This is a genomic window from Afifella aestuarii, from assembly GCF_004023665.1.
Lineage (GTDB): Bacteria > Pseudomonadota > Alphaproteobacteria > Rhizobiales > Afifellaceae > Afifella > Afifella aestuarii.
On sequence record NZ_SAUF01000001.1, the window covers coordinates 1,185,712 to 1,242,096 of the forward strand.

Here is a 56,385-nt window from a genome sequence, read left to right on the forward strand (position 1 = left end):
GATCGAGACGGGCCTTGCCGCCGTCGAGCAGGACTTTCTGTCCGTCTTTCACGCCGTTCAGCCCCTCGCCGAGGGAGAAGACGACGGGGATCGACAGATTGCTCGCCAAAATGCCGGCATGAGAGGTTTCGCCGCCGACCGCCGAACAGATGCCGAGAACCGACGTGTCGGCGAGGCGAAGGACGTCGGAGGGGCGCAGTTCGTGAAACGCCAGAATGGCTGGCTCGTCGGGGAGGGCGGATGCCGCCTCGTCTCCAATGAGAAAGCGCAGGACGCGCTGGCCGACATCGACGATATCGGCGGCCCGGCCCTGCAGGAGCTTGTCTTCGAGCCCGGAATAGGTGTCGGCGAGCTCCGACATCGTCTCCTGCCAGATTGCGGCCGCGCCGAGCTTTTCGGAGCGGATGCGCTCGCGCACGCCGCCGGTGATTTCCGGGTCGTGGAGATAGGTGATGTGGGCGGAAAAGATCTGGCGATCATAGTCGCTCAGGCCTTCGCCCATCGCCTGCATGGCGGCCCCGATCTCCGCTTCCGCATCTTGCAGCGCCTTGTCGAAACGCGCGATTTCGGCGTCGGGATCATCGATTTTGGCCGCCTCGATCTTCGGCATTTCCTGGCGGACATGATGGAGCGGGCCGAGGGCGAAGCCGGGCGCGATGGTGATGCCGGTCAAAGTGTCGGTTGCCTCCGGTGCCTCCGACGTGCCGGGAGAAGAGGCGGCCTGAGCCTTGGACGGGGCCGGCTTTGAAGGTGCGGGTGCCTCCGCCGGTATCGCGTCGTCTTCGCCGAAATTGTCCTCGACGAGGCGGCGCATGGCGGAAAAGACCGCGTCTGCCTCGTCCGGCGCAGCGGTGAGGCGGATGCGGTCATTGCCGGTGACGGCCGAGAGCATGATGCCATTGATGCTCTTGGCGTTGACCGGCTTCTTGCCCTTGGTGAGGTTTTCCAGACGGATGTCGCCGTCAAAGCCGTTCATCGTCTGAACGAGCAGCGAGGCCGGGCGGGCATGGAGGCCATGCCGGTTGCGGATGACGAATTCCTCGGCCTTGGCGTCGCTGTCGTCTTTTGGCGCAGCGGCGCCGGTGTCTTCTGAGTCCTCCTCGGGGGCGGCGACCGCGCCGGCCTCCTGGGCCTCGCGCATGACGTCGGCGAGCTTGCCGCCGGAGGCGATCTGCACGGCTGCGGCGAGGACGCCTTCCACCAGCGGCGCGTCGCAGAACTTCACCTTTTCCTGTTCTTCGGGCTCCAGGAGGTCGATCGCCATGTCGGCGCTGAGCTTTGCCGAGCCGAGATCGGCAAAGATCAGGACGCCTTCATCCGACATGACCTCGTGGATCGCCTCCAGGACACGGATGCCATCCGTGCCCAGAGGGTTTTCCGGATCATCGACGCCGCCGGCCGCGGCGATCGGGATCTCGACCTGGGTCATTCCATCGGCGAGTTCCTTCACGCCCTCGGCAAGCCTGGCGCTGTGCGAGACGACGACGATGCCGATCATTGCGACGTCTCGGCGACCGCATCGGCGAGCGCACGGATGATCAGGTAGCTCGAGGTCGCCCCCGGATCCTGATGGTCGATGCTGCGTTCGCCAAGATAGCTCGCGCGGCCGCGCTGGGCCTGCATCGGGATCGTCGCCTTCATGCCTTCTTCGGCGGCGTCGGCGGCGGCTTTGAGCGCTTCGGCGGCGCTCTTGCCCTCGGCGACCGCGGCCTTCAGCGCTTCGGCGGCCGGGATCTGCGCATCGAGCATGGTCTTCATGCCGGGTTCGGCGCGGCCGCGTTTTTTCACCCCGGCGATGCCGTCTTCGAACATCGTCACGAGATCGGCCGGCTCAAGTTCGGCCTTGCCCGCAAAGGGTTTGCCGGCGTCGAGGAAGAAGGTGCCGTAGAGCGGCCCGGAGGCGCCGCCGACCTTGGAGATCAGCGTCATGGCGACGGCCTTTAGGACGGCGCCGACATCTTCCTTGTCGGAGAGCGTCGCAACGACGGCCTTGAAGCCGCGGTCCATGTTGTTGCCGTGATCGGCATCGCCGATCGGGGAATCGAGCTCGGTGAGGTAGGCGCGCTTTTCGGCGAGCACCTCGGCGCTCTTCTGGAGCCAGAGGCGGATGGCGGCGGCCGAAACGGCCGCCTCGCTGTTCGTGGTCTCGCTCATGGTCACACACCCCAACGCAGAGCCGGTGTGTTCACCGGCGCATCGTAAAGACGCAGGATCTCCTCGTCGGCCTTTACCAGCGTGATGGAGACGCCCGCCATTTCGAGAGAGGTGATGTAATGGCCGATGAGCTTGCGGACGATCTTCACGCCGTGCTTTTCGGCGACTTCGGCGAGCTTGGCATAGACCGTGTAGAGCTCCGAGATCGGCGTCGCGCCCATGCTGTTGACGATGGCGATCACCTCGTCGCCGGACTGGAAGGTGATGTCCTTCACTTCGACATCGACCCAATCGCCCTTCTCAGAATCCCATTCGGTGAGCTCGCGGGTGTAGGCGCCGTCTTCCAGAATCCGGGTGGCGAGGATTTCGGTGATCTCGTCGGCGCTCTTCACCGGCATGCGCTCGGTTCCGGGCTCGCCGTGAATGCCGATGCCGATTTCCATCTCGTTGTCGGCGAGTTCGAAGCTCGGTGTGCCGTTCTGCGGCGTGGTGCAGGGGGTGAGCGCCATGCCCATGCTCTTGCCGTGGATGTTGACCTTCTTGCAGAGGGCGGCGAGCTGGTCGAGGTCGTAGCCTTCCTGGGAGGCGGCGCCGCAGACCTTTTCAGCGATGACGGTGGTGCCGAGGCCGCGGCGGCCGGCGGTGTAGAGCGAATCCTTCAAAGCGACATCGTCGTCGATGACGACGTTGCGGACTTCGATGCCCTCGTCGCGCAGGAGGTCGGCGGCCATGCGGAAGTTCAGCACGTCGCCGGTGTAGTTCTTGATGATCTGCAGGATGCCCTTGCCGCCGTTCACGGCCTTGCCGGCTTCATACATCTGATCGGGGGTCGGCGAGGTGAAGGTCTGGCCGGGGCAGGCCGCATCGAGCATGCCCATGCCGACATAACCGCCGTGAAGCGGCTCGTGACCGGCGCCGCCGCCGGAGACGACGGCCACCCGGTTCTGGACGCCGCCGGCGACGGCGACGTAATTCGGGTCGAAATGGACCTCGATCTCAGGATGCGCGAGGCCGAACCCCTTGAGCTGTTCCAGCGTCACGTCTTCGGCGTTGTTGATCAACTTCTTCACGGCTTGTCTTCCTTTTCAGGAGTGGGGAGCTTGGGTGGCGCTGAGATATCGCGCCTCTGCGCCGGGCCTCGGGCCATGGCGCAGCATCTGCCTCTCGGCATGGAACGGCCTTCATGACGCGCGGCGGGTGCGCCGCGGCCGGTCGTGGGGTCCGAGATGAAGATAGGGGAGGAGAGGGCGTTTCGAAGACCCGCGCTGCGTCTCGCCTTCATATGCAGCGGAAAGGGTGCGGGCGGACAGGAAGCTGCGGTCGGGCGCCGGGATGTGCGGTCCGGCGCGGGACCGGCAATCCGGGAAATGATAGCTGTGGGGGAAATGAGAATGGCGGGTCTGGCGCCGGATTTTCCAAAAAATAGCGTCGATATCGGGGGCTTTGCGCCCTCTGAACTTACTTTTTCAAGTATAGATCCCGACACCATACGCCTATTCTCTACGACGACATCAATTTTCCCGTGGAGATTGAGATGTCATGCGCATGCACCTAGCGTAATAGACCTTCGTAACTGTCATATAGTCATGCAAAACCCGCGGCAAGGTGTAATTGATTGAAATCAATTGGACATCTCGGGGGCGCTTCGGCGACTTCGCGGGCATGTGCGCGACAGCGCGCCGTGGCCTGGAAACCTCGCGGCGCCAGGGGCGTTCTGGTGCGATGACACGCTTTCTTTCTCTTCCCCTTCTTCCTCTCGCCCTCCTCGTCGCCCTCGCAGCCTGCTCTCCGGACGCAGATCAGCAGGCGGCGAACGGGGCTTCGGAGACGAGCGCACCTGCGGCGTCGTCCGCATCGGCACCTGTGGCATCGCCCGAGGCCGGGTCGGCCCCCGCGTCCAGAAACGTGATTGGGCTCGAGGGGCTCGGCGATCTCAGGATCGGCGAGGCGGTGCCGGAGGGGGGAAGCTTCGCGGAGCGGGGGGCGCAGACGAGCGATGCCTGCCGCACGGTGAGTTCGCCCGATTATCCCGGCGTCTATGCGATCGTTGCCGACGGCAAGGTGCAGCGCATCACCATCGGGCAGCGCTCAGACGTCAAGCTGGCCGAGGGTGTGGGTGTCGGCTCCAGCGAGACGGAGGTGCGGAGCTGGTTCGGCGGCTTCCGCGAGGAGCCGCACAAATATGAAGAGGCGCCGGCCAAATATCTGACCGCGCCGAACGCCGAGAGCGGCAGTTCGGCGCTGCGCTTCGAGATCGGCCGGGACGGGAAGGTGAAACTGTTTCATATCGGCGTGATGCCGTATCTCGCCTATGTCGAGGCCTGTGCGTGAGGCCGCTCACGGGAGGTGCGAGATACCATCCGGCGAGACGGCCCGCGGGGGGGAGCCCGCGGACCGGGTTTCTCACAGGCCTTTCTTGCGGCCGGTGAACATCGGCGTGATCAGGTCTTCATGCTTGTAGAGCTTGTAGAAGGCGATCGAGGCGATGTGGACGCCCACCATGATCAGGAGCAGCGTCGACAGGGGTTCGTGCCATGAGAGCGCCTGCCGCGCCGTCTCGATGGAGACGTATTTGGCGAGCGGTCCGGCGTTGATGTAATCCTCCGGATCGGCCAGGAGGCCGGTGCCGATCTGCATGGCGAGCACGATCAGAACGCCGACGATGAACAGCGCGCCGACAGGGTTGTGCCCGGGGCAGTTCGACGGTTCGCGCGAGGCGAAGTGGCGGGCGTAATGCAGGATTTTGCGCGGGCCTTTGACGAAGTTCACAAAGCGCGCATTGGCGGACCCGACAAAACCCCAGACGATGCGGATGACGACGAGAGCCGCCACCGTGTAGCCCGCATAAAAATGCAGGGTCATCTCATCCGGGCCGAACTTGCCGAGCCCCCAGGCGGCCGCGAAGGCCACGACCAGGGCCCAATGAAAGATGCGCACCACCGGATCCCAGACGCGGATCTCCTCGCCCGCCTGCAAAGGCGCGTGATCGGAGTTTTTGGTCTGATGCGGGATGTCGCCGGAGGGGCGGGGGACTGGACCCCGGCCCGGTTCGCTCATTGTCGACATTTTTCAGATCCCTTGGGTTTCTCGTTCCTCGGGTTCGAGGATCGCCTGGTCCAGAAGCGCTCCGGACCAGGCATCCCAGGCTTCAAATTCCGGCTCAGAAATCCTTGGCGCGGAAATCGTCGTGGCAGGATTTGCAGGCGCCGCCGAGCTTGCCGACGGCCGGACGCAGCTGGTCGAGGCCTTCACCGGCGACGGTGTTGAGGTTCTGGACGGCGGCGACATAGGCCTCGGCCTTTTCCTGCAGGCCGTCCATGTTGTCCCAGATCGCCGGCAGAGCGCGGGTCTTGCCGGGCAGATCGGCATTGGAGGTGCCGGGGGCGAGGAGGCCGGCCATCGAATAATGCGTCAGCGCCTCGAGGTTCGCGGCATGGGTTTTTGCGGCCTCGGCGTCATAGTCCTTTTCGCCCTTCGCCATGGCGGCGAGGTCGTGCATCTCAAGACCGAGCAGGCGGAAATAGCCGATCCGGGCCTCGGCCACATCCTGCGGCGACTGGGCGAGTGCCAGGCTCGGAGCGGCAAGGACGGCGAGGGAAAGGAGAAGTCTGCGCATCATAATATCCTTCGGGTGATTTTCATTCAGGTGCGAGTTCGCAAAGCTGCGAATTCCGCGGAGGTGCCCCGTCCCCGCCGGGCCGGTTTTGCCAATACATATCCGGACCGGAATGCGACACCGGGACACCCCACGAAAGGCGTAGGCCCGGAAACGGCGGTTCTCTGCGGAAGTCTCCGTCGCCGCTCACGAAGTTGTGCGGAATCCGTGATGCGCCAAAAGAAAACGCCCGCGCGAGGCGGGCGTGTGCGAAGGCTCAAAGGTGGCTGCCCGAAGATCTTTCAGGCGGCTTTTGTGGCGGCTTCCCCGGACGGTCGCAGTGCTTTCGGCCCGGGGAAGATGTCAGTTGAAGAGGGAATCGATGTCGTCCTGGGAGACGACGTTTTCGTCGCTCTTGAGCGCCGGACCGTTGAGGAGAGCCTCGTCGCCCTCTTCCTCCGGCTCGTCCTCGGCATGCTGCTCGAAAGCCGTGGCCTCGCCGGACCAGATCTTCAGCATCTTATCGATGCGGCTTTCGATGAATTGCAGGAGGTTGACGACCTTGGAGATGCGCTGGCCGGTGATGTCCTGAAAGTTGCACGCCTCGAAGATGGCGATGCAACGCTCGTTGATCGCCTGCAGCTGGGCGCGCTCGTCATCACCGAGCGTCTTGCCGAGCTTTCTGGCGATGTCGTCGATCTCTTCGGCGGAGGTGAGGATCGTCTCAGTGGCGCCCTCCGTGTCGGCGACGACGGCATCAAGCTCGTCGGCAGCGCGGTTGAACTGCTTGGAATCGACAGCCTTGGCGTGAATCGACGCGATTTCGCCGCGGGTATCGCGGATGGCGTGCTGAATGGACTCGACGCCAAGCCACAGCTTCTGCTGATCGGCGACGACCTCATCCTGCTTGCCGGCGATCTGCCGAAGCTCGGAAAGCTCGGTGAAAATCTTATCGAGGCGAAGTGCCAGGCTGAGCTGCTCTGTGGCGTGCTGTGCCCAAGCTTCCTGCTCGGTCACATCCTTTTTCGCGGTGGCGCGCTTTGCGGACATACGTGAACCCTATCCCATCAAAGAAAGTGGCGACTGTATATTCGAAGGCCTGAAAAGAGAAAAGATAGCGGGGGTTTGCGGCGCAAGCCTGGCGCAAGTCAGTTCAATTTAAACACACCTCGATCCCGCCGGAGATAGCGGTGCAGTCTAGATTCTATATGGAGCGCGGCGAATGTCGTTGAACCTTTCTATGCCGATCCTTGTCGTCGACGATTACAAGACGATGATCCGGATCATTAAGAACCTGTTAAAGCAGCTCGGCTTCGAAGATATCGACGAAGCGGCCGATGGCAGCGAGGCGCTCAACAAGATGAAGGAGCGCGAATATGGTCTGGTCATCTCTGACTGGAACATGGAGCCGATGACCGGTTACGAGCTTCTGAAGCAGGTGCGTGCCGACGACAAGCTGAACGCCACACCGTTCATCATGGTCACTGCCGAGGCGAAGTCGGAAAACGTCATCGCCGCCAAGAAAGAAGGCGTGAGCAATTATATCGTGAAGCCGTTCAATGCGCAGACGCTGAAGGGCAAGATCGAAGCCGTCTTCGAGAACTGATCACTTTCGGCAGGCCTGACCTTCAAGGTACGGGCCGCCGCGCCTGTTGAGCTTCCGGATTGTCCTTTCGGAGGCTTTCGGCGCAACCCTCTCAACGGCCGCCGCTCCTCTCACTCTCGCGGTCGTCCGCGCGGCTGCTTCGGCAGCCGCGCGCCTCTCCCAAGCAAACCTTTCTTTACTCTCTCCCCCTCTGCCGGCCGCCCGCTTCGGGCCCGCATCCTCTCCTTCACGCCTTTGTGAGCTTCGGGTTCCCCCAGATCGTTCCTTTTTGAGTCCAAAAGACAATGCAATTGCCCCGCTTCCGGGGCGATCGGGCGCGATCGATGGCTCTTTTGGCCAAAAAACCGTGGCGCATCGGCAACAATCCGGCCCTCGGGACGCCTCAAATGGTGTCCTTTCGCGCTAATTTCGTTCTGCGTGAGGCTAACGTCCTCTCCAAAACCGCAGAAATCCGCGGGTTTTTCGGCTGCGAAACGATAACCTTTCATTATCCAGCAATTTGGAGCGAAACGTCTCCGGCAACGGATTCAGTTCTGATTGAGTGGAATGAAGTTGATCGGTACTTCCAAACCCATCGGAGCCGCAGTTCTCCAGCAAGCAATACTGCGGAATACGAAAAATTTTAATTTAAATACCGAGGGTGCGAGATGTACGTCGTTGTTGATCCCCGGGCAGAGGTTGCTGCCGGTTTCACGTCCATGTTCAGCCGCGAAGGGCTTTCCGCCGTCGGTTTCGACTCCGAAGAGTTCCAGGAATGGCTGACGACGGCCGCTGATCGGGATCTCTCGGCGGTGCAGGGCTTCCTCCTCGGCGACTTCGCCGAGCGGCCCAACTATCCGAACCTCATCCGCAGCCATTCGCGGGCCCCGATCATCGCCCTGAGCGACGTGCGCTCTCTGGAGCAGACGCTGGAGCTCTTCACGGCGGGCATCGACGACGTGGTGCGCAAGCCGATCCATGTGAAAGAGATCGTGGCGCGCTCCGACGCCGTGTGGCGGCGCATGAATGGCCCGAAGCAGGAAGTTGAGAGCGACCGGCTGAAGATCTTCTTCGACGGCCGCGACCCGGAAGTCGACGGCGAGCCGCTCGCCCTGCCGCGCCGCGAGCGCCACATTCTCGAATATCTGGCGAAGAACCGCATGCGCCGCGTGACCAAGACGCAGATCTTCAACGCCATCTACGGCGTCTTCAACGACGACGTCGACGAGACGGTGGTGGAAGGCCACATCAGCAAGCTCCGCAAGAAGCTCCGCCTGCGCCTCGGCTTCGAGGTGATCGATGCGAAGCGCTATCTCGGCTACCAGTTCGTCGCCTGAGCGGCGGCGGACTTTTCCCAAGGAAGGCAGAGACCCGGGCAACGAGCCTCGGATCGCCGCGAAGAGATGCGGCAACAGGCTCGGCCAAGAACCCGGGCCGGGCCCCGGGATGGGCTCTGAGCGTGGCCCCCGAGAGAGGCCCCCCGAGAGAGGCCTCCGGGAGAGGCCACAGAGGGCGGCCCCGAAAGAAGGCCCCAAAATCGATTGGGGAGCCTGAGGCGGCTCAGCCGACCTTGAGGCCCAGACGAGCGGCCTGACGCTCGACAAAAGCATGCATGCGCTCAAGACCGGTTTCGGTCAGGCGGACGAGGGTACGACGACGGTCGGTCTCGTCAGGGAAGCGCATGATGAGATCCGCCTCCTGCAATTCATCGATGCGGCGCAGCGCCGTGGTCGTGGCGACGCCGGAGGCGAGACACAGGCTCGTGACGGAGACGAAGCGACCGGTGGCTTCCGCGACGGCGAGATCAAGCATCATATCCCAGGCGGGATCGGAGAAGAGCTTCGCCTTGAAGATCGCGTCGCGATCGGTGCGTGCTGCGACCAGGGCGCGAAGATAATCGGATTCCGTCGCCGACTGGGACGGTTCCGGTCTCGCGCGGCCGGTGAGGTCGAGGGCCCGGCGGATGGCGATCGCCACCTCTTCCGCGGAAACCGGCTTTTGAAGAAAATCGACGGCATTGAGACGCAGCGCCGCGACGGCGCGGTCGAGCGAGGCGTTGCCCGTCATGACCACGGCCGTGAGCGGCCGGCTGTTCCGCCTTGCCGTCAGTTTCTGCAAAAGTTCGATTCCATCGATCTGCGGCATCTGCAAATCGGTGACGATGACGCGCAAACCTGGGTTGCGCTGTACGATCGCCAGAGCTTCGACGGCGGTGCTCGCCTTCAGCGGCGGCAGGTCAAGCGCGGTCAGGCCTTCGGCCAGCTCATCAAGAATATCGACATCGTCGTCGACGAGAAGAATCTGCGGCGGGGAATTGGTTCTGGCACCAGGTTCCTTGGTATCCATATCGTGTTGATACCTCACGATGCCTCCTCCCGTTTCACGGCGGAGATTGAGAGGCACTTCCTAAGACGGGGTTTAGTCAATTGATCTGAAACGCGCGAAGCTTGCTAAGTCTTTGTTGACGATACACCCATCGCGCCGTCCGGCCGATATCGGCCCGCCATAGCCCGAGCGCCCCCAAGGGGGACTTAATCTGTTGGTCCGCATCGTGTAAACAGCCTGAAGGTCCGCATCATTCTTGCCCGAAGGCATTCTGCCTCCTGATATTTGAGACAGGGTCTGAAGCAATTAAAGGGCGTTGTGCGTCCTTTTGTTGCATTGGTCCAAGTTTCTCAGCTTTGGGCGACAGGGGCAAGAGGGCTTCAACGCGAAGCTGCATTCCGTCGGGCCGCGGAGAGCGGCCAGCGGATGATTTTGCAATCCACGAACCGCGCCTGGAGATCCGCCAGCATTTCGAACGGATCGACGGGCTTGAAGAAGAGGACGTCGGGACCGAAGGGTTCGCCCAGCGCGACGTCCGTCGCCTCACCGGTGATGAGGGCTAGAACCTGCGGACGCAGCGGTTTCGGAAGCTGGCGGGCGCGTCCAATGAGGTCGAGGCCGCTCCTGTCGCCAAGACGCAGATCGGTCAACAGGCAGTCGGGCGCAAGTCCCTGCACAAGCAGAGCGTGTGCCTGCGAAACGCTTGCGCACAACGTTGGTCGCCAGTGTTCGGCTTCCAGGAATTCCGCGATTTCGGCCGCAAGCTCGTGCTCGTCCTCGCAGATCAAAATTGAGCGAGGTGGCATCAGGCGGCTTCTTCAAGCGATAGCGTCTGAGATGCTACGGGCAGGCGGATGGTGAAACATGCGCCGGATCTGACGTTGCGGGCGGCGATGTCGCCGTTCATGTCGCGCACGATGTTGCGCGCCATGGAAAGACCGAGGCCGGTGCCTTTGCCGACGGGTTTCGTCGTCACGAAGGGATCGAAGAGATGCGCGATGATCTCCTCGGGAATGCCGCCGCCATTGTCTTCGAGTTCCAGGACGACCGAGCCGCTCTTCATCCATCCGCGCACCTGGAGAACCGGCGTTCGATCGGTGTCGCGATCGTGAAGCGCATCGAGGGCATCGCGCGCATTCACCAGAATGTTGACGATGACCTGCTCGAACATCGTCTGTTCGCCGGCGACGGCGAGATCGGTGGCGAAATCGAGGTCGATATCGAGGCGGATGCCTGCGGCGCGATATTGCTCGGCGACGAAGCCGATGGCGAGTTGAACAGCGTCGTGAAGCGCGAACGGCTCGCATTGCTGCGAGGTGAGGCGCCCATAGCGGCGGACCTGGTCGGTGATGCGCTTCACCCGCTCCACCTGATCGCTGATGCGGGTGAGTTTGGCGGCAAGGGCCTCGCCGGTCTCGCCATGCTCCAAGAGGCGGCGGGCATTGGCGATGGCGAGCCTGATGACGGCGAGAGGCTGGTTGGTTTCATGGGCGATGGCGGTCGCCATTTCGCCAAGCGTCGCAAGCTTCGCCGCCTGCATGACCTTGAGTTCAGCATCGCGCAATTTGGTGACGTCGGCGAGGGCCAGCATGCGCAGGCGCCGGCCGCGCCAGCGCGCGGGCGAAATGGTGCCGCGCAACGAGCTGATCTCGCCGTCGCGGCGCCCGAAGCTCAAAATGGTGGTGCGGGTGTCGCCCTGATCGGACGTCTTGGACACGTCGATGGCGGAGCGGATGAGGCGGGTCCAATCCGGGTGGGCGAGCGAGGCGCCGACGAGCTCGATCGCTTCGTCATTGGCGAATTTCACTTCGTGGGTGTCCGGATCGAAGATCAAGGCCACGAAAGGCATCGCCTGCATGGTCTTTTCGAAGCTGGTTTCCACCTCGATCTGGGCGCGCCGCGCCTCCAGGACGTCGTGAAGACGCCGGCGGTCGCGTCGTGCCTGGACGAACAGAAGCAAGACAAGGCCGCCGCCGCTGATGAACATCAAGGCGAGGGGAAGCGCAGCCGTCTCTTTGGAGAGCGCAGCTTCGCGGCGGTTGATCTCGTCATTGTCGACGACGGCCGCTTCCAGGATGGTTTGCAGATTGCGCCCGAGCGGGACGAGTTCACTGCGCCATTGCGAGATGAGGCGGCCGCTTTTGGGGGGTGGCGGAAGCGGGTCTTCGAGGCGTCGAAGATATGTTTCGATGCGCGTCCGGTAGTCTTTGAGGGCCGGCGCGAATGCATCGATGCCCGCGATCAGGCGACCTTCTTCCGAGGCATAGAGGAGCGGCAGGCGCGAAGCGAGAAGTTCCAGACGCAGTTCGAGCTGATCGATGATGCGGGGGGAGGGGTCGTCTCGGGCGATGTCCAGAGTGGCGGTGGTTTTGACGTATTCGAGCTGCGCCTGATAGGCGATCCAGCCGGAGCTGCGGATGGAGGTCGCGAGAAGCTGGCGCTGCTCGGCCTGCCGCAGATAGAGCATGCCGGTGGCGATGAAGAGGCCGAGCGTCGTGACGACGAGGGCGCCGGCAAGCAGCTTGTGGGCGATCTTTGCCTTCTTACTCAACACGGAAGTCGATGCTCCGGATTTGCCAGATCATCCGGCTTTGGTAGCGATGGCTTGCGAGTTCGGGATACGCATCGAGGGGATAGACGATGCGGAAGGGGCCTTTGTCGCGGATGCGCATTTCCTGGCCGTCCTGGCGCACGGCCATGATGACGTCGTAGAGCGCCCAGTCCGATTGCGGGATTTCGGCGGAATAATCGTTGAGCGCGACGAGCGCCGCTTCGACGACGGGAAGACCGGCAAGGTCGGCGAGAGTGGCGAGGAGCGGGCCGGTGAAGGTCTGGTTTCCCGCGTCCCAGGGCGTGTGGGTGACGATTGCCCGCTGCTGGAGCGCCTCGATGTCTTCGACGCTCATCAGCTTTTCCGCGAGAACCGTGCCGCTTTCACCGAGCCAACGCAGCGTCAGCTCCTGCGCGGCGACGGGGCCGCAAGCGATGGTCGAAAGTAAGGCAGCTAAGACAAAGGTGAGGCGGGACATTGAGGTGGCCGGCGATTTGTATCTTGAATTCATTGTCGTGCAATCTTGTAAATTAGGTTTACTCGAAAAGCTGTTTTGTCGCGATAGAGTTTCGAAAATATCTCGACTCTCTTCATCGTATTCAAAACGAGATCGTCTCTAAATTGCTAACTGTGCCGTGGTTCTCGCCGGTTATCGGGTGGCCGTGGGCCTTTGCGTCCTTCTTGCCTGCGTTATGTTGCAGTTTTCCGAAGCTGGCGCAGCAAATCAGAAACACTTGATTTTGCAGTTAAGGAGCTCGGCTCGAAGAGATTAAAAACTGAGCGGTTTGCAAAGCCGATCGCCGCGCGGAAGGCGACGAGCGAGCCCAGACGGTGGCGGGAATCTGCCTGTCGGAGTGGTATCTGAAAGTTCAATCGTCTCGGGGAGGTCTCCGGAAGGCGCCCGGAAGGTGGCGCTGCGGCGTGGCGCCGCAGAGATGGAACCAAAGAGCGGTAGGGCCCGCGAGGGATCCGCGCAGACCGGAATGTGCAAAGCGTGCCGGGGCTTACCGGCTCATCGAGACACGGCCGGCACGGAAGGAATCCTCCACGCCTTCGACGACAGAATCGAAAATGCCGCGCTTTGCGGCCGGATATTGCAGGCTGAAACCCTGCACCGTGTCGCCGCGCACGAAGAACTTTTCGTAGAAGATGTCCGAACCGCGATAGCCGGAGACGACCAGCCAGTTCTGCCCCTGCGGCGAGTAGGTGACGTTTTCGTAGCCGCCGGTGCCGCGCATGAGGGCGCGCAGATCGGCGGCGTCGTCGACGCCTTCGACCGCGCGGGCGGAGAGTTCGAGCCGCGCCTCATCGCCGACGAAGGCGGTGCCGTAGGCGAGGGGCGCCTCTTGCGGGAAGAGCTTTTCGGGATAGGCGAGGCGGGCGCCGGAGCGGGGATCGGCATACGTCGTCCAGCCCTTGGGGGCAGCAGCCGCGGTCGTGGGCACAAGGACGGGCGTTGCTGCAAGAGCCGTTGCGGCGGTGAGACCGGCGATTGCGGTTGCGCTCAAAGCGGCGCGCAGGGTGGCGGCGAAAGCCCTCATCATGGCGTCCTTTCCACGGTGCGAGTGGAGACGAACGGCAGGGTGGAGGCATCGTTCCGAAATCACCCTCCGATCTGAAATTGGCGGGTGGCTCACTCGCCGGCGAGCGAGGCGATCATGTCTTCCATGCCGGCGGTGTTGTGCATGCGCAGGACGGCGGCGCAGGCGGCGAAATCGTGCCGGCGGAGCGCATCGACGAGAAGCCGGTGCTCTTCGATGACGGAGGCAAGACGGTTGGGCCCGTAGCCGAGGCGTCGGCGGAGCGCATAGATGAGCTCCCAGCCGAGCTCGAAGAGGCGCGTCGCCTCCGCGTTGCCGGCCAGTTCGAAGAGCCTGGTGTGCAAGGCGCGGTTGGCCATGATGATTTCTTCGAGATCGGCTCTTTCCACGGCCGTGGCGTGAGCGGCCTGGAGGGCCGAGAGCTCGTCGAGCATGGCGAGGGTGATGCGCGGCATCAACCTTTGCACCGCGAGCGTTTCGAGCGCGGTGCGGACCTCGTAGACGTCCTTCAGGAATTTCTCGTCGATCGGGCGGATGACGGCGCCGCGATTGGGCAGGATGGCGACGAGCCCTTCGCCCTCCAATTTGCGCAAGGCTTCGCGCACCGGCATGGCGCTGAAGCCGAAGCGGCGCGCCGCATCGGCGACCTTCAGGCGCTCGCCCGGCCGATATTCGGCGGTGACGATGGCGCGCCGGATGAGCGCCGTCGCCTGTTCCACAGAGGTCGGACCAACCTCCTCCTCCTGCGCATCCATCCCGATCACAACCCGAGCCTTGCGGCTCTTCTCCCCCAATCTGTTCTCTTTGCCACAGAAGAAGCACTTCCTCCATTGGCCAAACGGCGCGCGCGAGGTGTTTTCCGGCAAGGCGACGCGGGCCCTAAGATCGGGCGTGGCGGCGGGTGCTTGTGGCTCTCGCGAAAGTGCGAGAAAAGCGCCCGGTTGCGAGGAATGGGAGGACACGATGTCGAAGCTCGTGGTGCATGCGGGGCCATACCGGTTCGATGCGAGGCTTGAGGAAGAGGCGGCGCCTCAGACCTGCGCGGCGTTCCGCAAGGTGATGCCGTTCGAAAGCAAGATCGTGCATGTGCGCTGGAGCGGCGAGGGCGTGTGGATCCCGCTCGGCGATATGCAGTTCGGCGTCGGCTACGAAAACCATACGAGCTATCCGGCGCCCGGCCAGATCGTGCTCTATCCGGGGGGCATCAGCGAGACGGAGATCCTGCTCGCCTATGGCGGCGTGCATTTCGCCTGCAAGATGGGCCAGCTCGCCGGCAACCATTTCATCACGCTGACCTCGGGGCTCGAGGATCTTGCGAAGCTCGGCCCGATGACGTTGTGGGAAGGCGCCCAGCCGATCCGCTTCGAATTCGCCTGAGCCGCTGGGGCTCAGGCTTCAGCTCAAAATTCCGCGGAGGCCGGATCGGGAGGCGGTGCCTTGCGATCCGGCCTTTTGCGTTTGCGGGCCTCAGCGACCGGTGGCCGCCAGCAGATGTTCGGGATAGCGTTCGCCTTCGACGTCGATCTCGGCGAGAGCGGTGCCGATGCGGCTGAGATCGTCCTCGCTGAGTTCGATCTCGGCCGAGGCGAGATTTTCCTCAAGCCGGTGGAGCTTGGTGGTGCCGGGGATCGGCACGATCCAGGGCTTTTGCGCAAGCAGCCAGGCGAGCGCGATCTGCGCCGGCGTCGCATCCTTTTCCGCCGCGACCTGTTTCAGAAGGTCGATCAGCGCCTGGTTCTTCTCCATCGCTTCGGGCGTGAAGCGCGGCAGGAGGGAGCGGAAATCGCTCTCGCTGATCTTCGTGTCCTTGCTCATGGCGCCGGTCAGGAAGCCCTTGCCGAGCGGTGAAAAAGGAACGAAGCCGATGCCGAGCTCTTCGCAGGCCTTGAGGATGCCGTTGGTTTCGACGCCGCGCGTCCATAGCGAATATTCGTTCTGCACGGCGGCAACCGGCTGCACCGCATGCGCCCGGCGCAGGGTTTCCGCGCCCGGTTCCGACATGCCGAAATGCTTCACCTTGCCTTCGGCGATCAGATCCTTGACCGCACCGGCAACCTCCTCGATCGGCACGTCCGGGTCGACGCGGTGCTGATAGAAGAGGTCGATTTCGTCGATGCCGAGCCGCTTCAAGGACGCGTCGGCGACCTCTTTGATGTGTTTCGGCCGGCTGTTCATGCCCGCCTGCTTGCCGTCCACGATGTTGAAGCCGAACTTGGTGGCGATGACGACCTTGTCACGCATGGGCCTGAGCGCTTCGCCGACGATCTTTTCGTTGGTGAAGGGGCCATAGACCTCGGCCGTGTCGAAGAAGGTGACGCCCCGCTCCACGGCGGCGCGGATGAGCGCCACCGCGTCGTTCTCTTCCGGGAAATCGGTGAAGCCGAAATTGAGGCCCATGCAGCCGAAGCCGAGGGCCGAGACTTCAAGATTGTCGGCAAGCTTGCGTGTTTTCAAAGCGTCTCTCCATTGAAGAATTTTCGAACGGGGCAGGGTTTTCGAACAGGCATGTCCGGGACGTCGTTTGTGAGGGGCGCAGCACTCAGTATCTTGTCGGTGGGTGCGGCCGGTGGGTGCGTGGGGTGGCAAGATGTATCCTGCCCTGGGCGGGCATCGATGTCATGCGCGGAAATCAGGTGAACGCGGGTTTGCGACCAGACGCAGGTCTCCGCTTACGCCTGTGCGACTTCTTCATAAGTGAGCGCCGGCGGCGGGGCTTTGTCGGCGAGGGAAAGGCGTCTTGTGATGCTGCGCGCGGCCCGCGGTCTGTGCCGATTGCCGCAGCGCCGAGAAGGCCCGGAAAAAGGGCGATGTTAGCCGTTTTGTGACCATATTGTTGCCCGAGGAGGCCGTTCTTCTTCCGCGAGGTTAGCGGACTCAAGGAGCGGGACAGGAATGGGCAGTTTGCCCCCCGAAAGGGGGATGGGGGAAGGCGACGACGCATCGTCCGCAGACCGGATTTTCAAAGCGGGATTTTTCGTCTCGCTCGTGTTCATCGCCTTCGTTGCGGGGGCTATCGTAACGACGGCCGGGGTGACGCCCGGCAAGCAAATCGGCGATGCCTATCTCGGCGGCAAGGCGCTCTACGACCGCGCCACCACGACGCAAAATCTCTATCTGACGGATCTCTGGTATCCCGAGCGCCGGCCCGACAAGGGCGTGACGGTGAACGATGCGACGCGGACCGAGCAGGGGCTGACGCTCTATACCTCTGGCGAGGAGGCGGTGGCGCGGCTCATCGCCATGGACGGCACCGTCGTACACGAATGGCGCCGGCCCTACAGCTCCGTCTGGCACGAGGGCGCCGCCGTGAAGCGGCCGCAGCCCGACGCCTTCGTCTACTTCCGCAAGGCGATCGCCTATCCGAACGGCGATCTTCTCGTCGTCTACGAGGGGGCGGGCGACACGCCCTACGGCTATGGCGTCGCCAAGCTCGACAAGGATTCCAACGTCATCTGGAGCTATCTCGCCAATGCCCACCACGACATCGATGTCGGGCCGGACGGGCGGATCTACGTCATCACGCATGAGTTCGTGAACGAAAAGCTCGACGGATTCGACAATTTCAAGCAGCCGCGGCTCGACGATTTTCTCGTCATCCTGTCGCCCGACGGACAAGAGCTGAAGAAGATCGCGCTCATTCAGGCGGTGGCGCGGTCGGAATTCCGGCAGATGCTCTACACCGTGTCGGCCTTCGCCGTGTCGGACCCGCTGCACACCAACAATGTCGATTACATCACGGCGGAAGAGGCGGCGAATTTCCCCTATGCGAAAGAGGGGCAGGTGCTTGTGTCCTTCCGCGAACTCGGCGCCGTGGCGGTCCTCGATCCCGATGAGGAGACGATCACCTGGGCAAAACGCTCCGACTGGCTCGGCCAGCACGATCCGGACATTCTGCCGAACGGCGATCTCATCCTCTTCGACAATTTCGGCAATTACGATCGCGCCAATGCCCGCTCGCGCGTCATCGAGGTCAATCCGCGCACGTCGGAGATCGTCTGGGAATATGGCGGCACGCCCGAAGCGCCGCTCGACAGCATGATCCGCTCGGCGCAGCAGCGTTTGAAGAACGGCAATACGCTCATCACCGAATCCTCCGGCGGGCGGCTTCTGGAGGTGACGCGCGAGGGCGACATCGTCTGGGAGTACATCAATCCCGTGCGGGCGGAGACGCTTGCCGGCGAGACGGTGCCGCGCCTCTCCATCCTGTGCTGGGGCCAGCGATTGCCCCCCGATTATTTCGATGCCTCCTTCACCAGCTCGTTGCAGGCGACGAGCCAGACAGGGAAGAAAACGATATGAGACGGTTTGTGTTTTTTGCTGTGACCGCAGCACTTCTGCCTTCGGCCGCCTTCGCCTATGTGGGCCCGGGCGCGGGGCTCAGCCTTCTCGGCGCCTTGTGGGCGCTCGTCGCCGCGATCGGCCTTGCGATCAGCTTCGTCGTCGCCTGGCCGATCCGCAAGCTGATGCGCAATCGCCGCAAGGCGGCTGCTGCGCGGCAGGAGAATGCCGCCGGCGCCGCACCGCTTGCTTCCCAGGCCGCGACCGCAGAGCCGGCCGGCGTCAGCGAACGGACGGCGAATGGGGCTTCTTGATCTGCCGGCGCCGCTGTTCGGCTGGATCGACGGACAGCTGTCGCACATTCTGCCCTCCTTCCTGGTGGTCCTGATCTGGGCGTCGGTCGCCTCGATCGCCTCCATGGAGCTCTACCGGCTGTTGTCGCCGCAGGCGCGGATCGCGGAATTGCGGGTTGCGCTGAAGGGCGCGCAGGAGCGGCTTGCCGAATTCGACGGGCCGTTCGAGGAGGCCGGCGGGCTCATCCGCAATATGCTGGGGATCGCCCTGAAGCGGGTGTTTCTCGTGCTGCCGTCGACGCTGATCGCCTCGCTGCCGCTACTCACCCTCATTCTGTGGCTCGATTCCTCCTATGCGCGCACGCTGCCGCCGGAGGGCCAGAGCGTCACCGTGCGGGCGTCGGGCAATTACGGCGGCGAATGGGTGGAAGACCGGCCGGCGCCGCGTGCCATCGTGAAGGACGCGAACGGGGCGACGATCGCCGACGTGCCGGTGAAGGCGCCGGTGCCTGTCGTGCACAAGAAGCAGTGGTGGAACTACATCATCGGCAATCCGATCGGCTATCTCGCCGACGAGGCGCCGGTCGACGAGATCGAGATCGATTTGCCGAAGCGGGAGATCTTCACGGCCGGGCCGTCCTGGGCGCGCGGCTGGGAGATCATTTTCTTTCCGGCGCTGATCCTGATGTCGTTCGCCGCAAAATCCATCCGCAGAATCGAATAGATGGCGCAGGAACGAATAGATGGCAAAGTCTGAGACGAGCGGCCCGAAGGTCAGCGGCTGGATGGACTTTCTGAGCGGCCTCGTGGAGCGGCATCCGAGGGCGTGGATCAGGCTCGGCGATTTCGAAACGCGGATGGCGCGCGAGCGCGTCGCGGATATCAGGGTGGAGCGGCCGATCTATGTGACGGGGCTCGCGCGCTCCGGCAGCACGATGCTTCTCGAGCTTCTTGCGACCCATCCCGATGTCGCGACGCACCGCTACCGTGATTTTCCGGCCGTGATGACGCCCCTTGCCTGGAACTGGTTCACCGACCATGCGGCGAGCGGCGAGGCACCGGCGGAGGAGCGGGCGCACAAGGACCGCATTCTGGTGACGCCGGAAAGCCCGGAAGCCTTCGAAGAGGTGATGTGGATGGCGTTCTTTGCCGGTCTGCACGATCCGGCAGCCTCCGCCGTGCTCGACCGGGCGACGGCGCATCCGGAGTTCGAGCGCTTCTACCGCGAGCATATCGCCAAGCTTCTCGTGCTGCGCGGCGGGCGGCGCTATCTCGCCAAGGGCAATTACAACGTCACGCGGCTCTCCTACCTGCAAAAACTCTTTCCCGATGCGCGCTTCCTGGTGCCGGTGCGCGACCCGGTCTGGCATATCGCTTCACTGATGAAGCAGCACCGGCTCTTCGTCGAAGCCGGCAAGGCCGATCCGCGGATCACGCGGCATTTGAGCCGCACCGGGCATTTCGAATTCGGCCTGGAGCGGCGGGCGATCGGGCTCGGCGACAGCCAGGCGCCGGAGATCATGCGGCTGTGGGCCGAGGGCCAGGACGTCGAAGGGTGGGCGCGTTACTGGGCGGCGCTCTATGGGCATGTCGCCGACAAGCTCGACGCTGATCCGACGCTCTCCGCGGCCACCCGCATCGTGCCCTATGAGCGGCTTTGTGCCGATCCGGCGCGCGAGATGGCGGCGATCGCCGGCCATTGCGGGCTTCAAGGCGGCAATCTGCCGGCGCTTGCGGCCGAGCGGATCAGCGAGCCGTCCTATTATCGGCCCGATTTTACGCCAGACGAGTTGAGGACGATTGCGGCGATCACCGAGGAAACCGCGATGCGCCTTGCCCGGCATGCCGCGGATGTGCCCGCCAAGGCGGAGGCGCGCGCCGTCGCAATGGCCTGAGGCGCGATGACGTGGGGCGCGATGACGTGGGGCGCGCACCACGCGGGGCTGCGCATGTGTGCCGACAGTGGACCATCCCGGCGCAGATGCGATATGGTGCCAAAAGGTATTACCTTTTGGCGTCGAGGCGCGCATGGCATCTGCAACATCCATCAAGCTCGATGACGAGATGAAGGCGCGCGTCCGGCATCTCGCCGAGGCGCGGCAACGCACGTCGCATTGGATCATGCGGGAAGCCATCGCGCAGTATGTGGAACGCGAGGAGAGGCGTGAGGCGCTTCGGCGCGACACGCTGCAGGCGTGGGAAGAGTTCCGCGAGACGGGGATGCATGCGACCGCCGACGAGGTCGACCGGTGGCTGGAGAGCTGGGGAACCGAGGACGAAACGCCTGCTCCCGGATGTCACAAGTAAGATTTGCCCCGGCGGCGATCCGAGACCTGCAACGGCTCCGTGCGTTTCTGCGCCCGAAGAGTGCCGATGCCGCGCGCCGAGCTGGTGAAGCGATCCGGCACCAGCGTGAAGCCGGATACTCCTGAAGGTCTGTTTAAGGTCCGTGCGTGGCCTCAGCTTTTTACGCAAGCGGTTCTGAGGTGCCGACGCGCCGGGGAGGGCGCGCTGGGGTTTTTCAGGCGAGCTCAGGCAGGACGGCTTCGATCTCCGTCCGCCGGGCCTCGTATTGGTCGGGCAGTTTCAAGGCCTGGCCGAGATCCGTCTCGCTCTCGTCGATGGCAAAGCCCGGATCGTCGGTTGCGATCTCGAAGAGGACGCCGCCCGGCTCGCGGAAATAGACCGAGCGGAAATATTTGCGGTCCTTCTGCTCGGTCGTGGCGATTCGGTGCACCTCGCGCAGGCGCCGCGCCATCTCCGCCTGGCCGGCCTCGTCGGCCCGGAAGGCGATGTGGTGGACGGAGCCCGCGCCCATGCGGCCGCGCAGGAACTCTCCCGCGGCATGCAGATCGACGAAGGTTCCAGGCGTTGCCGGGGTGCTGCCCTTTGCCTGAAAGCGCGCAAGCGAACCGTCTTTGCCGGCGGCTTCAAAGCCCAGCACATCCGTCAGGATCTCCGCCGTCGGCTCCGCGTCCTCGAGGAGGAGCTTGACGCTGTGGATGCCGCGGATCGCGTGCTCCTGAGGAATCTCGCCATCCGACCAGCCCGGTTCGGCCTCAGCACCCGCGACGCCGACGAGCGCGAGATGCGTGCCGTCGGGATCGGTGAAGGCGATCGTCGTCTCGCCGAAGAGTTTTGTGGGCGCCTCATGGGCGACGCCCTTTTCGACGAGGCGCTGCGTCCAGAAGCTGAGCGAGGCTTCCGGCACGAGAAACCGCGTCTCCTGCGTTTCGCCGATGCCGGCGCGGCCGGGGGCGGCATGCTCCAGCGGGAAGAAGGTGAGGATGGTGCCCGGATGGCCGGCCTCGTCGCCATAATAGAAGTGGTAGCCGCCGGGATCGTCGAAATTCACCGTCTTCTTGACGAGGCGCATGCCGAGGATGCGGGTGAAGAAATCGAGATTGCGTCGCGCCGAAGCCGCGATCGCGGTCACGTGGTGGATGCCGTTGTGGCGCATGGTGGAAGCTCCAATCAGATGCGTTCGTGACGAACGCGCTCTTTCGTTCCTCCCACAGATAGGCTGGGAACGGCCGATTGCGATGGGGAAGACATTGCGCTGATGCAATGATATATGTGCAGAGAAGCCGTTTGAATTGCATGTGGGGAATGTTCAATTTCGGGGAAGAACAACCGAAATTGGAGCGACAGATGATCGATACCCGCCTTGCCCCCTATGGCGCCTTCCTCCTGCGCATCGCGCTCGGCGTGATGCTTCTCGCCCACGCTTATATGAAGATCGTGACCTTCACCGTTCCGGGCTTTGAAGGCTTTCTCGCCCAGCTCGGCCTGCCGACGCTCTTCGCCTGGCCGATCATTCTCGGCGAGCTTTTTGGCGGGCTGGCGCTGATCGCCGGCGTTTACAGCCGCCTCATCTCCATCGTGGTTCTGCCGATCCTCCTGGGCGCCATCTGGGTGCATGCGCCGAACGGCTGGAGCTTTTCCGCGGCCAATGGCGGCTGGGAATATCCGGCGTTCCTGTCGGTGGCGGCTCTCGTTCAGGCGCTGATCGGCGACGGGGCCTTTGCGCTGCGCCGCACGGTGCTGCCGGCGTCTGCCCATGCGGGCCGGGTCGCGGAAGCCGCATGAGGCTTCACGACAGATTTCGAAAAGACCGGCCGCGTTCTCCTTCCCGGGAGCGCGGCCGCCATTCTGTTTGAGGGAAAGATTGGTCGAGCCGTTCAAGAATCTCGCCTGGGACGATTTCCGCCTGATCAAGGCGATTGCCGAAGCGGGCCGGCTTCCGGCCGCGGCCGAGCTTCTCGGCATCAACCATTCGACCGTGTTTCGAAGGCTCGGGCAGATCGAGGCGACGCTCGGGGTGAGCCTCTTCGAGCGGCATCGCACCGGCTACGTGCCGACGGCGGTGGGCGAGGAGATGGTGGAGCTCGCCAGCGACATCGACGAGCGCATCACGGGCTTTGGACGCAAGGTCGCCGGGGCCGAGGTGGTGCCGGAGGGCGAGGTGCGCGTGACGACGAGCGACACGCTTCTGACGCATCTCTTCACGCCGCTGTTTGCGCGCTTTCGCGAGAAGGAACCGCGCGTGCGCCTCGACATCGTCGTTTCCAACCAGGCGCTCAATCTTTCCAAGCGTGATGCCGACGTGGCGATCCGGGCGACCGACACGCCGCCGGAGAACCTGGTCGGGCGGCGCGTGGCCCGCATCAACTGGGGACTTTACGGGCGGGCGGCCGATTTTCCGAGTGCGGAAGAGGTGGAGGTCACGGACCTGTTCGATCGGCCCTGGGTGGCACTCGGCGACCGAATGGCGGGGCTCAAGGCGGTGCGCTTCGTCCACGAGCACGTGCCGGCTGAGAAGATCGTCTACCGCATCAGCAGCGTTCTCGGCCTTGCCGAGGCGATCGCGGAGGGGATCGGCATCGGGCATCTGCCATGCTTCATCGGCAATGCCGAGCCCGGTTTGACGCGGATCGCCTCCGCAGAACCCACCTTTGCCACCGATCTCTGGCTTCTGACGCATCCCGATCTCCGCCATGCCGCGCGCATCCGTGCGCTTCTCGACTTTCTGGCTGCGGAAATCGCGCGCGATCGCGATTTCATCGAAGGCCGGGCCGGGGAAGGGCGGCAGGCTGGCACCAGCGCCGACGGATAGAACCTCTCCAATCATTCATCTGGAAAGAGTTTTACCTGTGGTTGCGGAGCGCTATTGTGCACCGCAGCAACCATATCGATGCGCGGCCGTTTTCCCCCTGCCGCTTCGGGGAAGCGGCTTTAGAGGAACCACGTTGAGAAACCTGTCCGACACCATTGCCCGGCTTTCCGCCTTGAAGGGATTTCATCTCCCGCGCGGACCGGTGGTCGATCGCCTTTTCGAGATCTCCCGCTTCGGCTCCAATCCCGGGGCGCTGCGCGCGCGAGCCTATGTTCCCGACGACCTTCCGGAGGGGGCTCCGCTCGTCGTCGTGCTGCACGGATGCACGCAAAGCGCGGCCGGCTACGACCACGGCTCCGGCTGGTCGCGGCTCGCCGACGAGGCGAAATTCGCGCTTCTGTTTCCCGAGCAGCAGCGCGGCAACAACCCCAATCTCTGCTTCAACTGGTTCCAAGAGGACGATATCCGCCGCGGCTCCGGCGAGGCGCTGTCCACCCGCCAGATGGTGGAGCATATGGTGGTGACGTACCGGCTCGACCGCAGCCGCGTCTTCGTCACCGGCCTGTCGGCGGGGGGCGCGATGGCGGGCGTCATGCTTGCGACCTATCCAGAGGTCTTTGCCGGCGGCGCGCTCATTGCCGGCATTCCCTATGGCAGCGCCACCTCGATGCCCGCCGCCTTCGACCGGATGCGCGGCCATGGCCTGCCCGGCGAAGACGAGCTGCAGGCGGCCGTGCGCGGTGCCTCCGACCATAACGGGCCCTGGCCGATCATTTCGCTGTGGCATGGCACCGGCGACCGCACCGTCGATCCGATCAATGTGGAAGCGACATTGGCGCAATGGCGGGCGCTGCATCACGTCGCCGCCGAACCCGACCGGACCGACGAGGTCGACGGCTATCCGCACCGGGTCTGGCACGACCGCAACGGGCGCGCGGTGATCGAGGAGTTTTCCATCACCGGCATGGGCCACGGCACGCCGATCGAGGCGGACGGGCCGAACGGTTATGGCACGCCGGCGCCCTTCATGCTCGACGTCGACATTTCCTCGACGCTGCATATCGCGCGCTTTTTCGGGATTGCCTCAGAACCCGCCGGCGGGCGCACACGCAAGGCGATCATGCGCATGGCGGACACGCCATTGCGGGCGGCGGCGCAGCCGCTCCGCAACGGCGCCGGCGCGACCGCCAAGGAGAAGACGGCTGGCGCGAAGACAGCTGGCGCGAAGACGGGCGGGGAGAGCGGCAGCCGGTCCAAAGGCTCCGGGCCGTCTGCCTCCGGGTCCTCGACCTCCGGTGTTGGCAGGGTGATCGAGGACGCGTTGCGCAAGGCCGGCTTGATGCGCTGAGTTTCGGGCGCGGCGCAAGCTGGTCTTTCTGCGCCTGAGGCCTGCAATCTTGTGATAAATTCCCTCCGGGAGAGGCCGGAGGGGGCAATGCCCAAGAATATCGTCATTCTCTTCGACGGCACGTCGAACGAAATCTCCGAAGACCGTACCAATATCCTGCGCCTTTACGGCACGCTGGAGAAAAGCGAGGACCAGCTCGTCTGGTACGATCCGGGCGTCGGGACGCTCGCCGCCGACAATTCCTGGGTGAGGTGGTGGCCACGCGTCGTCGAATTCTGGGGCATGGTGACGGGCTGGGGCCTCGATGAGAACGTCAAGGAAGCCTACCGCTTCCTCGCCGAGAACTGGGTGAGCGGCGACCGGATCTATCTCTTCGGCTTCAGCCGGGGCGCCTATTCGGCCACGGTGCTCGCCGGCTTCATCCACGCGATCGGTATTCTCGAGACGCGCAATTTCAACCTCCTCGACTACGCCTACCGCGCCTATCGTAGCGTCGGCGCCGAGCGCGAGACGAAGCTCGACGAGATCCGGCTCTACGACCGGGTTTTGCAGACCGAGCATCCGCCGATCCGGCTTCTCGGGCTCTTCGATACCGTCGCCTCCGTCATCGAGCATGGCGGCTATCGCATCCGGCTGCGCTCGCATGCCTTCACCAATGCCAATCCGAGCGTCGAACGCGTGCGCCATGCCGTGGCGATCGACGAAGTTCGCGTCATGTTCCGCGCGCAGCTCTGGCCGGAGGCGGAAAACCAGGATGTCCGCGAGGTGTGGTTTGCCGGCGTGCACGGCGATGTCGGCGGCGGCTATCCGGAGGCGGAGAGCGGCCTCGCCAAGGTGCCGCTCGCCTGGATGATCGGCGAGACGGCGGATATGGGGCTCGTCTATTCCGAAGAGGTGGTGCGGCGTCTTGTTTGCGGCGAGGGGGCGATGAAATACGAAGAGCCCGATCCACTCGGCAAACGGCATCAATCGATGAACTGGTTCTGGGCGATCTTCGAATTTCTGCCAAGGCTGTGCGTGCCAGGCTCTCACGGCCGGCGTTTTCTCGGTCTTGCCCCGCCCGCCTTCTTCTCGGGGCGGAAGATTGCCGAGGGCGCGCGCATCCATCGCTCGGTGATCATCCGGCGCGACCGGCTCGGCGAAACGCATAAGAACCTGCCGGAGGAGTTTGTCGTCGAGGGTTGAGCGCGATTTTGGCTTCTGCCGCCGCCTTTGAAGCGGGGCCCGGGCTTTTGGGGCCTGCCGTCATCGGCTATCACAGGCCATGACCTATTCCATTCTCGCCCGAGAGCCCGAGACGGGGGCGCTCGGCATCGCCGTGCAGTCGAAATTTCCGGGCGTCGCCAACCTCATCTGCCATGGACGGGCAGGTGTCGGGGTGATCGCGACGCAGGCTTTTTCCAATCCCGATCACGGCACGAAGGGGCTCGAGCTTCTGGCGCTCGGCGTGCCGCCGGAGACGGTGCTCGATCTCGTTCTCGCCGAGGATGCGGCCCGGGGCGAACGCCAGATCGCCATCCTGTCCGCCGATGGGCGGGCGGCGCAGCACACCGGCGCGGCGGTGGAAAGCTGGGACGGCGCGGCCTCCGTCGCCTTCGGAGACAATGCGCTCGCGCATGGCAATTCGCTCACCTCAGAGGACGTGCCAGCGGCGATGGTGGCGCGCTTTGAACGTGCCGAGGGCGATTTTCAGGAGCGGCTGATTGCAGCGCTTGTTGCAGGCCAGGAGGCGGGCGGCGAATTGCGCGGCGTGCAATCGGCGGGGCTGCAGGTGTTCCTGGCCGGGGTCGGCTATGGCGGGCGGCAGGGCAAGGCCGTCGATATCTCCATTTACGATCATAACGATCCCATTTCGGAGCTATCGCGCTGCTACCGGCTCCACCGTCTTTCCTATTTCGGATCGGATCCCGACAATCTCGTTCAAATTGATAGCAAAATCGCTCCGTATTTAATTCGATTGCTGATGCGCGAGGGCTATCTCGATCCGGATAGTTCCAATTCGGCGGATATCTGGGGGCCGGAGAAGATCGCCGCGATGGCGCGCTTCATGGGCGTCGAAAATTACGACAACCGCATCCGCGACGACGATTTGATCGACACGGAGGTCTTGAGCGACATCCGGGCGCGCAAGGGCGGCTGAGGGACCTCTGCCGCCGAAGTCCGCTTCCTTCGGATGCCGTCCGGCGCTTGTCACCGGCACCGAATGTGAAGCCCCTTTATAGAAATCGAACAGCAATCATGCTGAATTTCGTGTGCAACGAGCGAGATCGACAAAGGGACGTCGGAATGCAGGACGGACAGGACTACGATAACCCGCTGGTCAGAAAGCTCAACGGCTTCGTCCGTCTCGATGCAGAGGATTGCCGGCTTCTCGACGAGATCATCGAGAAGACCCGTTTGGTGCCGGCGCGGACCGACCTCATTCAAGAGGGCGACGAGCCCGACCATGTGCATCTGATCCTCGAAGGCTTCGCCTGCCGCTACAAGATCCTGGCGGAGGGCAGCCGGCATATCATGGCCTATCTCATCCCCGGTGATTTCTGCGATCTGCACATCTTCATCCTGAAGGAGATGGACCATTCGCTGTCGGCGCTGTCGCCCTGCAAGGTCGTGGATATTCCAAGGGAGCGGATCCTCAAGCTCATGGAAAGGCCGAAGCTCGCCCAGGCGATGTGGGCATCGGCTCTCGTGGACGAAGCCACGTTGCGCGAATGGCTCGTCAATCTCGGTGGCCGTGAGGCGACGGAGCGGGTCGCGCATCTTCTCTGCGAGCTGCTCTACCGGCTGAGGGCGGTCGGCCTTGTCGACGGCCACAGCTACGAGCTTCCGCTGACGCAGATCGATCTCGCCGACACGCTCGGCCTGTCGAACGTGCACATGAACCGCGTCTTGCAGCGGCTGCGCGGCGACGGGCTGATCTCGTTTGCGGGGTCCCGTCTCGTCATTCACGACATCGAACGGTTGGAAGAGTTCGCCGGCTTCACGCCGAACTATCTGCATCTGGACCAACAGAAGCTCGCGCCCCGCCCGCACGCCTGAGGGCTCAGAGTTCGCCGTCGGCGACCTCTCTTGCCGAGAAGCGGACGACGAAGATCCTGTTGCCTTCGGCGTCGATCACTTCGAGGCGCCATTCGTCCCCCGTCCAGAACTGGCGGCCCATATCGCGCATGATCTCGCCGGCCATGCGGACCGCTTCGGCCTGAGCCGTGTGGGTGTCGGTGATTTCGGTGCCCTCGCGGTCGAGCTCCGCGCTGTCCGGGTAGACGTTGAAAAAATAGCGAGGCACGGCGCTTCCTTCATCAAGCGATGCGCTCGTGTCATACCGACCGTTCGCGTGGTCCAAGATGCCACCTTCCGTCGGTCCATCACTCACCTGTGTTAGGTGGCCGGGAAAGCCAGCTTTCTGTCGCGACCGCTTCGTGGGTGCAGAGGTCTGTTTCGATCCCCTGGCTTAAGAGGGGCTATGCGGCCTCGCGGGTCTGCGCAACTTTTAGAATAGTTCTCAAGCCTGGCAACAGCCTGGAATTTTATGGGTGCAAAGACCGTATTCTCTGATTTGGAACGAGACGCCCATGCTCCGACTTGCCATGGCCGCCCTTGTGGCGGTTCCAGCCTTCGCCGCAAAGGCCGAACCTGTGCCATCCGATCCACTGGCCCCCGATCCCAAACGGCTCATCGACGCCTCCGTGATGGACGATATCCGCAGCTGGATGGATTCAGAAGTCGTGCGTCTCTCCGTCAGGACCCAGAACCAGCGTTATGGCACACTGGAGCAGGCCAAGATCGATCAGCTCGATGAACAATGGAAAGCGGAGCGCGAGGCTGTCGACAAGCCGTTGATCGCGGCGACGCTGTCGAACCCGCTGTCGGTCTATCTGACGCGCATGCAGGGCCAGTCGGCCGGCCTCTTCGTCGAGATCTTCGTGATGGACGACAAGGGGCTGAATGTCGGCCAGTCGTCGATCACGGGCGATTTCTGGCAGGGCGACGAGGCGAAATTCCAGGAGACTTATCCGAAAGGCGCAGGCGTTGTCTTTATCGACGCGCCGGAGTTTGACGACACTCTGCACATCTGGCGGGCGCAGGTGAACATGACGCTCGCCGACGAAGCCAGCAACACGCCGATCGGTGCCGTCACCGTCGAAGTCAATCTGACCGAGCTGGCGCGCCGCAAGCTCGCCATGGCCAAGTGATCGGAGACCTGACCGTGCTCAACAACATGTCTGTCACACTGAAAGCGATCCTGGCCTTCACGGTTTTGACCCTGATCGGCCTCGTGCTCAACGCCGTCATCTATCTGCAGGCGGTCGACGCCGAACGCGCCGTCGCCGATTACGAAGAACTCAAGTCTTCGATCGTCGAGATCGCCAAACTTGAAACCGCTATCGATGACCAATCCATCGGCCTCAAGAACTTCCTTCTGACCGGCGACCGCGACTGGGTCGAGACAATCGAGGCGAATAGGGCCGAAACCGAAACCCTCGTTGTGGAGCTTGCTCCGTTGCTCGAGCGTCTCGACATTGCCGACAATGTCGGGAAGGCGATCGTGAATTGGCGCCAGTGGTACGAGGATTTCGTCGTGCGTCAGGTCACGCTGATGCGCGATCCGATGACCGTCGATCTCGCCAAGGCGATCGAAGCGGCCGGCAACGGGCAGGCGGCCTTCCGGGCCATCAAAGCGGATATCAAGACGAGCCTCTCAGAGCTCGGCGAGCGCCAGAGCGTTCTGGCAACCGCACAGAACAGCGCCTTGTCCATGGTCGAAACGGTGGCCATCGTCAGCGCCGTGATCAGCGCGCTCTGCGCCGTTCTCTTCGGCATCTTCAACCATCTGAGCGTCGTGCGCCCGCTCGGCAATCTCGCCAAGGTCACCCAGGATCTCTCCGAGGGCCACACGGATGTGACGATCACGGAGGTGAAGCGCGCCGACGAGATCGGGCGGATGCACAATGCGCTGTCCGTCTTCCGGGCGAGCCTGGTGCGGGCGCGAGAGCTCGAGAGCGCCGCAGCCGAAGAGCGCGAGATCGCGAACCGGCAGCGCCGCGAAGCGATGCTGCGTCTCGCCGACGAGTTCGAGGCGTCGGTTCTCAGCCTCTCCGGCGAGATCAGCGCCGCCTCGCAGCAGCTGGAGGAGACGGCGGGTCTTCTTCAGGAGGTCTCAAGCTCCACGAGCGAGCAGTCTCTGACGGTGTCGTCGGCGGCCGAACAGGCGACCAACAACGTCCAGACGGTGGCGAGCGCCACGGAGGAATTGTCCGCCTCCACGCGTGACATCAGTGCCCAGATCGAGGCCTCTTCCAAGGTTGCCCGCACGGCGGCCGACGAGGTGGAGCGGTCGAGCCAGGCGGTCGACGGGCTCAATGCCGTCGTGCGGCGGATCGGCGACGTTACCAAACTCATCACCGACATCGCTTCGCAGACCAATCTTCTTGCGCTCAATGCCACGATCGAGGCGGCGCGGGCCGGCGAGGCGGGCAAGGGCTTTGCGGTCGTTGCCGCCGAGGTGAAGGCTCTCGCCGAGCAGACGGCCAAGGCGACGGAGGAGATCAACCGCCAGATCGGCGATATCCGCTCAGCGGCGGACGTTTCCATCGAAGCCACCCGCTCGATCGCGGAAATGGTGCGCGACATTGCCGAGCGGTCCGACGATATCGCAACGTCGACCGAGCAGCAGAATGCCGCCACGACCGAGATCGCTCAAAACATCACCGAAGCCGCATCCGGCACGCAGGAGGTCAGCGCCTCGATCAGCAAAGTGTCGGAATCGGCGTTGCGGACCGGCAATGCGAGCAACGAGCTGCGCAAATCGGTCGGCGATCTCGACACGCGGCTCGGCTCGCTGCGCGGTGCGATGAACCAGTTCCTGGAGAATGTCCGTGCAGCATAAGGCCCGACTCGGTTAAGGTCGGAGTGACAGTGGAGCGGGCGCCGCGCCCGCTTCGGAGCCCTCTCGATCTTGAGTGAATGGTTCCCTTTTCGCGTCGGCAGGGTGGTCCGGCAAGAGAGACGCAAAGCGCGATGCGGACATCGCGCAAGCGGCTCGAGGCAGCGGATCGCCGCCGACGCGAAGTCTCATCGGGCTGGGGCTCTCACCCGAGCCCCGCGATAGAGCGGTTCATCCGAGACGCTCTATCGGCGCATCCAGGCCAAAATTTCGCCGACGATGCCTCTTCGGAAGGTCAGGACGCAGATGACGAAGATCGCGCCCATGACGACCGTCACCCAGGAGCCGATCGTCGACAGATAGTTCTGCAGCGCGATGACGATGCCGGCGCCGACGACGGGCCCGAGAATGGTGCCCATGCCGCCGATCAGGGTCATCAGCACGACTTCACCCGACATGTGCCAGTTGACGTCGGTCAGGGTGGCGCTCTGGAAGACGATCGCCTTCGTCGCGCCGGCAAGGCCGGTGATCGTCGCCGACATCGTAAAGGCGAGCACCTTCAGGAGGGCCACCGGATAGCCGAGCGAGATCATGCGCGGCTCGTTCTCGCGGATGCCTTTCAAGGCCTGGCCGAAGGGCGAGTGGACGGTGCGGTAGAGGACGAAGAAGCCGGCGGCAAAGATCACGGCGACGAAATAGTACATGGTCAGCGTGTCGCGGAGATCGACGAGCCCGAAGACGGTGCCGCGCGGAATCCCCTGGATGCCGTCCTCGCCATGGGTGAAGGGCGCCTGCAGGCAGAAGAAGAAGACCATCTGGGCGAGCGCCAGCGTGATCATGGCGAAATAGATGCCCTTCTGGCGGATGGCGATCGCCCCGAAGACGAGGCCCATCACGCCTGCGGTGAGGGTGCCCGCCGCGATGCCGAAGACCGTGCCGATGCCCCAGACCTTGACGGCGTGGCCTGCCACATAGGCCGCCATGCCGAAGAAGGCGGCGTGGCCGAAGGAGAGAAGCCCGACATAACCGAGCATCAGATTGAAGGAGCAGGCGAAGAGGGCGAAGCACAAAAGCTTCATCAGGAAGATCGGATAGATGCCGAGGAAGGGCGCGACGGCGAGAGCGGCGATGCCGACGGCCGCGATCAGATAGCCGGCGAGGCGATGCCTGCGGAACGTGTCGTCGCTGAGTTCGACATTGGAGGTCGTGTCGGTCATTCGCGGGGCCTCCCGAAAAGGCCGTTCGGCCGCAAGATGAGAACGATCGCCATGATGACGAAGACGACGGTGGAGGAGGCCTCCGGGTAGAAGGTCTTCGTCAGACCTTCGACGACGCCGATGCCGAGCCCGGTGAGAATGGAGCCCAAAATGGAGCCGAGGCCGCCGATGACGACGATGGCGAAGACAACGATGATGAGATGCTGGCCCATGATCGGGCTCACCGTATAGACGGGCGCGGCGAGAACGCCGGCAAAGGCCGCCAGCGCCACGGCGAAACCGTAGGTGAGGGTCATCATCAAGGGCACGTTGATGCCGAAGGCGCGCACGAGCTCGCGGTTTTCGACCGCGGCGCGCAGATAGGCGCCGAGACGCGTGCGCTCCACCAAGAGCCAGGTGCCGAGGCAGACGAGAAGCGAGGCGACGATCACCCAGGCGCGGTAGGTCGGCAGGAACATGAAGCCGAGATTGTGCCCGCCGGTCAGGATTTCCGGCGGCGCATAGGGCTGGCCGGAGACGCCGTAGAAATTGATGAAGGTGCCCTCGATGATGAGGGCGAGGCCGAAGGTCAGAAGCAGGCCATAGAGATGGTCGAGGTCATAGAGGCGCGACAGCATGGTGCGCTCGATGACGATGCCGAAGACGCCGACGATCAACGGGGCGACGATGAGGCTCGGCCAGTAGCCGATGCCGAGATGATGCAACAAGAGCCAGGCGACGAAGGCGCCCATCATATAGAGCGCCCCGTGGGCGAAATTGATGACGTTCAAAACGCCGAAGATGACGGCCAGGCCGAGGCTCAACAGCGCGTAGAACGAGCCGTTGATGAGCCCGATCAGAAGCTGCCCGAACAACAGGGGCGCCGGCACACCCAGGATTTCCTGCATACGAGCCTTTCCTTGGTTGGGGGAACCTGGCGTTTGCGGGAGGCCCGGGCGGCGAGGCCGCGCCGGGCCGTTTCAGGGACGATCAGTTGCTGACGAGCTTGCAGCTGCCCTTGTCGAGCGGCTGGAAGGCCTCATCGCCCGGGATCGTCTTGACGATGTTGTAGTAGTCCCACTTGCCTTTGGACTCGTCCGGGCCCTTCACCTCGACGAGATACATGTCGTGGACCATGCGGCCGTCCTCGCGGATCTTGCCGTTCTCGGCGAAGAAGTCGTTGATCGGCATCTTCTTCATCTGGGTGACGACCGCTTCGCCGCCGTCATCGTCGATCTCGTCCACGGCTTTCAGATAATGCGTGACGGCGGAATAGACGCCGGCCTGCACCATCGTCGGCTTCTGGCCGTTCATCTTCTCGGCAAAGCGATCGGCGAATTTCCGCGTCTCGTCGGTGCGGTCCCAGTAGAAGCCCGTCGTCAGCGTCAGGCCCTTCGCGACATCGAGGCCGAGGGCGTCGACATCGGTGATGAAGCCCAAAAGGGCCGCGAGTTTCTGCCCGCCCTGGACGATGCCGAAGGAGTTCGCCTGCTTGATCGCGTTGGTGGTGTCGCCGCCGGCGTTGGCAAGGCCGATGACATCGGCGCCGGAGGCCTGCGCCTGCAGCAGGAAGGAGGAAAAGTCGGAGGTGGAGAGCGGGTGATTGACCGAGCCCAAAACCTCGCCGCCATTCTCCTTCACGACCGCCGAGGTGTCCTTTTCGAGCTGATGGCCGAAGGCGTAATCGGCGGTCAGGAAGAACCAGCTCTTGCCGCCCTGTTCGACGACCGCCTTACCGGTGCCGACCGACATGGCGTAGGTGTCGTAGGTCCAGTGCACGAAGGTCGGGGCGCACTGGTCGTTGGTGAGCGCGGTCGAGCCGGCGCCGGAATCAAGAAACGCCGTGTCCTTTTCCGAAGTGACCTGCTGGACGGCGAGCGCTACCGACGAGGTCGGCACGTCGACGATGACGTCGACGCCGTCCTGGTCGATCCATTCGCGGGCAATGGATGAGCCGACGTCGGGTTTGTTCTGATGGTCGGCGGAGACGACTTCGATATTGGCGTCACCGACCTTGCCGCCGAAATCTTCCACCGCCATGCGGGCGGCGACGACGGAGCCTTCGCCGGAGAGATCGGCATAAAGGCCGGAGCGGTCGTTGAGGACGCCGATCTTGACGACGTTGTCGGACATCTCCGCCTGGGCGGCACCCACCATCGCGGCGAGTGCGGCAAGCGCGGTTGAGGCCAGGGCGACCGATTTGATGCTCATTGGGGTTCTCCTCTCGTTTGGACTTTTTGTGGTTCTCCGGGCGCCGTCCGTTACACGCCCAGAAGTTCGTTGAGTTCGCCCATGCGCGTCTTGATGTCGTCGCGCTGGTAGCGGTCGACGACGCGGCCATGCTCGATGACGTAGTGACGGTCGGCGAGCCGGGCGGCGAAATGGAAGTTCTGTTCGACCAGCAGAACGGTGAAGCCGAGCTCCTGCAGGCGGCGCACGCTGGCGCCGATCTGCTGGACGATGACGGGGGCGAGGCCCTCGGTCGGTTCGTCGAGCAGGAGGAGCTTCGCCCCGGTGCGCAGAATCCGGCCGATCGCCAGCATCTGCTGCTCGCCGCCGGACAGGCGGGTGCCGGAGGCGCCGAGAAGCCGCTCCTTCAGGTTCGGAAAAAGCTCGTAGATTTCGGGGATGGGCAGACCGCCCTTCTGCACGACGGGGGGCAGGAGAAGGTTCTCCTCCACGGTGAGGCTCGCAAAGATGCCGCGCTCTTCCGGGCAATAGGCGATGCCGCGGCGGGCGACCTTGTCGGGCTTCAGGTCGATGAGCTCCTGGTCGTCGAAGCGGATCGAGCCGGAGCGGCGTCCGACGAGGCCCATGATGGAGCGCAAAGTCGTCGTCTTGCCGGCGCCGTTGCGCCCCAAGAGGCTGACGACCTCGCCTTCGCGGACTTCGAAATCGACGCCGTGGAGAACGTGGGATTCGCCGTACCAGGCGTTGAGATCGGAGACTTCGAGGATGGTCTTGCGCACGCTCATGCCTCCGCCTCGTCGCCCGTGCCCATATAGGCCTCCCGGACCTCGGGGTTTTGTGAGACCTCGTCGTAGCTGCCCTCCGCCAGGATCTGGCCGCGCTGCAGGACCGTGATCGTGTCGGAGAGGTTGGCGACGACTTCGAGATTGTGTTCCACCATCAAGACAGTGCGGTTTTGCGCCACCTGGCGGATGAGATCGGAGACGCGGGCGATGTCCTCATGGCCCATGCCGGCCATCGGCTCGTCGAGGAGCATGACCTTCGGTTCGAGGGCGAGCGTGGTCGCAATTTCGAGCGCACGCTTGCGGCCATAGGGCATCTCGACCGCCAAGGTGTCGGTGAACTCCGACAGGCCGACGGCTGCGAGAAGCTCGTAGGCGCGCTCGTGAAGCCGCTCCAGAACCCGGCTCGACTTCCAGAAATGGAAGGAGAGGCCGGTCGGGCGCTGCAGCGCGAGGCGGACGTTTTCGAGCGCCGTCAGATGCGGAAAGACCGCAGAGATCTGAAACGAGCGCACGAGCCCGTCACGCGCCACATGATGCGGCGTCGATCGGGTGATGTCGTGGCCGGCGTAACGGATCGTGCCCGAGCTCGGCTGCAGAAATTTGGTGATGAGGTTGAAGCAGGTCGTCTTGCCGGCGCCGTTCGGGCCGATGAGAGCATGGATCGTGCCCTCACGTACCCCGAGACTGACGCCATCGACCGCCGTGAAGCCGGCAAAATACTTCGTGAGATTCTCGGTTTCGAGAATGAATTCCGACATTTCCCCGCCTGATCACAGTTGCCCAATGCGCAGCGGGTTTGCGGGGAAGCATTGTCATCCTCCCTGCGGCCCCGCCGTCTTTTGTTCACAGCAGCCGCGGAGCGGTTCTTTGTTTTATTCCGCTCGGTGCATGTTGTCGCACCGGATTGCCTGAAACTTCAAGTCAGATCGGGCCGGAGATGCGGAGATTTTCTGAGAAACGTCAGCTGACGCAGTGGCGGAAACGGGTTTTTCTTGCGCCTTCCCGGTTCGTTGACGGTGATGAGGGCGCGGTGGCATATCGGCCAGCAGCCGGCCTGACGAGACGCCGGCGGGAGCCCAGAAAAAGCGGCGAAGGCAGCGAGGCGAAGGTGGCCAAGAATATTCACATGATGATCCGCGTGCTCGAAGAGGAGCGCTCGGTGGCATTCTACGACAAGGCGTTTGGCCTCAAGATCGCCGACCGTTACGAGTTCGACGGCTTCACGCTCGTCTATCTGGCAAACGAAGAAAGCGAATTCGAGCTGGAGCTGACGATCAACAAGGGCGAAAGCACACCTTATGATCTCGGCAACGGCTACGGGCACATGGCCGTATCCGTCGGCGACCTCGATAAAGAGCATGCGCGTATGCGCGAGGCCGGGCTGGCGCCGAAGGACATCAAGGAAATGGTGCATCAGGGCGCGCCCTTCGCGCGCTTCTTCTTCATCGAAGATCCCGACGGCTACAAGATCGAGGTTCTCGAGCGCGGCGGCTGGTTCAAGTGAACTCAGCGCGCGGCTGAGACCCGGCCTCCGGCGCGAACCGGGCGCTGGCTTTCGGGATGGTGTTCGAAAGGGGCGGGAGCGCGCCTTTTCAGGCGCGTTCGGGCTTCGGCTGGCGGATCATCGGGGCGGCTTCGACGACGAGGGGGTCGAGGCCGGTGCCGCCCGCATCCAGGATCTCGAAGAGCTTTGCGCGCATGCGCGGTTCCCAGAAGGAGTTGATGTGGTCGGCGACGCCGGCGGCGGCCTCGTGGTCCGGGCGGCTCTTGAAGAAGGTGGCGATCTGGTTCGCCATATAGGCGAGTTTGTCAGGCGACATGGGTGAGCCTCGCCGAGGTTTCGGGCGTGTCGGTGATGCGGCCCGGATGGGTGAAGACTTCAAAGTCGCGGTCGCGGACGATGGCGACGAGGGTGATGCCGGCGGCCTCCGCCATGCGGACGGCAAGTGCTGTGGGAGCCGAGACGGCAAGCAGGATCGGGCTGCCGGCGACCGCCGCCTTCTGCACCATTTCGACCGAGACTCGGCTCGTCAGCACGATGGCGCCCTCAGTGGCCGGGATGGCGCGGCGGGCAAGCGCGCCTGCGAGCTTGTCGAGCGCATTGTGGCGGCCGACATCTTCGCGCACGGCGACGAGGCCTTCGCCCGGAGCGTAGAGGCCCGCGGCATGCACGGCGCGCGTTGCGGCATGCAGCGGCTGGGCCCGGGAGAGCGCGCCCATGGCACGGGCGATGTCGGCCGGCGACAAAGTGAGATCGGAGGCGGGGACGATGGGCGGCTGGCGCACGGCGCCTTCCAGGCTCTCGATGCCGCAGAGACCGCAGCCGACGGGACCGGCGAGGCGGCGGCGGCGTTCGGCGAGCTTTTCGTCCGCCTCTTCGGCCAGCATGATCTGCACGTCGATGCCGGCTTCGAGTTCGACGATGTCGACGGCGTCGATCGCCTCGGCCGTGTCGCCGATGCCCTCCGTCAGGGTGAAGCCGACGGCGAAATCGACGAGATCGGCGGGCGTCGCCATCATCACCGCCTGGGTGGTGCCGCCATAGGTGAGGGCGATGGCCGTCTCTTCCGGCAGGTCACGTTCGCCCGGCCGCGCCGTGCCGAGGCGATGGGCGATGCGGGCGACCAGGTGATGGGTCTTTTGCATCATCCGCGCTCCCTCACTCGGCCGCTTCCATCGCCGGGGCGATGCGGCGGGCCTGGCGGGTCTGCTCCTCATATTCCTGCTGCCAGTCGCTCGGTCCGTTCGACAGCGCCACCTGGACGGCCGTCACCTTGTATTCCGGGCAGTTGGTCGCCCAGTCGGAGAAATCCGTGGTGATGACGTTCGCCTGCGTGCCGGGATGGTGGAAGGTCGTGTAGACGACACCCGGCGCGACGCGGTCGGTGATGCGGGCTTTCAGCGAGGTCTCGCCGGAGCGGCTCGCGAGCCGGACCCAATCGCCATCCTTGACGCCGCGCTGTTCGGCGTCGTGGGGATGGATTTCGAGGCGATCTTCCTCGTGCCAGACGGTGTTGGCCGTGCGCCTCGTTTGCGCGCCGACATTGTACTGGGTGAGGATGCGGCCGGTCGTCAGAAGGAGCGGGAAGCGCGGGCCGGTCTTTTCGTCCGTCGCCACATATTCGGTGACGACGAACTTGCCCTTGCCGCGCTGGAAGCCGCCGACATGCATGACCGGCGTGCCCTGCGGCGCCTTGTCGTTGCACGGCCATTGCACCGAGCCTTCCTTTTCCAGGAGGTCGTAGGTGACGCCCGCGAAACTTGGCGTGGTCGCCGCGATCTCGGCCATGATCTCGCGCGGATGGGTGTAGTTCCAATCGCAGCCGAGCGCGTTCGCCAGAAGCTGCGTCACCTCCCAATCGGCATAGCCGTTCTTCGGCGCCATGACGCGGCGGACGCGGTTGATGCGCCGCTCGGCGTTCGTAAAGGTGCCGTCCTTTTCCAGGAAGGTGGAGCCCGGCAGGAAGACATGGGCGTAATTCGCCGTCTCGTTGAGGAAGAGGTCGTGGACGACGACGCATTCCATGGCGGCGAGACCGGCGGCGACATGCTTCGTATCGGGGTCGGATTGCAGGATGTCCTCGCCCTGGATGTAGATGCCGCGGAAGGAACCGTCGACGGCGGCATCGAGCATGTTGGGGATTCGAAGCCCCGGCTCGTCGTCGAGCGTGACGTTCCAGAGCTTTTCGAAGATGTCGCGCGTCGCCTCGTCGGAGATGTGGCGGTAGCCCGGCAGCTCATGCGGGAAGGAGCCCATATCGCACGAGCCCTGAACGTTGTTCTGGCCGCGCAGCGGGTTCACGCCGACGCCCGGGCGGCCGAGGTTGCCGGTCGCCATGGCGAGATTGGCGATCGCCATCACCGTGGTGGAGCCCTGGCTGTGTTCGGTGACGCCGAGGCCGTAATAGACCGCGCCGTTGCCGCCGGTCGCATAGAGACGTGCCGCGCCGCGGATGGCGGCGGCCGGAACGCCGGAGATTTTTTCGACTTCCTCCGGTGAGTTGCGCGGCTCGGAGACGAAGGCCGCCCAATCCTGGAACTCGTCCCAGTCGCAGCGCTCGCGGATGAAAGCCTCGTCGAAGAGGCCTTCGGTGACGACGACATGGGCGAGCGCGGTCAGGACCGCGACGTTGGAGCCCGGCTTCAGGGGCAGGTGATAGGACGCCTCGATATGCGGCGAGCGCACGAGATCGATGCGGCGCGGATCGATGACGATGAGTTTGGCGCCTTCGCGCAGCCTTTTCTTGAGGCGCGAGGCGAAGACCGGATGGCCGTCCGTCGGATTGGCGCCGATCAGGATGACGACGTCGGTCTTCTCGACGCTGTCGAAATCCTGCGTGCCGGCGGAGGTGCCGAAGGTGGTCTTGAGGCCGTAGCCGGTCGGCGAATGGCAGACGCGGGCGCAGGTATCGACATTGTTGTTGCCGAAGCCGGCGCGCACCAGCTTCTGGACGAGGAAGGTCTCCTCGTTGGTGCAGCGCGAGGAGGTGATGCCGCCGAGCGCGCCGCGGCCGTATTGATGCTGGATGCGGCGGAATTCCGACGCCGTATGGGCAAGCGCCTCCTCCCAGGAGACCTCGCGCCAGGGATCGGTGATCTTTTCCCGGATCATCGGGTTGAGGATGCGGTCCCTGTGATTGGCATAGCCGTAGGCGAAGCGGCCCTTGACGCAGGAATGGCCGCGGTTCGCCTTGCCGTCCTTGTAGGGGACCATGCGGATAAGTTCCTCGCCGCGCATCTCCGCCTTGAAGGAGCAGCCGACGCCGCAATAGGCGCAGGTGGTGACGCGCGCATGCTCCGGCAGGCCGTTCTCGATCACCGATTTTTCCTGGAGCGTCGCCGTCGGGCAGGCCTGGACGCAGGCGCCGCAGGAGACGCATTCCGATGCCAGGAACTCTTCGTCCTGGCCGGCGGCGACCACGGAGCCGAAGCCGCGGCCTTCGATCGTCAGCGCGAAGGTGCCTTGCACCTCCTCGCAGGCGCGCACGCAGCGCGAACAGACGATGCATTTCGTGGGATCGAAGGTGAAATAGGGATTGCTCTCGTCCTTCGGCCGGTAGCGCGGGTTCGCCTCGCCGTTGTTCCTCGCCTTGACGTGGTTGGCACCGTCATAGCCGTAGCGCACGTCGCGCAGTCCGACTTCGCCCGCCATGTCCTGGAGTTCGCAATCGCCGTTTGCCGCGCAGGTGAGGCAGTCGAGCGGGTGGTCGGAGATATAGAGCTCCATGACGCCGCGGCGGATCTCTTTGAGGCGCGGCGTCTGGGTATGCACGACCATGTCCGGGGCGACCGGCGTGGTGCAGGAGGCGGGCGTGCCACGCCGTCCCTCGATCTCGACGAGGCAGAGGCGGCAGGAGCCGAAGGATTTCACCATGTCGGTGGCGCAGAGTTTCGGCACCTGAATGCCGGCTTCGGCGGCCGCGCGCATGACCGAGGTGCCGGCCGGGACGGTGATCTCAAAGCCGTCGATCGTGAGCGACACCGTCTCTTCGGAGGTGGAGGCGGGGGTGCCGTAGTCGATTTCGTGGATGAGGCTCATCAGGCTGCTCCTCGGCTCTACTCGGCAGCTTCGGCGAAGGGGGTGGGGCGGAAATCGTCGGGGAAATGTTCGATCGCGCTCAAGACCGGGAAGGGCGTGAAGCCCCCGAGGGCGCAGAGCGAACCGAAACGCATGGTCTGGCAGAGGTCGGTCATGAGCGCGATCTGCGCCTCCGGGTCTTCGCCCGCGGCGATCCTGTCGGCGACCTCGACACCGCGCACGGAGCCGATGCGGCAGGGGGTGCACTTGCCGCAGGATTCAATGGCGCAGAATTCCATGGCGAAGCGGGCCTGCTTCAGCATGTCGACGGTGTCGTCGAAGACGACGATGCCGGCGTGGCCGATCAGGCCGTTCTTCGCGGTATAGGCTTCGTAATCGAAGATCGTGTCGAAGAGGGCGCGCGGGAAATAGGCGCCGAGCGGGCCGCCCACCTGCACCGCCTTGACCGGGCGGCCGCTTCTCGTGCCGCCGCCGATCTCGTCGACGAGCTCGTGCAAGGTGAGGCCGAAGGCGATCTCGAAGAGGCCGCCATTCTTGACGTTGCCGGCGATCTGAATGGGGATCGTGCCGTGCGAATGGCCGACGCCGAAATCGCGAAAGAATTCCGGCCCGTGGTCGAGGATCGCCGGTACGGTCGCAAGCGAGATGACGTTGTTGACGACGGTCGGGCGGCCGAGAAAGCCCTCATGGGCGGGAAGCGGCGGCTTCGCGCGCACGACGCCGCGCTTGCCTTCCAGGCTGTTCAGAAGCGAGGTTTCCTCGCCGCAGACATAGGCGCCGGCGCCCATGCGGATTTCCATGTCGAAGGCGTGGCCGGAGCCCAGAATGTCGGGGCCGAGAAAGCCGTGGCTGCGGGCAATGGCGATCGCGTCGCGCATCGTTGCGATGGCATGCGGATATTCGGAGCGGGTGTAGACGTAGCCGCGCGTCGCGCCGGTGGCGAGACCCGCGATCACCATGCCCTCGATCAGCATGAAGGGGTCGCCCTCCATGATCATGCGATCGGAATAGGTGCCGCTGTCGCCCTCGTCGGCGTTGCAGACGATGTATTTCTGCTCGCCTTTCGCCTCGGCGACGGTCTTCCACTTGATGCCGGTCGGAAAGCCGGCGCCGCCGCGACCGCGAAGACCCGACGTGATCATCGTCTCGACGATCTCTTCGGGCGTCATCATGACGGCATTGCGCAGCCCCTTCAGACCGCCATGCGCCTCGTAATCGGCCGGATCGAGCGGATCGATGATGCCGCAGCGCGCGAAGGTGAGGCGGGTCTGGCGGGCGAGGAAGGGAATTTCTTCCGTTTCGCCCTGGGCGAGGGGGTGGTCGCCGCCGGACAGAAAACCCGCAGCGAAGAGGGAGGCGACGTCTTCGGGCGCGACGGGCCCATAGGCGAGGCGGCCGTCTTCGGTCGCGACCTCGACCATCGGCTCCAGGAAGAAGAGACCACGCGAGCCGTTGCGGATGAGACGGATGGCGAGACCGCGGGCTTCGGCCTCGCGGGCGATTTCGGCCGCGACCTTGTCGGCACCGAGCGCGAGCGCGCCGGCATCGCGCGGGACGTAGACCTTGATGGGGCCTTTTACGTGATCGGTCATCGCCGGGCCTCGTCGAGAAGCGGGGCGAGGCGGGTCTCGTCGAGGCGGCCGGTCACCTCGCCGTCGAGCATCGCGGCCGGGGCGCAGGAGCAGAGGCCGAGGCAGTAGACGGGTTCGAGCGTGACGGCGCCGTCGGGTGTCGTCTCATGCCAGTCGATGCCGAGGGCCGAGCGCACGCGGTCGGCGATTTTTTCGCCGCCCATCGACTGACAGGCCTCGGCGCGGCAGACCTTCAGCACATGGCGGCCGGAGGGGGTGTGGTGGAAGTCGGGATAGAAGCTGACGACGCCATGGACTTCGGCGCGGCTCAGATTGAGGCGGTTGGCGATGACCGGCACGGCCTCTTCCGGCACGCAGCCGAACTCTTCCTGGAGATCGTGCAGGATCGGCAGGAGGGGGCCTTCGAGGGCGGCGTTGGCATCGACGATCGCTGTGGCGCGGACGGCAATGTCCGCTGCGCCTGTCTGGGCAGTCATTCTTCCTCCCATGGCCGGCGATTGTTTTTGCCGGATTTCTTATTGCGGTAATTTTGACGCGCGACGTCATGTCTTATCAATAGCTTTATCCCGTCGAGTGATCGGGAAAACCTATCGAGCGCTAGGCCGAGGGCCGTTTCTCTCGGGGCAGAAGCTGCGAAACCTTGCGGGCTTCGGCGAGAAGGGCGGCAAGAACCGGCGTGTGCGGCTCGCGGTAGGCGGCGACGAGGCCGATGCTTTCCGCGGCTTCCGGCTCCACGATCGGGATCGCCGTCAGATTGTCCAGGCGGCCGAAGGCGTCCACCAGCCGCCAGGGCATGACGCTCGACCAGCGGCCGGTGCGCACATGGGCGAAGAGGGTGATGACGGAGTTGGATTCGAGCGTCGGATCGGCGCTGGCGCCGGCCTCGCCCATCTTCTGATTGACGATGCGGCGGTTCTGCATGTCGGGCGTCAACAGGCAGAGCGGCGCGGCCGCCACCTCTTTCCAGGTGATGCTCGACTTGCCGGCATGCGGCCCGTCCGCCTGGGTGACGAAGGCGTAGCGTTCCTCGTAGAGCGGCACGGTGGTGACGCGGCCGAGCGGCTCGTTGTCGAGATAGGTGATGCCGACATCGATCTCGAGATTTTCCAGAAGCGACAGGATCTCGACCGAATTGCGCGACAGGACGGTGAAGGTGATGCCGGGATGGGCCTCCGCAAAGGGCGCGGTCAGCTCGGCGACGGCGGAGAGCGCCGTCGGGATGGCGGCGATGCGCAGATGCCCGGAGAGGCCGTAGCGCGCAGTTCTCAGATCCTCCTGCATGGAGCGGACGTCGGCGACGATGCGGCGCGCCCATTCGAGCACCCGCTGGCCTTCCGGCGTCAGCCCCTGATAGCGCGAGCCGCGGCGCACCAGCATGACGCCGAACTGGTCTTCGAGCTGCTTGATGGCGGAGGAGAGCGTCGGCTGGGTGACGCGGCAATCCTCTGCGGCACGGCCGAAATGCTTCTCGCGGGCAAGCGCGATGAACATTTCCAGCTTGTCGATCATGAGCGTCTCCCGCCGCCTTGCGGGTCTTCTGCCCGCCTGCGACGTGCCCACGATACAGGATGCGGGCGTTCTGGAAAGGCGTCCGGGCGACAGGCCCAGACGCGGGGCGGCAAAGCGGCCGGCTGCAAGGCCCGGCTATGGGCGGGAAAGAGGGCCGGGCGATGTGCCCGGCCGCAAGTCCCATCATTCGGCGGCGGCGACGACGCGCCCTTCCACCTCTTCCGTCGTCTCGTCGATATGGTGCTTCTCGTGCACCGGACGGACGAGGGAATTGGCGATGAGCGCCAGCACCAGGAGCCCCGCCATGCAGTACATGGTGGTGTTGTAGAGGCTCGGCGTCGGATCGACGGTGCCGGCGGGGGCGATCTCCATCAGCCGTCCGATCGTCACCGTGTTGGCGGCGATCAGCTGGTCGAGCTGGTCGACGCCGGCACCAAATTTCTCCCGGAAGACGGAAGGATCGATGCGGGTCGCGAGATCGTGGATCGCGTTCGACAGGGACATTTCCCGCAGCTGCGTGATGGCGAGGGGCCCGAGAACGCCCGCCGTGCTCCAGGCCGTCAGAAGCCGCCCATGGATGCCGCCCACATATTTGGTGCCAAAAATGTCGGCGAGATAGGCGGGGATGGTGGCAAAGCCGCCGCCATACATGGTGAAGATGATCATCGTCGCGGCGTAGAACATGACGAGCCACGTCACCGCCGGATCGACGCTCACCTGCTGGGCCGCAAACGGGATCGACAGGTAGAGCAGCGTGCCGAGAACGAAGAAGCAATAATAGGTGTTCTTGCGGCCGATATAGTCCGATGCCGAGGCCCAAAGGAAACGGCCGACCATGTTGAAGACCGAGATCATGAAGACGTAGGTCGCGGCGAAGGCGGAATTCACGATCAGGGGCAGGGTGGTGCCAAAAATCTCCGTCATCATGGTTTTGGCGACGCCGATGACGCCGATGCCGGCCGTGACGTTGAAGCACAGCACGATCCACAGAAGATAGAATTGCGGCGTCTTCAGCGCCTGGTCGATGTGGACGTCGTTGTCGGAGATCATCTTGCGCTGTGCGACGTGCGCGGCGGCCGGCTCCCAACCCTCCGGCTTCCAGCCCTCCCGCGGCACGCGGTAGGAGAAGGAGGCGATCACCATGACGACGAAATAGACGATGCCGAGGGTGAAGAAGGTCATTGCGGCGCCGGTGTTGCCGGTGCCGGCGACATAGATGCCGGGCTCGATGGCGACGGAGGCTGCGGCGACCTGCTTGGCGCCGGCGACGACGACCTCGACCATCTGGCCGTTGACCTCGGCCATGCGGCGACCGCCTTCGGTGACGAGGGAGACGGCGCTTTCCGGCCCGAGATAGGTCGGAACCTCATAGAAGGTGCGCAGCAGAAATTCCTTGATCGGCGTGGCGATCATGGCGCCGCCGCCAAAGCCCATAATGGCCATGCCGGTCGCCATGCCGCGCCGGTCCGGGAACCAGCGGATCAGGGTCGAGACGGGCGAGACATAGCCGAGGCCGAGGCCGCAGCCGCCGATGACGCCGTAGCCGAGATAGACGAGCCAGAGCTGGTGGGTGACGATGCCGAGGCCGCCGACGATGAAGCCGCCGCCCCAGCAGAGCGCGGCGACGACGCCGACCATGCGCGGGCCGACCTCTTCGAGCCACTTGCCGGCCAAGGCCGCGGCAAGGCCCAGAAAGACGATGGCGACGGAGAAGATCCAGACGACGGATTGCAGGCTCCAATCGCCGGCGGAGGCGGCGACGACGCCGAATTCACGCGTCAGCGGCGGGTTGAAGATACTCCAGGCATAGACGGAGCCGATGCACAGATGGATGGCGATCGAGGCCGGCGGAACCTTCCAACGGTTGAAGTTCTCGCCGGCGACGATGTGTTCCTTCTTGAGGCTGTCGAACATGTCGCGATTTTCCCTCCCGGGCTCGCCCCGCCGCGCCGCGTGATCGCGGTCTTTCGGCAAGTGAGCGCCCCTTGTCGTTTCCTCCCTGCGCGGAGCATGGCCGCGCAGCGCCCGCCCGTTTTTTCGGCGTGGCGTGAGGACGCTACGCAAGAGGGATGCCAGAGCGGGGGAGGCGAGAAAGCCGCGGTTTTCAGGGAGTCCTGTCGAGGGGCAGAGGGACAAAACGTCCCTCGGGCGGGAAGAGACGTCAGCAAAAATAGGACAAATTGTCTCTGTGACGCCGAGTTTGCAGCGGGGTGATCTGGTGCCGTTAGCGCGCTTCGGGGAGCCAGATCACGAAAGTCGTGCCTTCGCCCGGCGTGCTTGTGACCGTCAGGGAGCCGCCCTGCTGAACGATCAGCGTCTGGCTGATCGAGAGGCCGAGGCCGGTGCCCTCCTGGCGCTTGGTGGTGAAGAAGGGATCGAAGATTTTCGACAGCACCTCCGGAGGGATGCCGGTGCCGGTGTCTTCGATCGCGATCTGAATGCCCGGCGTGCCGTCGCGATCCGTATCGGATGTCGTAATCGTCAGCCGGCCGCCGTCCGGCATGGCGTGGATGGCGTTGACGATGAGGTTGACCAGCACCTGCTGCAGCTCGGTGCGGTTCATGAGGACGAGGCGGGTGGCGGTGTCGCGGCGCGCGACCTCTATCTCCGCCTTGTTGAGGAGATGCTGGACGAGAGGCAGGCAGTCGGCGACGACATCGGCGGGGGCGTGGCTCTCGACGAAGCCCGCATATTCCTCCGGCCGGGCGAATTGCAGGAGTTTCGTCACGATCTGGCCGATGCGGTCGATCTGTTCGTCGATGAGGCGGATCTCCGTTTCGGCCGGGGCGGCCGCGTCGCCGAGGATCGAGCGCATGACTTCGAGATTGCCCTGCATGACGGCGACGGGATTGTTGATCTCGTGGGCGACGCCCGCGGTGATCTCGCCGATGGCCGCGAGCTTTTCCGACATGATGAGCTGTTTCGTCGTCGCCTCGAGCTGGCGGTTCGCTTCGCTCAGCTCGCGCGTGCGGTCCGCGACGCGGGCGTTGAGCTCCTCGTTCCAGGAGCGGAGTTGCCGGTCGCGCTCCTGCACCTGATCGAGAAGCCCGTCGAGATGGGCGGCGACGCGGGCGATCTCGTCTTCATTGTCGGGAAGGGCGGTGCGGGCGCTCATATCGCCGGCCTCGACCTTGGAGATCGTCTCCGTCATGCGCTCCAAGGGGCGGAAGACAGAGCCCGCCCAGCGCAGGAAGAGCGGCACGCTCAAGGCGGTGACGGCGGCGAAGGCGGCGATGAGGGTGAGAAGCGAGACGAGCTTGGTGCGCTGAAAAGGCGCTTCCAGGAAGCCGACATAGAGCATGCCGACGCGGCGCCCGAAACTGTCGGTGATCGGCTCGTAGGCGGAGATGTACCAGTCGTTGACGACGAAGGCGCTGTCGAGCCAGACGCGGCCTTCGCCGAGAACGGCGGAACGCACGGCGGCGGAGACGCGGGTGCCGAGGGCGCGCTTGTCCTCAAAAAGCCGGACATTGGTGGAGACGCGCACATCGTCGAGGAAAAGGGTCGCCGTGCCCTGGCTGCCGGCGGGCAGGCTCTCCTCGCGGTAGACGAGGTCGTTGATCGTATCGATGAAGACGAGGTTCTGGTTGAGGAGGAGGCCGCCGACGAGGGCGGCGGGGCCCTGGCCGGGCAGGCGCACGGGGCTTGCCGAATGCACGACCATGCCGCGGGTTTCGGCCGTCTTGTCGGTCGGCACGGCGTTGGGCGTGTCGACGAGGGGAAGGCGCGCCTGCGCGGCAAGCGCCGGCGAAATGGCGGCGAGCTCGTCGCCGGAAAAGATGTCGATTGCCGTCGTGGGTTTGCCGGCAAGGGCGCTTTGGACGACCGGCCGGTCGCCGGAAAGGTTCGGGGCTGCGCCGGACGGGGAAGTGGCGCGCACGCCGTCGCCGGCGCTGACGAGATAGAGAAAATCGAGGCCGAGCGCCTTGCGGCTCTTCTCCAGATAGGCGGCGAGCGGAGCGGGGGCATCCGCCTCGATCACGTCCCGGAATTCGGCGGAGCGGCCGAGCGCGTCGATCTCGTCGCCTGTCGTCTCCAGGATGCGGTTGAAATACTGGTCGGCGATGGTGAGGTCGCCATGCACCTTCGACTTCAGAAGCTGGTCGAATTTCGCGTTCCAGCGGACGATGGTGACGCCGAGAAGAAGCGGCAGGATGACGAAGGTCGGCAGGAGCGCGATCGCCAGGAGACGGAAGCGAACCGAGCGGTGCCGGCCGATCTTTTCGGGGCCGGGCCGCGCAAGGCCGGGCTGCGCCGGCTCCAAACTCATCTCAGCGGCCCCAGCTCAGATATTCCAGGCTGAGCATTTGCGGTCGATGGTCTTGCGCGAGATGCCGAGGCGGCGGGCGGCCTCGGCGCGGTTGCCGCCGGTCGCTTCCAGAACGCGCAGGATATGGCGGCGCTCCACCTCTTCGAGCGCTTCTCCGGGCGCGCCGGCGATTTCGGGGGAAGGGGCGCTTTCCGCGCCGGGGGCGGGATCGCCGCGAAATTCCGGCGGGAAGCGACCGAGGATGAGCGAGCGTTCGATGAGGTTTCTGAGCTCGCGGACATTGCCGGGCCAGTCATAGGCGGCGAGGCCCGCGCGCACGGCGGCATCGATTTCGACCGGGGGCATGCCGAGCTGCTTCGACAGGCGCTGCATGAAGAGGGTGGCGAGCTCGATCACGTCCTCGCCGCGGGCGGCGAGCGGCGGCATGGCGATCTGCATGACGTTGATGCGGTAGAAGAGGTCGGTGCGGAAACGGCCCTCTTCGACGGCGGTTTCGAGGTCGGCATTGGTGGCGAAGATGAAGCGCACATCGACTGGCACTTCGCGCTCCGAGCCGACCGGGCGCACGCGCCGGTCTTCGATCGTGCGCAGGAGCTTGCTCTGCATGGGAAGCGGCAGTTCGGCGATCTCGTCGAGAAAGAGCGTGCCGCCATGGGCATGGATGAAGAGGCCCTCGCGGCCCGCATCGGCGCCGGTGAAGGCGCCTTTCAGGTGGCCGAAAAGCTCCGCCTCCAGCATGTCGGTCGGCATGGCGGCGCAGTTGACGGCGACGAAGGGCTTGTCGGCGCGCTCGGAGAGGGCGTGGATGGAGCGGGCCGCCACCTCCTTGCCCGTGCCGGACTGGCCGGTGATGAGAACCGAGGTCGGCAGGGGCGCGACGCGGGCGATGGTGTCGCGCACCTCGCCGATGCCGGCGGAATGGCCGATCAGCTTGTCGCGCAGCAGCATGTGATCGGCGGTGGAGCGCAATTCGTGGCGCAGGACATGGATTTCGCGCTGCAGACGGATGCGGTCGAGGCAGCGCGCGACGGCGTTGAGGATCTGGTTGGAGCGAAAGGGTTTCAGGACAAAATCGACGGCGCCGGCGCGCAGCGCCTGGATGGCGGTTTCGAGATCGGCATAGGCGGTGATCAGGATCGCATCGGCGAAAAGGCCGATCTCGCGCTGTTCCGTCAGCCATTCGACGCCGCTCTTGCCGGGCATGATGTTGTCGAGAATGACGACGTCGAAATGGTGCTCGTCGAGCCTTTTGGAGGCTTCGGCGGTGTCGGCCGCCTCTTCCAGGCGCTTGCAGCGGGGCTTCAGCGTGCGGACGAGAAAATTGCGCATGCCCGGCTCGTCGTCGACGACGAGGATCGAGGCTTGGGCGAGCCAGGGCCCGAATTCGGGAACGCGCGGCGCAGGCTCAACGCTGCGCGCGACCGTGACGCTCATGGGGCGAGGCTCATGGACGGTCCTCAAGAGGGTTTCCTCGGTTTCTCGCGAGGATGGACCCCCGAGAGAAATCGTTTTCTTGTTTGGAGCCATGATGGGCACAAGCCGGCCCGAATGCAAAGAGCGGGCGGACAGCGCCTGCGGATGCGGCTGCGGACGGTGGCTATCCGGCCTGCGGCTCGTTTGCGAACGAAGGCGCGGCTTCGGCGTCGCTCTGGCGCGTAATCGTCTGGCGCACGAGGAGGTCGGTGTTCGGCGAAAAGCGTGCCTGGAGCGGCAGCATGGCGGCGCCCAGAACCCGCGCCATCGGCCCGACGGAGCCTGAGACGATCTCGGCCCGGCTGAGGCCGAGACGGTTGAAATCCTGCACGGCCTCGGCGAGGTGGCCGGTGATGCGGGTACGCCAGGCCGGCGGCAGCAGGCCGTCGACCACGATCGTCTCGAAATCGATGACGCTCATGGCCGAGATGACGGCGCGGGCCATTTCCTCCGCCGCCTGCAGGGCCCAGACATCGAAGATACGCGCCGCCCCCGGAACGTCGTCGCCGCGCAGAAGCGCCTCGCCGGCGTCGATGCCTTCCTCGATGAAGGCCTGCTGCAGCTGGATGATGGAGGCGGTGTGGATGAGCTGCTGCGGCGCGCCCGTGGCGCTTTGATGGGCGGTCGGCATGGAGCCGATGGCGCCAGCGTTGAACTGCTCGCCGCGATAGAGCTTGCCGTCGATGACGATGCCGCCGCCGATGAAGGTGCCGAGATAAAGGTAGAGCGCGCTGCGGCGGGTGACGGCGTCGCCCAGGATGACTTCCGCGGCGCAGGCGGCCGTCGCGTCATTGTGCAGGGAGGCGGGGAGGCCCGTCGCCTCCTGAAGCGCTGCGGCGACGTCGATGTCGCGCCAGGCGTCGAGCGTGCCCGGCGCCAGATCGAGCTCCGGCGCCCAGGATTCAAGCTCGCTCGGCATGGCGATGCCGAGGCCGACGACGCGCTTTCTGGAAGCGGCATCGAGGGAGGCGAGAAGGTCGCTCGCCTGGGCGATGGCGAGGCGGACCGTCTCTTCGGGCAGGGGTGCGTCGTAGCTTTCCTGGGCGGATGCGATGACCTCGCCCAGGAGATTGACGAGGATCGCTTCGACGCTGCGGCGGCCGATCTTGACGCCAAGCGAAAAGGCGCCCTTCGGATTGGGGGCGATTGGGGTCGAAGGCTGGCCGACTTGGCCGCGGACCTTGTCGCGCTTGATGAGAAGACCTTCGGCGAGGAGGCGGTTGACGATGACGGAGGCGGCCTGGCCGGAGAGGCCGGTCTCGCGCGCGATCTCCGCCTTCGACAGCGCGCCGGCGCGCAGGAGCGCGTGGATGATCAGGCGCTCGTTGTAGGCGCGCAGCCCGGTTGTGTCTCCGCCTCGCATCTCGCCGTGCCTTCGCAGTCCTTGCGGTTCGTCCCTTTGCGGCAGGGCAGGCTAGCCGAAAGGAAATTAAAAAACCAATGTGATTTAGTTATTGACTTTAGGTGTTCGATGTGGATGGGTGCGTGCGCCATGGCTGCCGGTCAGGCGGCGCTGCGCTGCCTATCTCTGGGGGTCGGCTCGTGTGGAAGCCGCCGGCCCGAGCGCGGCGCCGCCGACCATCCCGGCCCGCCGAGCAAGATCATAAGGCCGGAAAGACAGGCCAAAAACGGGCCGAGAAAAACAGGCAGCCGGCGGGAGGAGAAGATGCAGCGAGGCTTTCCTCACATTCCGACAGGAGCGGCCTGATGTTCGTCGTCTGCGGCGAGGCGCTCTGGGATCTTTACGGTTCGGATCAGGGCGAAGGGCTCTCCTTCGACGCGCGCATCGGCGGATCGCCTTTCAACGTCGCCGTGGGGCTCGCCCGGCTCGACCAGGAGGCGGCGCTCTTCACCGGTCTTTCGACCGATCTTCTGGGCGAAAAGCTTTTTGCGGCGCTCAAGACGGAAGGCGTGGAGACCGGCTTTCTTCTGCGCTCCAGCCGACGCACGACCCTGAGCCTGGTGACGCTCGGCAAAGACGGCTCGCCGTCTTATGCGTTTTATGGAGACGGGGCGGCGGACCGGGCCGTCAACCTGTCCGATCTGCCGGTTTTCAGCCGCGATATCTGGGGCGTGCATGCCGGCTCGTTTTCGCTCGTCACCGAGCCGATCGGCACGAGCCTTCTGTCGCTCCTGGGGCGAGAGGCTGGCGAGCGGCTGGTGACGCTCGATCCCAATGTGCGCATCAACGTGGAGCCGGATCTCTCCCTCTGGCGCGAGCGTCTCGACGCCTTCGTGCCGACGGCCGATCTCATCAAGGTGAGCGAGGAGGATCTCGGGCTTCTTTATCCGAGCGCGCCGCCGGCGGAGACCGCCGAACGCTGGCGGGCGGCAGGCGCGACCCTGGTCGTCGTCACCTATGGCCGGGAGGGGGCGGAAGCCTTCGGCTCTTTCGGACGCGTGTCCGTCAAAGGCTCCAAAGTCGACGTCGTCGATACGGTCGGGGCGGGCGACAGTTTCATGGCCGCCTTTATTGCAGGCCTTTCAGAGCGCTCGACGAAATCGCGCGAGGCGCTGTCCCTGCTGCGCCGGGACGAGGTGGAGGCGCTTCTCGCCTTTGCCACGGAGGCGGCCGGCATCACCTGCGGACGCCGCGGCGCCGATCCGCCCCGGCGGGCGGAGCTTGGTGCTGCCGCCAGCCTGGACGGGTGATGGAGGTTTTTCGAGCGGTCTTGCGAACGGACGGCCGCTCGGAGAACGGCAGATCAGGCGCGGGAGCGGCCGTAGGCGCCTTCATAGGCAACCCGGCGGATCTCACTGCGGTCGAAGCCCATGTCGGCGAGGTCGCGGTCCCGGTAGCCTTCCAGCTCGCGCACGAGTTCGCCGTACTGGTAGCGCTGCTTCACGGACGTCCAGGCGCGCGACAGGAGGGTGCGAGCGCCATCGCCCATCGATACGGTCGAGGCCGGTGCGGCGAGCGGCCCGGAAGCGGGGCGTGCGAGAGTGAGGGTCTTCATGTGGCTTCTCCATCATGGGACGGCAGGGGGAATTGCCGTCTGAATTTCTGTTCGTGGGCCGGCAGTCTGCCTCGACGGGCTTTCGCCGGCCTGTGTTGCATTGCGGTAGTTGCCTGCAACCGCTCTTTGGTGCGCTTCCACGAACCCGTTTTTATGTTGATGGTGTCGGGCCCTATGCCGATATTGCGGCGCATCATAATCGTGCTGTGATGCACAAATAATGACGGCGGCGGCGCTTGCGAAGGCGCCCTTGGGTCAAAGGGGCTGTGACCCAGCTGCAAAGCCGAGGTGTGATGGAACTCCCGAGTCAGATGATCCTGTTTGCGACCGTGGTGGAGAGCGAGAGCTTTTCGGCGGCGGCGCGCTCGCTCGGCCTGACGCCATCGGCCGTCAGCCGGCAGATCGGATTTCTGGAAGATCGGCTCAAAGTGCGGCTTCTCAACCGCAGCAAGCACGGCCTGTCGCTGACTGAAGAGGGGCGCGCCTTCTACGAGCGTTGCGCCGATCTCGCGGCCAGGGTGTCGGAGGCGGAAAACCTCGCCACCGCGATCAGCGGCCAGCCGGTCGGGGTCTTGCGGATCGCGGCCACCGTCGCCTTCGCCAAGGCACAGCTTCTGCCGATCATGCCGGAGTTCATGGCGCGCTATCCGGAGCTCAAAGTCTCGCTCGAGGTGACGGATCGGCCGATCGATCTCGCTGCGGAGGGCATCGACGTCGCCATCCGCTTCACCGAGCAGGTGGAGGACAGTTTTGCGGTGGCGCGCAAGCTTGCCCGCAACCGGCGGGTGATCTGCGCCGCGCCCGCCTATCTGAAGCGCGCCGGCACGCCCACGACGCGCCAGGATCTCGCGCATCACAATTGCCTGCGCCTTTCGACCGTGACGCGCTGGAACGACTGGCATCTGGAAGGGGCGGAGGGGGCCGATCCCGTGCCGCTCACCGGCAATTTCGAGGCCAACAGCGCCGATGCGATCTATCACGCGGCGCTTTCCGGCCTCGGGATCGCGCGGCTTTCGACCTATCTCGTCGGCGAGGACATCAAGGCCGGGCGGCTCGTCAGGCTCTTGCCGGATTATGCCGACGACGGGTCGGACATTCTGGCGCTCTATTCGGAGAAGCGGAATCTGTCGCCGCGGGTGCGCGCCTTCATCGATTATCTGAGGGCGCATTTCGGCAATGTGCCGCCCTGGGAGCGCGAAGAATAAACGCGCCTTTCAGGATTTGATACTCGGCAGTTTCAAATTTTATAGACTGTGCGACATTGGCGCTAAGTCACGAGGGAATCGGGACTTATTCTGCTGTCACGCTAATTGCAAAATCAAAGTGATTTATTTATTTGACAGCGGCAAAACCGCGTGATCTAGTCTTGTGCAAGTTGCCGTCGGGTCTTTCCCTTCGTGCAGCGGACGACAATTTAGATATCCGAAGATGAGGCGAGGGCCGCGGTTTCGCGCAACTTCGCCCTTCATGTCCGTGCCTTTCGGCGCGGGCAGAGGGATGCGATGTCGACATCCGGTGTCGTGTCTTTCCCGTAATGATAAGCCGCGAGGCCTTCGGGCCGAAGACGCGCAACGGAGGAAACCTGATGAGACGCTCCCTTTGGGCGGTCGGCGCTGTATCCGTCCTCGCCTTCACTGCCGCAGCGCATGCCGAAACGATCACCATCGCCACCGTCAACAATGGCGACATGATCCGCATGCAGAAGCTCGCCGAGGATTTCACCAAAAATCATCCCGATATCCAGTTGGAATGGGTGACTTTGGAAGAAAACGTTCTGCGCCAGCGCGTGACGACGGATATCGCCACCAAGGGCGGTCAGTACGACGTCATGACCATCGGCAATTACGAAGTGCCGATCTGGGCGAAGCAGAACTGGCTCGTCGCTCTCGACGACATGCCGGACGGCTACGACACCGACGATATCCTGCCGTCGATCCGCAGTGCGCTGACCTATGAGGACAAGCTCTATGCGGCGCCTTTCTACGGGGAATCGGCGATGGTCATGTACCGCACCGATCTCGCCGAGAAGGCGGGCGTGGAAATTCCCGATCAGCCGACCTGGGCGGACATCAAGAAAGCTGCCGAGGCGATGACCGACAAGTCGAACGAGGTCTACGGCATCTGCCTGCGCGGCAAGCCGGGCTGGGGTGAGAACATGGCGTTTCTGACCGCCATGGCGAATTCCTACGGCGCGGCCTGGTTCGACAAGGATTGGAAGGCCCAGCTCGACAGCGACGAATGGAAGGCGGCGGTCAACGACTACCTCGACATGATGAACGAGTATGGCCCTCCGGGGGCCTCCTCCAACGGCTTCAACGAGAACCTGTCGCTCTTCCAGCAGGGCAAATGCGGCATCTGGATCGACGCCACGGTCGCTGCCTCCTTCGTGACCGATCCTGACGAATCCACCGTTGCCGACAAGGTCGCCTTCGCGCAGTTCCCGAACAAGGAAGGCGTCGACAACCACGGCAACTGGCTGTGGTCGTGGAACCTCGCCATTCCGACGTCGACGGATTCGGAGGATGCCGCCAAGCAGTTCATCGCCTGGGCGACGTCGAAGGATTACACGAAGCTCGTCGCCGAGAAGGAAGGCTGGCGCGCGGCACCTCCGGGAACCCGCACCTCGCTCTATGAGAACGAAGAATACCAGAAGGAAGCGCCATTTGCGGAAATGACGCTGAACTCGATGCAGGCGGCGACGCCCGACAAGCCGTCCGTTCAGGACGTGCCGTATACGGGCGGACAGTTCGTCGCCATTCCCGAGTTCCAGGGCATCGGCACGGCCGTCGGGCAGATGTTTTCAGCTGCTCTCGCCGGACAGATGAGTGCGGATCAGGCGATCCAGAACGCCCAGCAGCTGACGAACCGCGAGATGACGAAGGCCGGCTATCCGAAGTGATGCGCGGCGCGTGACCGGCCGCATATCGCCGGCTTCACGCACCTGCCTGGGGCGGTCGCCGACGCCGTGACCGCCTCGACATGATCGGCGCGGACGGATGTCGTTGCGGCGTCCGCCCGGGCCCTCTTCACCGGCTCGTTCCTCATCGCCCGAAAGGGTTCGCTCATGGCCACTGCGCATTCGCGTTCCGCCGCGCGACTGATGATCTCTCCCGCCGTGCTTCTTCTGCTCGGCTGGATGCTGATCCCCTTGTCGATGACGCTCTACTTCTCGTTCCTGCGCTACAATCTTCTGATGCCGGGAGCGCACGATTTCATCGGCTTCATGAATTATCGGTTCTTCCTGACCGATCCGGCGTTCTTCTCCGCGCTCATCAACACGCTTCTCCTCGTCGGGGGTGTTCTCGTCATCACCATCGTCGGCGGGGTGCTTCTGGCGATCCTGCTCGATCAGCCGATGTGGGGGCAGGGGATCGTGCGGGTTCTGGTGATCGCGCCGTTCTTCGTCATGCCGACGGTCTCCGCGCTCGTGTGGAAGAACATGTTCATGAATCCCGTGAACGGGCTCTTCGCGAACATTTTTCGGGCGCTCGGGATGCAGCCCTTCGACTTTCTGGGACAGGCGCCGCTCGCCTCCATCATCCTCATCGTCTCATGGGGGTGGCTGCCTTTTGCGACGCTGATCCTCTTGACGGCGCTGCAATCGCTCGACCGCGACCAGCTGGAAGCCGCCGAGATGGACGGGGCGGGGCCGTTGAGCCGCTTCTTCCACATCATGCTGCCGCATCTGGCACGCGCCATCACCGTCGTCGTGCTCATTCAGACGATCTTCCTGCTTTCGGTGTTCGCGGAGATCCTCGTCACCACCAATGGCGGGCCGGGCTATGCCACGACCAACATCACCTATCTCGTCTATGCCCAGTCGCTCCTGCAGTTCGACGTGGGTGGCGGATCGGCCGGCGGCATCGTCGCCGTCATTCTCGCCAATATCGTCGCGATCTTCCTGATGCGGATGATCGGCAAGAACCTGGACGTCTGAGCCATGGCCCACACTCCGACAAAAGGTCGAAAGCTGCTCTTCACGCTGATCGCCTGGACGATCGGTTTCCTGATCTTCTTTCCGATCCTGTGGACGATCCTGACGAGTTTCAAGACGGAGGCGGAGGCGATCGCTTCGCCGCCGTCCTTCGTGTTCTTCGACTGGACGCTCGACAATTACGTCGAGGTGCAGGAGCGTTCCGCCTATTTCCGGCATTTCTGGAATTCGGTGGTGATCTCGATCGGCTCGACGGTTCTGGGCCTCCTC

The 56,385-nt window shown here is 64.3% G+C and carries 54 protein-coding genes and 1 pseudogene (2 of these 55 cut by a window edge); 24 read left to right on the plus strand and 31 right to left on the minus strand.

Going from position 1 to position 56,385, the window contains the following annotated elements; translation table 11 throughout:
- The 3 genes in view from ptsP to dhaK are tightly spaced (at most 2 nt apart) and all read right to left on the minus strand, a layout consistent with a single transcriptional unit that may run on beyond the window.
- A protein-coding gene (gene ptsP / locus EO094_RS05505; protein WP_128291247.1) for a phosphoenolpyruvate--protein phosphotransferase crosses the window boundary here: on the minus strand, positions 1–1,498 show its 5' portion. It extends 1,043 nt beyond the left edge of the window; 1,498 of the gene's 2,541 nt are visible here — the first part of the coding sequence; the start codon lies at positions 1,496–1,498; its stop codon lies off the left edge, out of view.
- A complete protein-coding gene (gene dhaL / locus EO094_RS05510; protein ID WP_128291248.1) occupies positions 1,495–2,154 on the minus strand; it encodes a dihydroxyacetone kinase subunit DhaL in 660 nt (219 codons plus the stop codon). Before dhaL ends, ptsP begins: the two co-directional genes overlap by 4 nt.
- 2 nt (positions 2,155–2,156) lie before the next feature.
- Positions 2,157–3,224, minus strand: a complete 1,068-nt coding sequence (dhaK, locus tag EO094_RS05515) for a dihydroxyacetone kinase subunit DhaK (RefSeq protein WP_128291249.1) — start codon at positions 3,222–3,224, stop codon at positions 2,157–2,159.
- Between the two features lie 652 nt (positions 3,225–3,876).
- Between dhaK and EO094_RS05520 the strand changes: the two genes are divergently transcribed.
- On the plus strand, positions 3,877–4,485 hold the full coding sequence (locus EO094_RS05520) for a hypothetical protein (RefSeq protein ID WP_128291250.1): 609 nt from the start codon (positions 3,877–3,879) through the stop codon (positions 4,483–4,485).
- A gap of 72 nt (positions 4,486–4,557) precedes the next feature.
- On the opposite strand, the gene EO094_RS05525 is transcribed toward EO094_RS05520, so the two are convergent.
- The 3 genes from EO094_RS05525 to EO094_RS05535 form a co-directional block, all read right to left on the minus strand.
- Positions 4,558–5,220 carry a cytochrome b/b6 domain-containing protein gene (locus tag EO094_RS05525; RefSeq protein ID WP_205649827.1) on the minus strand — a complete coding sequence of 221 codons (663 nt, stop codon included), beginning with the start codon at positions 5,218–5,220 and terminating at the stop codon, positions 4,558–4,560.
- 94 nt (positions 5,221–5,314) lie between these two features.
- Positions 5,315–5,770 carry a c-type cytochrome gene (locus EO094_RS05530; protein WP_128291251.1) on the minus strand — a complete coding sequence of 152 codons (456 nt, stop codon included), beginning with the start codon at positions 5,768–5,770 and terminating at the stop codon, positions 5,315–5,317.
- Positions 5,771–6,112: 342 nt separating this feature from the next.
- Complete coding sequence (locus tag EO094_RS05535) at positions 6,113–6,799, minus strand: protein phosphatase CheZ (protein ID WP_128291252.1); 687 nt, start codon at positions 6,797–6,799, stop codon at positions 6,113–6,115.
- A 172-nt stretch (positions 6,800–6,971) separates the two neighbouring features.
- Between EO094_RS05535 and EO094_RS05540 the strand changes: the two genes are divergently transcribed.
- From EO094_RS05540 to EO094_RS05550, 3 genes are all read left to right on the plus strand, one after another.
- Positions 6,972–7,355 (plus strand): response regulator, encoded by a 384-nt coding sequence (locus EO094_RS05540; RefSeq protein WP_128291253.1) that lies wholly within the window; start codon positions 6,972–6,974, stop codon positions 7,353–7,355.
- A 323-nt stretch (positions 7,356–7,678) separates the two neighbouring features.
- The gene (locus EO094_RS05545) at positions 7,679–7,981 is read left to right on the plus strand and encodes a hypothetical protein (RefSeq protein WP_164879563.1); all 303 of its coding nucleotides are present in this window, start codon (positions 7,679–7,681) and stop codon (positions 7,979–7,981) included.
- Between the two features lie 21 nt (positions 7,982–8,002).
- On the plus strand, positions 8,003–8,671 hold the full coding sequence (locus tag EO094_RS05550; RefSeq protein WP_128291255.1) for a response regulator transcription factor: 669 nt from the start codon (positions 8,003–8,005) through the stop codon (positions 8,669–8,671).
- 223 nt (positions 8,672–8,894) lie between these two features.
- Here the strand turns inward: EO094_RS05550 and EO094_RS05555 are convergent, their stop codons facing one another.
- The 6 genes from EO094_RS05555 to EO094_RS05580 form a co-directional block, all read right to left on the minus strand.
- Complete coding sequence (locus tag EO094_RS05555; RefSeq protein WP_246008369.1) at positions 8,895–9,698, minus strand: response regulator; 804 nt, start codon at positions 9,696–9,698, stop codon at positions 8,895–8,897.
- A 341-nt stretch (positions 9,699–10,039) separates the two neighbouring features.
- A complete protein-coding gene (locus tag EO094_RS05560) occupies positions 10,040–10,465 on the minus strand; it encodes a response regulator (protein ID WP_128291256.1) in 426 nt (141 codons plus the stop codon).
- On the minus strand, positions 10,465–12,210 hold the full coding sequence (locus EO094_RS05565; protein ID WP_128291257.1) for a sensor histidine kinase: 1,746 nt from the start codon (positions 12,208–12,210) through the stop codon (positions 10,465–10,467). The genes EO094_RS05560 and EO094_RS05565 overlap by 1 nt, the downstream gene beginning before the upstream one ends.
- Positions 12,203–12,688 (minus strand): putative pterin-binding protein, encoded by a 486-nt coding sequence (locus EO094_RS05570; RefSeq protein ID WP_128291258.1) that lies wholly within the window; start codon positions 12,686–12,688, stop codon positions 12,203–12,205. The genes EO094_RS05565 and EO094_RS05570 overlap by 8 nt, the downstream gene beginning before the upstream one ends.
- Positions 12,689–13,214: 526 nt before the next feature.
- Positions 13,215–13,754: a hypothetical protein gene (locus EO094_RS05575; protein WP_128291259.1), complete on the minus strand. Its 540-nt coding sequence runs from the start codon at positions 13,752–13,754 to the stop codon at positions 13,215–13,217.
- An 89-nt stretch (positions 13,755–13,843) separates the two neighbouring features.
- Positions 13,844–14,545, minus strand: coding sequence for a GntR family transcriptional regulator (locus tag EO094_RS05580; protein ID WP_128291260.1), 702 nt, complete (start codon positions 14,543–14,545; stop codon positions 13,844–13,846).
- A 169-nt stretch (positions 14,546–14,714) separates the two neighbouring features.
- Here EO094_RS05580 and EO094_RS05585 point away from each other — a divergent pair, with 169 nt between their 5' ends.
- On the plus strand, positions 14,715–15,128 hold the full coding sequence (locus EO094_RS05585; protein WP_128291261.1) for a DUF3830 family protein: 414 nt from the start codon (positions 14,715–14,717) through the stop codon (positions 15,126–15,128).
- Between the two features lie 90 nt (positions 15,129–15,218).
- Here EO094_RS05585 and EO094_RS05590 read toward each other — a convergent pair whose 3' ends face one another.
- Positions 15,219–16,205: an aldo/keto reductase gene (locus EO094_RS05590; protein ID WP_128291262.1), complete on the minus strand. Its 987-nt coding sequence runs from the start codon at positions 16,203–16,205 to the stop codon at positions 15,219–15,221.
- Positions 16,206–16,643: 438 nt separating this feature from the next.
- Here EO094_RS05590 and EO094_RS05595 point away from each other — a divergent pair, with 438 nt between their 5' ends.
- The 5 genes from EO094_RS05595 to EO094_RS05615 all read left to right on the plus strand — a co-directional run bounded on the left by EO094_RS05595 (position 16,644) and on the right by EO094_RS05615 (position 20,629).
- Positions 16,644–18,050, plus strand: coding sequence for an arylsulfotransferase family protein (locus tag EO094_RS05595; protein ID WP_128291263.1), 1,407 nt, complete (start codon positions 16,644–16,646; stop codon positions 18,048–18,050).
- On the plus strand, positions 18,047–18,343 hold the full coding sequence (locus EO094_RS18540) for a hypothetical protein (protein ID WP_205649828.1): 297 nt from the start codon (positions 18,047–18,049) through the stop codon (positions 18,341–18,343). The genes EO094_RS05595 and EO094_RS18540 overlap by 4 nt, the downstream gene beginning before the upstream one ends.
- Positions 18,330–19,046 (plus strand): hypothetical protein, encoded by a 717-nt coding sequence (locus EO094_RS05605; RefSeq protein WP_128291264.1) that lies wholly within the window; start codon positions 18,330–18,332, stop codon positions 19,044–19,046. Before EO094_RS18540 ends, EO094_RS05605 begins: the two co-directional genes overlap by 14 nt.
- A 19-nt stretch (positions 19,047–19,065) precedes the next feature.
- Positions 19,066–20,217, plus strand: a complete 1,152-nt coding sequence (locus EO094_RS05610; RefSeq protein WP_246008370.1) for a sulfotransferase — start codon at positions 19,066–19,068, stop codon at positions 20,215–20,217.
- Positions 20,218–20,350: 133 nt separating this feature from the next.
- On the plus strand, positions 20,351–20,629 hold the full coding sequence (locus tag EO094_RS05615) for a CopG family ribbon-helix-helix protein (RefSeq protein ID WP_128291265.1): 279 nt from the start codon (positions 20,351–20,353) through the stop codon (positions 20,627–20,629).
- Between the two features lie 214 nt (positions 20,630–20,843).
- Here the strand turns inward: EO094_RS05615 and EO094_RS05625 are convergent, their stop codons facing one another.
- Positions 20,844–21,782 (minus strand): ring-cleaving dioxygenase, encoded by a 939-nt coding sequence (locus EO094_RS05625; protein WP_128291266.1) that lies wholly within the window; start codon positions 21,780–21,782, stop codon positions 20,844–20,846.
- A 191-nt stretch (positions 21,783–21,973) separates the two neighbouring features.
- Between EO094_RS05625 and EO094_RS05630 the strand changes: the two genes are divergently transcribed.
- The 6 genes from EO094_RS05630 to EO094_RS05655 all read left to right on the plus strand — a co-directional run bounded on the left by EO094_RS05630 (position 21,974) and on the right by EO094_RS05655 (position 27,825).
- Positions 21,974–22,411 carry a DoxX family protein gene (locus EO094_RS05630; RefSeq protein WP_128291267.1) on the plus strand — a complete coding sequence of 146 codons (438 nt, stop codon included), beginning with the start codon at positions 21,974–21,976 and terminating at the stop codon, positions 22,409–22,411.
- A gap of 79 nt (positions 22,412–22,490) precedes the next feature.
- Complete coding sequence (locus EO094_RS05635; RefSeq protein WP_128291268.1) at positions 22,491–23,438, plus strand: LysR family transcriptional regulator; 948 nt, start codon at positions 22,491–22,493, stop codon at positions 23,436–23,438.
- A gap of 133 nt (positions 23,439–23,571) precedes the next feature.
- Positions 23,572–24,786 carry an extracellular catalytic domain type 1 short-chain-length polyhydroxyalkanoate depolymerase gene (locus EO094_RS05640; protein ID WP_128291269.1) on the plus strand — a complete coding sequence of 405 codons (1,215 nt, stop codon included), beginning with the start codon at positions 23,572–23,574 and terminating at the stop codon, positions 24,784–24,786.
- A gap of 87 nt (positions 24,787–24,873) precedes the next feature.
- Positions 24,874–25,971, plus strand: a complete 1,098-nt coding sequence (locus EO094_RS05645; protein ID WP_128291270.1) for a DUF2235 domain-containing protein — start codon at positions 24,874–24,876, stop codon at positions 25,969–25,971.
- 79 nt (positions 25,972–26,050) lie between these two features.
- Positions 26,051–26,926, plus strand: coding sequence for a DUF1028 domain-containing protein (locus tag EO094_RS05650; RefSeq protein WP_128291271.1), 876 nt, complete (start codon positions 26,051–26,053; stop codon positions 26,924–26,926).
- 146 nt (positions 26,927–27,072) lie between these two features.
- Positions 27,073–27,825, plus strand: coding sequence for a Crp/Fnr family transcriptional regulator (locus EO094_RS05655; RefSeq protein WP_128291272.1), 753 nt, complete (start codon positions 27,073–27,075; stop codon positions 27,823–27,825).
- 4 nt (positions 27,826–27,829) lie between these two features.
- Here EO094_RS05655 and EO094_RS05660 read toward each other — a convergent pair whose 3' ends face one another.
- The gene (locus EO094_RS05660) at positions 27,830–28,072 is read right to left on the minus strand and encodes a DUF6894 family protein (RefSeq protein ID WP_128291273.1); all 243 of its coding nucleotides are present in this window, start codon (positions 28,070–28,072) and stop codon (positions 27,830–27,832) included.
- Positions 28,073–28,358: 286 nt separating this feature from the next.
- Between EO094_RS05660 and EO094_RS05665 the strand changes: the two genes are divergently transcribed.
- Both EO094_RS05665 and EO094_RS05670 read left to right on the plus strand, forming a co-directional pair.
- Positions 28,359–28,979, plus strand: a complete 621-nt coding sequence (locus EO094_RS05665; protein ID WP_246008371.1) for a hypothetical protein — start codon at positions 28,359–28,361, stop codon at positions 28,977–28,979.
- Positions 28,980–29,005: 26 nt separating this feature from the next.
- Positions 29,006–30,544, plus strand: a pseudogene (locus EO094_RS05670) (methyl-accepting chemotaxis protein); the annotation flags it as partial.
- Positions 30,545–30,915: 371 nt separating this feature from the next.
- On the opposite strand, the gene EO094_RS05675 reads toward EO094_RS05670, so the two are convergent.
- The 5 genes from EO094_RS05675 to EO094_RS05695 all read right to left on the minus strand — a co-directional run bounded on the left by EO094_RS05675 (position 30,916) and on the right by EO094_RS05695 (position 35,599).
- Positions 30,916–31,887 carry a branched-chain amino acid ABC transporter permease gene (locus EO094_RS05675; protein WP_128291275.1) on the minus strand — a complete coding sequence of 324 codons (972 nt, stop codon included), beginning with the start codon at positions 31,885–31,887 and terminating at the stop codon, positions 30,916–30,918.
- Positions 31,884–32,774 (minus strand): branched-chain amino acid ABC transporter permease, encoded by an 891-nt coding sequence (locus EO094_RS05680; RefSeq protein ID WP_128291276.1) that lies wholly within the window; start codon positions 32,772–32,774, stop codon positions 31,884–31,886. Before EO094_RS05680 ends, EO094_RS05675 begins: the two co-directional genes overlap by 4 nt.
- An 82-nt stretch (positions 32,775–32,856) precedes the next feature.
- Positions 32,857–34,071 carry an ABC transporter substrate-binding protein gene (locus EO094_RS05685; protein WP_425455858.1) on the minus strand — a complete coding sequence of 405 codons (1,215 nt, stop codon included), beginning with the start codon at positions 34,069–34,071 and terminating at the stop codon, positions 32,857–32,859.
- A gap of 56 nt (positions 34,072–34,127) precedes the next feature.
- Positions 34,128–34,841, minus strand: a complete 714-nt coding sequence (locus EO094_RS05690; RefSeq protein ID WP_128291278.1) for an ABC transporter ATP-binding protein — start codon at positions 34,839–34,841, stop codon at positions 34,128–34,130.
- Entirely contained in the window at positions 34,838–35,599 is a 762-nt protein-coding gene (locus EO094_RS05695; protein ID WP_128291279.1) for an ABC transporter ATP-binding protein, read from the minus strand. The genes EO094_RS05690 and EO094_RS05695 overlap by 4 nt, the downstream gene beginning before the upstream one ends.
- Before the next feature lie 350 nt (positions 35,600–35,949).
- Here EO094_RS05695 and EO094_RS05700 point away from each other — a divergent pair, with 350 nt between their 5' ends.
- Positions 35,950–36,345 carry a VOC family protein gene (locus tag EO094_RS05700; RefSeq protein WP_128291280.1) on the plus strand — a complete coding sequence of 132 codons (396 nt, stop codon included), beginning with the start codon at positions 35,950–35,952 and terminating at the stop codon, positions 36,343–36,345.
- Between the two features lie 88 nt (positions 36,346–36,433).
- On the opposite strand, the gene EO094_RS05705 is transcribed toward EO094_RS05700, so the two are convergent.
- The 10 genes from EO094_RS05705 to EO094_RS05750 form a co-directional block, all read right to left on the minus strand.
- Positions 36,434–36,661 carry a formate dehydrogenase subunit delta gene (locus EO094_RS05705; RefSeq protein ID WP_128291281.1) on the minus strand — a complete coding sequence of 76 codons (228 nt, stop codon included), beginning with the start codon at positions 36,659–36,661 and terminating at the stop codon, positions 36,434–36,436.
- A complete protein-coding gene (gene fdhD / locus EO094_RS05710) occupies positions 36,651–37,490 on the minus strand; it encodes a formate dehydrogenase accessory sulfurtransferase FdhD (protein WP_128291282.1) in 840 nt (279 codons plus the stop codon). Before fdhD ends, EO094_RS05705 begins: the two co-directional genes overlap by 11 nt.
- Before the next feature lie 10 nt (positions 37,491–37,500).
- Entirely contained in the window at positions 37,501–40,380 is a 2,880-nt protein-coding gene (fdhF, locus tag EO094_RS05715; protein ID WP_128291283.1) for a formate dehydrogenase subunit alpha, read from the minus strand.
- 17 nt (positions 40,381–40,397) lie between these two features.
- Positions 40,398–41,972: a formate dehydrogenase beta subunit gene (locus EO094_RS05720; protein WP_128291284.1), complete on the minus strand. Its 1,575-nt coding sequence runs from the start codon at positions 41,970–41,972 to the stop codon at positions 40,398–40,400.
- Positions 41,969–42,448 carry a formate dehydrogenase subunit gamma gene (locus EO094_RS05725; RefSeq protein WP_128291285.1) on the minus strand — a complete coding sequence of 160 codons (480 nt, stop codon included), beginning with the start codon at positions 42,446–42,448 and terminating at the stop codon, positions 41,969–41,971. Before EO094_RS05725 ends, EO094_RS05720 begins: the two co-directional genes overlap by 4 nt.
- A gap of 121 nt (positions 42,449–42,569) precedes the next feature.
- Complete coding sequence (locus EO094_RS05730; RefSeq protein WP_128291286.1) at positions 42,570–43,481, minus strand: LysR family transcriptional regulator; 912 nt, start codon at positions 43,479–43,481, stop codon at positions 42,570–42,572.
- A gap of 183 nt (positions 43,482–43,664) precedes the next feature.
- Positions 43,665–45,395, minus strand: coding sequence for an OFA family MFS transporter (locus EO094_RS05735; protein WP_128291287.1), 1,731 nt, complete (start codon positions 45,393–45,395; stop codon positions 43,665–43,667).
- 310 nt (positions 45,396–45,705) lie between these two features.
- Positions 45,706–47,751, minus strand: a complete 2,046-nt coding sequence (locus EO094_RS05740; protein WP_128291288.1) for a sensor histidine kinase — start codon at positions 47,749–47,751, stop codon at positions 45,706–45,708.
- A gap of 15 nt (positions 47,752–47,766) precedes the next feature.
- Positions 47,767–49,185, minus strand: coding sequence for a sigma-54-dependent transcriptional regulator (locus EO094_RS05745; RefSeq protein ID WP_128291289.1), 1,419 nt, complete (start codon positions 49,183–49,185; stop codon positions 47,767–47,769).
- Positions 49,186–49,348: 163 nt separating this feature from the next.
- Entirely contained in the window at positions 49,349–50,587 is a 1,239-nt protein-coding gene (locus EO094_RS05750; protein ID WP_128291290.1) for an ROK family transcriptional regulator, read from the minus strand.
- A gap of 344 nt (positions 50,588–50,931) precedes the next feature.
- Here EO094_RS05750 and EO094_RS05755 point away from each other — a divergent pair, with 344 nt between their 5' ends.
- Positions 50,932–51,876 carry a carbohydrate kinase family protein gene (locus EO094_RS05755; RefSeq protein ID WP_128291291.1) on the plus strand — a complete coding sequence of 315 codons (945 nt, stop codon included), beginning with the start codon at positions 50,932–50,934 and terminating at the stop codon, positions 51,874–51,876.
- A gap of 53 nt (positions 51,877–51,929) precedes the next feature.
- On the opposite strand, the gene EO094_RS05760 is transcribed toward EO094_RS05755, so the two are convergent.
- Positions 51,930–52,181 carry a DUF1127 domain-containing protein gene (locus EO094_RS05760; protein WP_128291292.1) on the minus strand — a complete coding sequence of 84 codons (252 nt, stop codon included), beginning with the start codon at positions 52,179–52,181 and terminating at the stop codon, positions 51,930–51,932.
- Between the two features lie 293 nt (positions 52,182–52,474).
- On the opposite strand from EO094_RS05760, the gene EO094_RS05765 reads away from it, so the two are divergent.
- From EO094_RS05765 to EO094_RS05780, 4 genes are all read left to right on the plus strand, one after another.
- Positions 52,475–53,386 carry a LysR family transcriptional regulator gene (locus tag EO094_RS05765; protein WP_128291293.1) on the plus strand — a complete coding sequence of 304 codons (912 nt, stop codon included), beginning with the start codon at positions 52,475–52,477 and terminating at the stop codon, positions 53,384–53,386.
- A gap of 380 nt (positions 53,387–53,766) precedes the next feature.
- Entirely contained in the window at positions 53,767–55,080 is a 1,314-nt protein-coding gene (locus EO094_RS05770; RefSeq protein WP_128291294.1) for an ABC transporter substrate-binding protein, read from the plus strand.
- A 165-nt stretch (positions 55,081–55,245) separates the two neighbouring features.
- Entirely contained in the window at positions 55,246–56,118 is an 873-nt protein-coding gene (locus tag EO094_RS05775; protein ID WP_128291295.1) for a carbohydrate ABC transporter permease, read from the plus strand.
- 3 nt (positions 56,119–56,121) lie between these two features.
- A protein-coding gene (locus tag EO094_RS05780) for a carbohydrate ABC transporter permease (RefSeq protein ID WP_128291296.1) crosses the window boundary here: on the plus strand, positions 56,122–56,385 show its 5' end (the start). Its footprint extends 567 nt past the window's final position; only the first 264 of its 831 coding nucleotides appear in the window; it begins with the start codon at positions 56,122–56,124; its stop codon lies off the right edge, out of view.

Coding starts and splice junctions, on each gene's coding strand:
- dhaL (WP_128291248.1), bottom strand. CDS start 2,154: ATGAGCGAGACCACGAACAGCGAGGCGGCCGTTTCGGCCGCCGCCATC.
- EO094_RS05520 (WP_128291250.1), top strand. CDS start 3,877: ATGACACGCTTTCTTTCTCTTCCCCTTCTTCCTCTCGCCCTCCTCGTC.
- EO094_RS05525 (WP_205649827.1), bottom strand. CDS start 5,220: ATGTCGACAATGAGCGAACCGGGCCGGGGTCCAGTCCCCCGCCCCTCC.
- EO094_RS05530 (WP_128291251.1), bottom strand. CDS start 5,770: ATGCGCAGACTTCTCCTTTCCCTCGCCGTCCTTGCCGCTCCGAGCCTG.
- EO094_RS05535 (WP_128291252.1), bottom strand. CDS start 6,799: ATGTCCGCAAAGCGCGCCACCGCGAAAAAGGATGTGACCGAGCAGGAA.
- EO094_RS05540 (WP_128291253.1), top strand. CDS start 6,972: ATGTCGTTGAACCTTTCTATGCCGATCCTTGTCGTCGACGATTACAAG.
- EO094_RS05545 (WP_164879563.1), top strand. CDS start 7,679: ATGGCTCTTTTGGCCAAAAAACCGTGGCGCATCGGCAACAATCCGGCC.
- EO094_RS05550 (WP_128291255.1), top strand. CDS start 8,003: ATGTACGTCGTTGTTGATCCCCGGGCAGAGGTTGCTGCCGGTTTCACG.
- EO094_RS05560 (WP_128291256.1), bottom strand. CDS start 10,465: ATGCCACCTCGCTCAATTTTGATCTGCGAGGACGAGCACGAGCTTGCG.
- EO094_RS05570 (WP_128291258.1), bottom strand. CDS start 12,688: ATGTCCCGCCTCACCTTTGTCTTAGCTGCCTTACTTTCGACCATCGCT.
- EO094_RS05575 (WP_128291259.1), bottom strand. CDS start 13,754: ATGATGAGGGCTTTCGCCGCCACCCTGCGCGCCGCTTTGAGCGCAACC.
- EO094_RS05585 (WP_128291261.1), top strand. CDS start 14,715: ATGTCGAAGCTCGTGGTGCATGCGGGGCCATACCGGTTCGATGCGAGG.
- EO094_RS05595 (WP_128291263.1), top strand. CDS start 16,644: ATGGGCAGTTTGCCCCCCGAAAGGGGGATGGGGGAAGGCGACGACGCA.
- EO094_RS18540 (WP_205649828.1), top strand. CDS start 18,047: ATGAGACGGTTTGTGTTTTTTGCTGTGACCGCAGCACTTCTGCCTTCG.
- EO094_RS05605 (WP_128291264.1), top strand. CDS start 18,330: ATGGGGCTTCTTGATCTGCCGGCGCCGCTGTTCGGCTGGATCGACGGA.
- EO094_RS05610 (WP_246008370.1), top strand. CDS start 19,066: ATGGCAAAGTCTGAGACGAGCGGCCCGAAGGTCAGCGGCTGGATGGAC.
- EO094_RS05615 (WP_128291265.1), top strand. CDS start 20,351: ATGGCATCTGCAACATCCATCAAGCTCGATGACGAGATGAAGGCGCGC.
- EO094_RS05625 (WP_128291266.1), bottom strand. CDS start 21,782: ATGCGCCACAACGGCATCCACCACGTGACCGCGATCGCGGCTTCGGCG.
- EO094_RS05630 (WP_128291267.1), top strand. CDS start 21,974: ATGATCGATACCCGCCTTGCCCCCTATGGCGCCTTCCTCCTGCGCATC.
- EO094_RS05645 (WP_128291270.1), top strand. CDS start 24,874: ATGCCCAAGAATATCGTCATTCTCTTCGACGGCACGTCGAACGAAATC.
- EO094_RS05650 (WP_128291271.1), top strand. CDS start 26,051: ATGACCTATTCCATTCTCGCCCGAGAGCCCGAGACGGGGGCGCTCGGC.
- EO094_RS05655 (WP_128291272.1), top strand. CDS start 27,073: ATGCAGGACGGACAGGACTACGATAACCCGCTGGTCAGAAAGCTCAAC.
- EO094_RS05665 (WP_246008371.1), top strand. CDS start 28,359: ATGCTCCGACTTGCCATGGCCGCCCTTGTGGCGGTTCCAGCCTTCGCC.
- EO094_RS05675 (WP_128291275.1), bottom strand. CDS start 31,887: ATGACCGACACGACCTCCAATGTCGAACTCAGCGACGACACGTTCCGC.
- EO094_RS05680 (WP_128291276.1), bottom strand. CDS start 32,774: ATGCAGGAAATCCTGGGTGTGCCGGCGCCCCTGTTGTTCGGGCAGCTT.
- EO094_RS05690 (WP_128291278.1), bottom strand. CDS start 34,841: ATGAGCGTGCGCAAGACCATCCTCGAAGTCTCCGATCTCAACGCCTGG.
- EO094_RS05695 (WP_128291279.1), bottom strand. CDS start 35,599: ATGTCGGAATTCATTCTCGAAACCGAGAATCTCACGAAGTATTTTGCC.
- EO094_RS05705 (WP_128291281.1), bottom strand. CDS start 36,661: ATGTCGCCTGACAAACTCGCCTATATGGCGAACCAGATCGCCACCTTC.
- fdhD (WP_128291282.1), bottom strand. CDS start 37,490: ATGATGCAAAAGACCCATCACCTGGTCGCCCGCATCGCCCATCGCCTC.
- fdhF (WP_128291283.1), bottom strand. CDS start 40,380: ATGAGCCTCATCCACGAAATCGACTACGGCACCCCCGCCTCCACCTCC.
- EO094_RS05720 (WP_128291284.1), bottom strand. CDS start 41,972: ATGACCGATCACGTAAAAGGCCCCATCAAGGTCTACGTCCCGCGCGAT.
- EO094_RS05725 (WP_128291285.1), bottom strand. CDS start 42,448: ATGACTGCCCAGACAGGCGCAGCGGACATTGCCGTCCGCGCCACAGCG.
- EO094_RS05730 (WP_128291286.1), bottom strand. CDS start 43,481: ATGATCGACAAGCTGGAAATGTTCATCGCGCTTGCCCGCGAGAAGCAT.
- EO094_RS05735 (WP_128291287.1), bottom strand. CDS start 45,395: ATGTTCGACAGCCTCAAGAAGGAACACATCGTCGCCGGCGAGAACTTC.
- EO094_RS05740 (WP_128291288.1), bottom strand. CDS start 47,751: ATGAGTTTGGAGCCGGCGCAGCCCGGCCTTGCGCGGCCCGGCCCCGAA.
- EO094_RS05745 (WP_128291289.1), bottom strand. CDS start 49,185: ATGAGCGTCACGGTCGCGCGCAGCGTTGAGCCTGCGCCGCGCGTTCCC.
- EO094_RS05750 (WP_128291290.1), bottom strand. CDS start 50,587: ATGCGAGGCGGAGACACAACCGGGCTGCGCGCCTACAACGAGCGCCTG.
- EO094_RS05755 (WP_128291291.1), top strand. CDS start 50,932: ATGTTCGTCGTCTGCGGCGAGGCGCTCTGGGATCTTTACGGTTCGGAT.
- EO094_RS05760 (WP_128291292.1), bottom strand. CDS start 52,181: ATGAAGACCCTCACTCTCGCACGCCCCGCTTCCGGGCCGCTCGCCGCA.
- EO094_RS05765 (WP_128291293.1), top strand. CDS start 52,475: ATGGAACTCCCGAGTCAGATGATCCTGTTTGCGACCGTGGTGGAGAGC.
- EO094_RS05770 (WP_128291294.1), top strand. CDS start 53,767: ATGAGACGCTCCCTTTGGGCGGTCGGCGCTGTATCCGTCCTCGCCTTC.
- EO094_RS05775 (WP_128291295.1), top strand. CDS start 55,246: ATGGCCACTGCGCATTCGCGTTCCGCCGCGCGACTGATGATCTCTCCC.